Origin of the sequence: Rhodococcus sp. 27YEA6 (assembly GCF_044908235.1) — a bacterium.
Lineage (GTDB): Bacteria > Actinomycetota > Actinomycetes > Mycobacteriales > Mycobacteriaceae > Rhodococcus_F > Rhodococcus_F qingshengii.
Genome location: NZ_JBIYCY010000016.1, coordinates 57672 through 115342 on the forward strand (window position 1 = coordinate 57672; position 57671 = coordinate 115342).

A 57671-nucleotide genomic window follows, 5' to 3' on the forward strand; every position below is an offset into this window, starting at 1 on the left:
CAACCCACGCAGTGTGTTCAACAATTCGCGAGAGGTCATGCCGCCCGCTTCGGGTGTTCCGGTGCCCGGAGCGTGGGCGGGATCGAGTACGTCGATGTCGACGGAGACGTACACCGGGCCACCGTCGAGGCGCTTACGCATGCGCTCGACGATGCTGGCGACGCCGTCGACCTCGTAGTCGTCACTGCGGATCACCTGGAAACCGAGGACGCGGTCGTCTTCGAGGTCCTTCTCGCTGTAGAGCGGTCCACGGATGCCGATGTGCTGCGAACGCTCCATGTCGATCAGGCCCTCTTCGCTGGCGCGGCGGAAGGGGGTGCCGTGGGTGAAAGGCTGACCGAAGTAGGTGTCCCAGGTGTCGAGATGAGCGTCGAAGTGCAGGACGGCGATCGGGCCGTGATCGCGGGCCAGTGAACGCAGGATCGGCAGTGCGATGGTGTGATCGCCGCCGAGCGTGAGCACGGAGGAACCGTCGGCGCGCAGGTCGGTGACGGCGGACTGAACCGTCGTGAGAGCTTCCTGGATGTCGAAGGGGTTGACGCCGATGTCGCCGAAATCGGCTACCTGCTGGTTGGCGAAGGGCGAGACCTTCAGCGCTGGGTTGTACGGACGCAGCAGCTTCGACGCAGCGCGGATGTGCCCCGGACCGAACCGGGCACCGGGGCGGTAGCTGACACCCGAATCGAAGGGGATGCCGAGGATTGTCACGTCGGCGCGCGAGACCTCGTCCAGGCGCGGGAGACGCGCAAAGGTGGTCGGCTCGGCGTAGCGGGGGACGCGCGTGGCGTCGACGGGTCCGATGAACGATCCGGGGTTGTTGGTAGCCATGTGCAGAGGTCCCTGCTCTCGATTCGGCGCACACCGGGCGCCCTTCAGTGATGTAGCTCTCTGAGCAAGTATGGTTTCTTCAAGAGGCTCGGTTGTCAACCCCTGTTTCCTGAAAGGGACACGGCGGTCGTGAAGGAGTGGGTTCAGTGGCCAAGGCGAAGGAAGCGGTCGAGCCGATCGGACCGCGCATCGGGGCGAGGCTCAAGGCGGCACGTCAATCGAAGCGGTTGACCCTCGACGACCTGGCCGAGGCCTGTGGTGTGACCAAGGGGTATCTCTCGAAACTCGAGCGCGATCACGTCAACGCGTCGGTGGCGACCCTGATCAAGGTGTGCGCGGTGCTCGAGATCCCTGTCGGATCCCTGTTCGAGAATGCGTCCGCCGGTGAAGTGGTCCGCGCCGACGCCATGCCGCAAATCAGCTTCGGTGGCGAAAAGATGACGGAGTACCTGCTCACGCCTACCAACGAGCGTCGAATTCAGGTGCTGCTGGGCGAGCTGGAACCAGGCGGCGGAAGTGGTCGGGAGTTCTACAGTCTGCCGATCGACGTGAACTTCGTGCACGTGCTCGAGGGCGGCTTGCGGGTCTCGTTCGAGGGCGGTCGGACGGATCCGAACGGTGAGGCCGTCGATGCCGAAGACGTCGTACTTGCGGCGGGCGATTCCTTCACATTCACGCCGACGCACAACCATAGTTTTCAGGCCGAAGGCTCGGTTCTGGCGAAGGTTCTGTGGGTCTTGAATCCGGCATTGCCGGAAGGGCCCCGCGCGTCGTCTTCGTGAGACTCGAATCCGTGAATGTTGATTCTTAGGAAACAAGAGTTGACATGATTGGCGGCACCCGTCACGCTGGTAGTTGTCCCCGTCACACACACCGTCGAAAATTGGCGTCACGGAACTCCTGAAGGAGCGCACCATGCATGTCGATTCAGTTCGAGTTGGCCTGTTCCAAGGTCCGCTCACCACCCCGGACACCTTTGCGTCGGTGGAGTTCAATCTCGCTGCAATCGACACTGCTGCCCGCGAGGCTGCGGCATCCGGTGCGAAGATCCTGCTGACGCCGGAGATGTCCGCAACCGGCTACGACATCGGTGAACTGGTGTCGCTACGCGCGGAGCCGGCCGACGGCCCTATCTTCGATTCCGTCGCCGAGATTGCTCGAAGTGCAGGCATCGCAGTCGTCTACGGCTACCCCGAACTCGACGGGGGAGACGTCTACAACAGCGTGCAGGTGGTGGACCGCGACGGCACTTCGCTTGCGCACTACCGCAAGACGCATCTGTTCGGCACGCTCGACCGTGAGCACTTTCGGCCAGGTGAGACCCTGGTGGTCGGGTTCGATTTCGAGGGCATCCGCTGCGGATTGTTGATCTGCTACGACGTGGAATTTCCGGAAGCGGTTCGGGCCCATGCCGACTCCGGTACCGAATGGCTCATCGTGCCGACAGGGTTGATGACTCCGTACGAACACATTGCGCAGCAAGTGGTTCCGGCCCGCGCATACGAGAGTCAGATGTTTGTCACCTACGTCAATCGCTGCGGCGCCGAAACCGAGCTGACCTACTGCGGTCTCTCGTGCGCCATCGCGCCCGACGGTGCCGAGTTGGCGAGGGCCGGCGGCGACCAGGAATTGCTCTTCGCGGACATCGCCGCCGCCACCGTCGCGCAATCGCGCACTCTCAATACACATCTCGACGATCGACGCCTCGATCTGTATCCAGACCTTCCTGTCACGACTGTCTCCAAGGAGAACCGTAGATGACCATCCCAGTAGCTCCGGACAGTTCCTCGGAACCCGGCAAGCAGCCGCCCCTCACGATGTTCGGACCGGATTTTCCGTTCCCGTACGACGACTACGTTTCCAGTCCGGCGGGACTCGGCTCGGTGCCCGATCTGGCACTGGGTACAGAAGTTGCCGTGATCGGTGGCGGACTCTCCGGCATGATCGCGGCCTACGAGTTGCTCAAGATCGGTCTCAAACCGATTGTCTACGAAGCTGATCAGATCGGTGGCCGGATGCGGTCGGTCGAGTTCGACGGGCACCCCGGGGTTGTCGCCGAGATGGGCGCAATGCGTTTCCCACCGTCGTCGACAACGTTGTTCCACTACCTGAACGAACTGGGTCTGCAGACCGAAGAGTTCCCCAATCCCCTTGCCGAGGTCACGCCGAGCACCGTCATCGATCTCAAGGGCGAGAGCCACTACGCGCACACTCTCGAGGATCTGCCGCCGATCTACACCGAGGTGGCGCAGGCCTGGCAGCGCACTCTCGAAGAGCATGCCGATCTGATTCCGTTGCAGCAGGCCATTCGTGACCGCGACACCGCAGAAATCAAGCGGATCTGGAACGACCTCGTGGTGCGCTACGACGACCAGACGTTCTACGGATTCCTCGCCGCGTCGAAGCATTTCAAGTCCTTCCACATGCGGGAAGTGTTCGGGCAGGTCGGATTCGGTACGGGCGGTTGGGATACCGACTACCCCAACTCGATCCTCGAAATCCTTCGTGTGGTCATCACGGCCGCCGACGACGACCACCGCGGCATCGTCGGTGGATCGCAGCAGCTGCCGATGCGGTTGTGGAACCGCGCCCCGGCGCACATGGCGCATTGGCCTGCCGGTACTACGGTCGCTTCGCTCAACGACGGTGAGACGCGTCCCCGCGTCACCGAACTCCGGCGTACCGAGCCCGGCAACATCACGGTCACCGACTCCGAAGGTTTCATTCGCACGTATGCGAGTGCCGTTGTGACAGTGCAGAGTTGGATGCTGCTGAACAATATCAGGTGTGACGACGATCTGTTCCCGATCGACCACTGGACTGCGATCGAGCGAACTCACTACATGGGTTCGACCAAGGTGTTCGTTCTCGTCGACCGCCCGTTCTGGAAGGACAAGGACCCCGTGACCGGCCGTGATTCGGTGTCGATGACACTGACCGACCGTATGAGTCGCGGCACCTACCTGCTGGATCAAGGCGAGGGCAAGCCAGGCCTGATCTGCTTGTCGTACACCTGGTCGGACGATTCGCTGAAGCTGCTGGCGCTCGACGCCACCGAGCGCATGAACATCATGCTGCGCTCTCTCGAAGAGATCTACCCCGGCGTTGACTTCCGCAGCCACATCATCTCGAGCCCGGTGACGCTGTCGTGGGAAACCGAGCGCGACTTCATGGGCGCATTCAAGGCGAACCTTCCGGGGCACTACCGCTACCAGGAGCGCCTGTTCTCCCACTTCGTGCAGAATGATCTCGAACCGCGTCATCGGGGAATCTTCCTCGCCGGTGACGACGTGTCGTGGACCGCCGGCTGGGCTGAGGGCGCGATCCAGACCGCGATCAACGCGGTATGGGGCGTCGTCAACCATCTCGGCGGCGCTGCGCCTGCCGAGAATCCCGGACCCGGCGACGTGTTCGAGGAGCTTGCTCCGATCAGGTTGGGCGACTGAGCTCACCGCAACTGCCGAAATGTCGTGCCCGATGGGGGTTGGTACTCCTATCGGGCACGACCTCTTTCCGGTGATCCACGCAACACTGGAAAGTGTTCGGATCCAATAATTTCCAGGAGGGTGTTCAATGGCGAGCACATCATCGGCGACCAAGACCGCAGCTGCAGAATCGAGACCGGCAGGCGGTGATCGATCCGGTGACCCGGCGCTCGAACTGGTCGCCGAATTGGCCGCAGCGGGCCAGCGACTCGTCTTCCGTCAGGGTGACAACCTGAACAGTGACGATCTGACCTGCGTGGTGCTGTGGCCGTCCGGAGAGCCCTCCCTCTCCGATCTGTGCGAGAACTTCGAGTCCCTCGGACTCCGAGTTTCGACGCACCGCCCCCTTCCGACCGTTCTGGGTTCGGCGCACTACTTCACCTTCGAGCCGAGCACCTTCGACGGCAGTGCGCTGGAGAAGATGGCGGACGCCTTCGAAGCCGTCATCGCCGGACAGACCCGGATGGACGCATTCTCCAGTCTGATCGGACGAGCAGACATCACGTGGCGCGACGCAGAGTTGCTGCGCGCTGCGTGCCGTTTCCTCGCTCAGGCTCGTATCGGGTTGTCCGAGAGCTACATCGTCGGAGTGTTGGCAGCGAAGCCACTCTTCGTACGGCAGGCGATCGAACTTTTCACCGCGCGTTTCGACCCCGCCGTGGCGGGTGTGCGTGAGACAGCTGTGGCTACCGCAACGGCAGCTATCGACGAATCAGTCGACGGTGCAGACACTCTCGACGAGGATCGCGTCTTGCGCGGCGTGCGTTCGTTCCTGCAGGCGACTCTGCGCACCAACTGGTACCTGCGCGGTGAGAGCGGCGAACCGCTACCGTACGCGTCGTTCAAGATCGACTCGCAGTTGCTCTCCACTCCGCAGAAGACCGTTCCCTTCCGCGAGATCTACGTCAGCGCACCCAATGTCGAAGGCGTGCATCTGCGTAGTTCCTCCGTCGCCCGTGGTGGCCTGCGTTGGTCGGATCGATACGAGGACTTCCGCACCGAGGCTCTGAGTCTCATGAAGACCCAGAGCGTGAAGAATTCGCCGATCGTTCCTTCGGGAGCCAAGGGCGCGTTCGTGGTTCGGGGCACGTCGTCACCGACTCCGGCGCAGGTGCAGGAGTCTTACAGCACCTTCATTCGCGGCCTGCTGGACGTGGTGGACAACATCGTCGACGGCGCTGCGGTACACCCGGCAGAAGTAATCGAGTACGACGGTGAAGACTCCTATCTCGTCGTGGCAGCAGACAAGGGGACAGCGCGGTTCTCCGACGTCGCGAACGGCATCGCCGTCGAGCGTGGTTTCTGGCTCGGCGACGCTTTTGCTTCCGGCGGTTCGGCCGGCTACGACCACAAGGCGATGGGCATCACCGCTCGCGGCGCCTGGGTAGCGGTTCGACGGCACTTCGCCGAGCGCGACCTCGATGTCGACACCGATCCGTTCACCGTCGCGGGTATCGGGGACATGTCCGGCGACGTGTTCGGCAACGGAATGTTGCTCTCGCACAAGATCCGTCTGGTCGCGGCATTCGATCACCGCCACATCTTCATCGACCCGAACCCCGACACCGAGACGACGTTTGCCGAACGCGCTCGCCTCTTCACCGTGCCGCGCTCGTCCTGGGACGACTTCGACCGCACCGTGATGTCGCCTGGTGGTGGCGTCTGGCCGCGGAGCGCGAAGTCGATCCGCCTTCCGCTCGAGGCGCGTGCGGCCCTCGGAATCATCGAGGAGAAGCTGACCCCGCAGGAACTGATCCGAGCGATCCTGTGTGCTCCGGTGGACCTGTTGTGGAACGGTGGCGTCGGTACCTACGTGAAAGCGTCGACCGAAAGCAACGTCGACGCGGCCGATCCGTCCAACGACGCAGTTCGCGTCAGCGCTGACGAGTTGCGTGCGACGGTGGTCGGTGAGGGCGGCAACCTCGGCTTCACCCAGCGTGCCCGCATCGAATATGCCGCTGGCGGTGGCCGAATCAACGCCGACTTCATCGACAACGCGGCCGGCGTGGCTACCTCGGACCGTGAGGTCAACATCAAGATCGCACTCGCGGCGTTGGACTCGACCTCGCGCAATGAACTACTCGCGGCGGCCCAGGACGAGGTGGCCGCATCGGTGCTCGAGGCCAGTGAAGATCAGACCCTCGCGATCAGCCTGGCCGAGCACCGCGCACCGGCCCTGCTCGATCAGCACGAGCGGTTGATCGAGAACCTCGTCTCGGCGGGCGCCATGAAGCGACTGGAAGAATCTCTGCCCGACGCCAAGGCGCTGGCGGTCAGGGCGCGTGCCGGGCAGGGTCTCCTGCGGCCGGAACTTGCTGTGCTGGTGGCGCAGTCGAAGAACGTACTGACGGCGGAACTGGGCGCATCGACGGTCCCGGACAATCAGATCTTCGCCGATCGTCTCCCGCAGTACTTCCCGCTCTCCGTCGTCGAGGCCGCACCGGACGCAGTCCGCGCACATCGGTTGGGCCGCGACATCATCATCACCTCGGTTGTCGACGAACTGGTCAACCGCGTCGGACCCGGCGTGCTGTTCCGGCTCGAGGAACACCTCGGAGTCCACAGTCCGGAAGCGGCTCTGGCCTACGCAGTGGTCAGCGAAGTGCTCGGCACCGAGGAACTTCGGCGCGAGATCTTGAACTCGGAGCTGCGCGCCACCGAGCAGTTGCAGGCTCTCGATCGCTTGCAGCAGTTGTTGGAATCCGAGATGAGCTGGGTGTTGCGCCGCCCGGGTGCTGCCGGCCGGTTCACCGTGAACCCGCGCGCCGACATCGATCGGTGGGCAGCCCCGGTGCGGGAACTCACCGACGGTTTGCCGGCCAGCGAGCGCATCGAGGCGTCTTTCGGAGCACTCGCCCTGGCAGACATTGCACTGCAGGAGAATACGACGGCCGCGGCCGCAGCCGCGATCTATCGGGAACTCTCCGACGCTCTCGATCTGGGCGATGTTCTCGGCGGCGTCGACGTCGCCGTCGGTGCCTCGCATTGGGAGGTCATGGGCAGCGCTGCCGTCCATGCCAGGTTGACGGCGCGTTTCGCGGACCTCGTGTCCGGTGCGCTCGGTGAAGGTATTCCGGAGGTCGTCGAGTTGTGGACCGCCGCCAATCCGCAAGCGGTGCGCCGGTTCACGGCTTTGATGTCGAGCGTGAGCCGCAGTGGAGCGCTGGACACCGCCCGTCTCTGCACGGTCGACGCCGAACTCGAACTACTCGTCCGCGGTGCGTCGAGCTTCGCTTCGGTGCACGCGGAGGAGGGTTCAGCGGCCCTCCCAGGCGAGTAGCGATAGCAGCAGTTCGGCTCTGACCCTGGCCTGTCCGAGGTCGCATTGCAGCAGTTCCTCGATGCGTGCGATGCGACCTCGGAGGGTGTGCCGATGAACACCGAGTTCGGCTGCGGCCGATTCCCATTGGCCGTTTGCCTCGAGATAGGCGCGCAAAGACGCGGCCAGTGCGGTTCCGTGTGCCTGGTCGTGTTCCGTCAGCACAGGGATGGTGTCCGCTGCCATTGCGATCAGTGCGTCACGGGCAGGCTCGGATGCCAGAATCGTCGAACCACTCAGAGCGTCGAACTCGAGAATGCGGGCAGTGGCCGTCGTGAGATTGGCCGCGGCGCGGGCCTGGACGAGTGCGCGCGGTGCGTCCAGAAGACGGTGAGGGGTGCTGATTCCGGCACGCACGGCTTTCGCTTCGGTGGGGGAGAGCTGCGCCAGTAGTGTTTTGGCGGTGTCGATTGTGTCGGTTCCTCGGAGGAGGACGGTCAGCGAACCGTCCTCGGATTGCGCGAACAACGGCCGGCCTGCTCGCGCGAGAGCGTTGTCGAGTTCGCGAAGAACGGGGCCGAGTCCGGATCCGCGAACGTGGACGACACGAATGTTGCCGTGCGTGTCGCTCGCTTCGTCCAAGTACGACGGCACACCGTCCTGGGGGATTCGGCCGTCGAGTAAGAGCCCGAAAGCCATGGCGTTGAGTCGAGTTCGCTCGGCCCGTAGTCGAACCGGTTTCTCGAGTTCGAGAGTGAGCAGCGAGACCGCATGCCCGAGCAACACTCTGTCGATATTGCTCAGGGGCCCGGCGCCCGCCATGGCGAGGTAGCCGTGCCAGCTGTCGGTGACGCCGACGGGGGACAGTGTCAGCGTCCGTTCGGGTGTGCTCTGCGAGATCGACGCCGGAGCGTTGGGATCGCGGGTGGTGGCCGCGACCGCGCGAACCTCGGTGATCAACGACTTCTGGTTTGCCGGATGCACCGCGGTGATCCGATCACCGACAAACGCCACCGAAGTTTTTGTGGCCGTGGCCAGTTCACGCACGATCGCCGACACGCCACCGCGCAGTGCAACGCGGGTGATGCGCGTCTGTACTTCTGCCGCGCGGAGTACCGATTCGTATTCCTGCTGGCTCAGACGGGTCATCACCGCGCGCGTGACTGCCGCGAACGGGGTCGTGAACGGCACTTCCAGCAGGGGGAGTCCGCGGCTGCGGGCGGCGGCAATCAGGTCTGTGGGCACACTCTCGTGGGAAAGGCCGGTCCCGAAACCCAGAGCCGATACTTCTGCGGCGGCCAGACGGTCGATGTACTCGCTGTAGTCGGTGGCGTCCGCGCCCACCAGTGCCAGCCCGGTGGTGAGCACCAATTCGCCGCCGGAAAGCCACGGGGTGGGGTCCGTCAGCTCTGTGGCCTGCGCAAACGTGACGGGGTGGGTGGCAGCTGCTCGGTCGGTGAGCAGAGCCAGCGAGAGGTGTTTCTGGCGCAAGAGCCACGAGATCGGAACCGTCACCTGATCAAGGCTAGCTGTCGTTGCCGATATGGAGTAGCCCTGGAGCTCCGGGTATCCATTTCGGCAGTGCTTGCGATGCTTCGCGCGTCGCATACTCGAATGCAATACACAACCGAGAGGGTGGTCACATGAGTGCAATCGAATACCGGCTTCCGCAGGAGCGTCGCATCGTCACGGAGTTCCCGGGCCCGCGCTCGGCTGCGCTCGCCGAACGCCGTAAGAAGGTCGTCGGCGCCGGCGTCGCATCCACCCTCCCGGTCTACGTCGCCGACGCAGACGGCGGAGTCATCGTCGACGTCGACGGCAACTCGCTGATCGACCTCGGTGCCGGTATCGCGGTGACCAGCGTCGGCGCCTCCAACCCGGCCGTCGTGTCCGCAGTTCAGGATCAGGTCGCGCACTTCACCCACACCTGTTTCATGGTCGCTCCGTACGAGGGCTACGTCGAGGTCGCCGAGCGTCTCGCCGAACTCACCCCCGGTGACCACGAGAAGCGTTCCGTGCTGTTCAACTCCGGCGCAGAAGCCGTCGAGAACGCCGTCAAGATCGCCCGTCACGCAACCGGTCGCGACGCAGTCGTCGTCTTCGACCACGCGTACCACGGCCGCACCAACCTCACGATGGCACTGACCTCGAAGTCCATGCCGTACAAGAGCGGCTTCGGTCCGTTCGCCCCCGAGGTCTACCGCGTCCCGATGTCCTACCCGTACCGCGAGGGCCTCAATGTCGACGGCTCCAAGATCACCGGTGAGCAGGCCGCACAGCGCGCCATCACGATGATCGAGAAGCAGGTCGGCGCTGCCAACACGGCCGCCATCCTCATCGAGCCCATTCAGGGTGAGGGTGGATTCATCGTTCCCGCAGAAGGATTCCTCCCGACGCTCGTCGCGTGGGCCAAGGAGAACGGCGTCGTCTTCATCGCCGACGAGGTTCAGGCAGGCTTCGCTCGTACCGGCGCCTGGTTCGCCAGCGATCACGAGGGCATCGTGCCCGACCTGGTCACGCTCGCCAAGGGCATCGCAGGCGGCATGCCGCTCGCCGCTGTCACGGGCCGCGCCGAGCTCATCGACGCTGTCCACCCCGGCGGCCTCGGTGGCACCTACGGCGGTAACCCCGTCGCCTGCGCCGCTGCATTGGCGTCCATCGACCAGATGCGTGAGCTCGACCTCTGTGGCCGCGCACGCACCATCGAGTCGACCGTCGTCGGCCGAATGAACGCACTGGCAAAGGAACTCGACGTCATCGGCGACGTTCGCGGTCGCGGCGCCATGCTCGCCATCGAGCTGGTCAAGCCCGGTGGGCAGGAGCCGGACGCCGACATCACCAAGAAGATCGCCGCCGAATGCCTCGCTGCCGGCGTCGTGATCCTCACCTGCGGTACCTACGGCAACGTCATCCGTCTGCTCCCGCCGCTGGTCATCTCCGAAGAGCTGCTCGACGACGCGTTGACCGTCCTCGAGACCGCCATCCGCACTGCAGCACAGGGGAACTGACATGTCCAACGTCTCGGATCTTCTCGACTCGGTACCCAAGGGTCTCTGGCTCGGCGGCAAGCTCGTCCCGGCCGAGAAGACCTTTGCGGTCTACAACCCGGCAACGGGTGAGGAACTCGCCCAGGTAGCCGACGCCACCGCTGCCGACGGTATCCGTGCGCTCGACCTCGCCGCTGCGGCGCAGGAAGACTGGGCGGCCACTCCAGCACGTGTACGCGGCGAGATCCTGCGCACCGCCTTCGAATTGCTGCACGCCCGCGCCGAGGACTTCGCGCTGATGATGACCCTGGAAATGGGTAAGTCGTTGGCAGAGAGCCGCGGTGAGGTCAACTACGGCGGCGAATTCCTGCGCTGGTTCAGCGAGGAAGCAGTACGCATCGGCGGACGTTTCACGCAGGCTCCGGCCGGCAACGGTCGCATCCTGGTCACCAAGGAAGCCGTCGGACCGGTCCTCGCGATCACCCCGTGGAACTTCCCGCTCGCCATGGGCACACGCAAGATCGGACCGGCGCTGGCTGCCGGTTGCACCATCATCGTCAAGCCCGCCGAGGACACGCCGCTGACCATGCAGCTCCTCGGTCAGGTGTTCGCCGATGCCGGTCTGCCCGACGGTGTGCTCTCGATCCTCCCGACGTCCGACGCGGCCTCCATCAGTGGACCGCTGATGGAAGATGCGCGTCTGCGCAAGGTCACCTTCACCGGCTCCACTGGCGTCGGAAAGTTGTTGGTGCGCAATGCTGCTGACAAGCTGCTCCGCACGTCGATGGAACTCGGTGGCAATGCACCGTTCATCGTCTTCGACGACGCGGACATCGACGCAGCTGTCGACGGCGCAATGCTCGCGAAGATGCGTAACGGCGGCGAGGCCTGCACCGCGGCCAACCGCATCTACGTCGCCAACTCGGTGCGCGAAGAGTTCACCGACAAGTTCACCGCCAAGGTTGCGGCCTTGAAGGTGGGCGCCGGTGACGCCGAGGGCACCAACATCGGACCGCTGATCAACACCAAGCAGCTCGCAACCGTCACCGGACTCGTCGACGACGCCGTGTCCAAGGGTGCTCGCGTTCGTACCGGTGGATCGGCACCCGAAGGCCCCGGGTTCTTCTTCACCCCGACGGTCCTCGACCAGGTGCCCGCCGACGCGCGCCTGCTGAAGGAAGAGATCTTCGGACCCGTTGCGGCAGTGGTCGGTTTCGACACCGAAGACGAAGCGATCGCGGCTGCGAACAACACCGAGTACGGTCTCGTGGCGTACTTCTACACCCGCGACATCGACCGTGCGATGCGCGTCTCGGCCAAGCTGGACACCGGCATGGTCGGCGTCAATCGCGGCGCGATCTCCGATGCTGCCGCGCCGTTCGGTGGGGTGAAGGAATCGGGCTTCGGCCGTGAAGGCGGAACCGAGGGTATCGACGAGTATCTCGATACCAAGTACGTAGCGCTCTAACTTGCTGTGCGCCTTTATTAACCGCGGGCGGTTAATAAAGGCGCACAGTTGTCTATTGACCTAACGGAGTCGGGCGGTAGTACTTGCCCTCGTGGTAGAGCAGCGGTGCGGCAGCGGATTCGTCGTCTTCTTCGGCGTGAACCCGCGTGACGAGTCCGATGACCAGCGTGTGATCGCCAACAGGGATCAGCTGGTCGACCTTGACGCGCATCCAGCTGGGGGTGCCGTGCAGCACCGGCTCCCCGGTGTCGAGCACTGCCCACAGTGACTCGTCTGCAAAACGCTGATCGGCACTACGCGCAAAGCGCTGGGCCAGATGCTGCTGATGTTCGCCGAGAAGGTGGATCACCAAGGACTCGGCTGCCTTGAGTGCATTGATGCTCGACGACGTCTCCGCGATGTTGAACGAGACGAGCGGCGGCTCGAGGGAGACGGACGAGAACGAAGTGGCGGTGAAACCCACCGGGCCGGTACCCGAATCGAGGGTCACGACGGTGACACCGGCGGGGTGGCGGCGAAGCGCAGCGCGGTAGTCACCGGCGCAGATGCCGGTGGACAACTCGGGCGTCGCCGCTACTTCGGGGACGTCGGGGGTGGTGTGGCTGGAAACGGCATTCGGCTTGTCAGACAACGGGAACTCTCCGGCTGGAACTCGAGGTGTGCGGTGTGGTCGAGGTGACTGCGCTCGGCATACACAGACATGCGTCGGTGCGGCACAGATCTACGTGCCGTCGACGCCAGTGGTTGCCGGCCGGGGTCCTGGTTGCAGTGCACATGGTGCGTCTAACTATAGGTGGACGCACGTCTGAGTGGTTTCGGACCGGGTTGGCTGAAGTGCTTCAGTCCATGTCGACGGCGAGGCCGGCGGTGATTCGGAGGAGTTCGGAGTACGTCGTGCGAAAGACCGTGTTGGGGTGCCCGGCGGCTGCCCACAATTCGGGGTACTGCTCGAGGGCTGTATCGATGTAGGTGGGCAGGTTGGTGGGATGCCCGAGCGGAGCGACCCCACCGATCGGCTGGCCCGTTGCCGACTTCGCCATTTCCAGCGGCGCCCGCGTGAGCTTGCCTTCGAGGCGTTCGCCGGTGGCCTTCAGATTCACCTGATGCGCGCCGGAGACCAGCAGCAGGACCGGATCGTCGTCGAGAAGGAACACCAGTGACTTGGTGATCGCGCCTACCTCCACCCCGACGGCCGCCGCTGCCTCGGCCGCGGTGTGCGTGGCGTCGGGCTGCGTGACGATGACGCCGTGGTGACCCCGCGAGATCAGTGTTTCGGCGACGTGCGAGGCGTTGGGGTGGAGGAGGCTCGTCATGAGTTCAGACTAGGACTAGTCGGCGTTCGCCACAGCTGGAGTCGGCGTCGTGTCGGTGGACTTTCGGTTACGGCGGATCGTGAAGCCGAACAGCATGACCGCACCGATCAGCGCGTAAAGGAAAAGCGTCAGAGCAGGCTGGCCGACGCCGACGTTGTTGAAGTAGACGATGCTCCGCACGCCTTCGGTGCCGGCGCCGGGTGTGATCCACCGGCCGATGGCGGCATAGAACGAGGGAATCACGTTGGAGCCGAATGCGCCTCCCGCACTGGGATTGCCGAGGATCACGAAGACGGCGATAGCCAGCGGGACTGCCAGAACGCCGATGGCGGCGCGCAATCCGAGTGTGAACATGGCGGTGCCGAACACCACGGCTGTTCCCAGGATCCAGAGCGGGAACCAGTGGCCGGCGAAGGTTCCGAGTACGTGTGAGGTGATGAGGGCGCCGAGGGCTCCCGAGATGATCGAGTAGATCGCGATCACGCCCGTGTGTGCGCTTGCCTGGCGGAGAGTCTTCGGCGCACCGATGAACAGTCCGATGGCTGCCGCAAGGAGATAGCCGCCGACGACCCAGCCGACCGAGAGGTAGAAGCCGGAGAGGCCGCGGTTGTCGTGGGCTCCGACGGGGATCTCGTCGCGGACGACGAACTGTCGGTCCTGTGTCGCCTCGACCTTCGTGAACACCGCTTCGAGTGACGTCGCGATGGAGCTGCCGCCCGCGCTCGCGGTGATCAGGGTGTCCGGCCCGGCCGGGTTGATGACAAACGCGCCCTGGATCTCTCGGTCGTTGATCATGCGGCGAGCGGTCGCCGTGCTGTCGACCACCTGAGCGTCGAGCGGGCTGCCGTCGATGGCGTTGAGTTTGTCGGCGATCTGCTGATCCATGCCGTCGGGTGTGCCCTGATCGGCGATGACCGCGATTTCGATGTCTCGCGGAGTCGGCTGATGGAAGGCGGCGACGTAGCTGAGGATGAAGCCCATCTGCAGCAGGAGCACGCCGACGAACAGCGCGGCCATCACCTTGGGTGCGCCGTATTTCACCAGCAGATTGTCGTGGTGGTGTTCGTCGTGGGTGGAGCTGTTGTCTGGTGCGGCGTGTGCCGGATGCGTAGTGGTCACGAAAGAGTCCTGATCTTGTCGAAAGTAAAGAGCTTGTCAATACCCGAGGTATTGAATACTCTAGGTATCGTGACTGAATCTCGTCAACCGGACTGGACGCCGGTAACCCGCCCCGGACGTGACGTGGTGCGGCAAAGACTGCTCGACGCTGCGGCGGAAGAGTTTGCGGAGCGCGGATTCAGTGCTGCACGTCTCACTGAAGTTGCTCGCCGAGCGGGCTTCACCAAGGGGGCTGTCTACTCCAACTTCGAGTCGAAACAGGATCTGTTCGCCGAACTGTTCGCGCAACGGTCTCTCGAACTGGCCGGCCGGGTGCTCGCCGAGATTGCCGGGATGAACCCGTCCGACGCGGCGGGCAAAGGTGGCGAGGCCATTGCCACGTGGATGGTCGACGACCCGGGGTGGTCGCTTCTCGTCCTCGAATTCGGAGTGCTCGCCGGGCGTGATCCGCAGATCGCTCAGGCGTACTTACGTGAGCGTCGCCACTTGCGCAGCCAACTCGTGGAGTTGATCGGCGAACGTGCCCGTGAATGGGGAGTGGACGATTCCTTTGACGTGCGGACAACCGCAATCTCGTTGATGGCGTTGATATCCGGGCTCGTTCTCGAACACTCCGTGGATCCGGAAGAGGTTGATCAGAGTGTCATGGGTGCCGCCGTGACGGCACTCTTCGCCGGCGCCGTCGCGCGGGCAGGATTGTCCGCCGTCTGAGTTGCTCGGTTGACAGGCAACAGATTTGAGAACTACCCTCTGGGTGCAGTACCTCGTTAGGTGAGGCTTCTGCACGAACACAGGCCACTGATCTCACGACGTCGAGAGACGCCCAAGGTTAGGACAGATCTCCCCGGCTTAAGGGGTGATCCAAAGTGGCTTCCCGGTCTTGATCGGGACACGTCGTGCAGTGCCAAAACTCGGACGTGGAGGTGTTTTCGCAGCTTGATGCCGGTTTCTTCCGGCGAAGGCGAGAGTACGTCGATATTCGGTTCTCCTGGCGTGTGCTGTGCGCATGTACTTGTGTGGCGTCATCGGACGCCCCGAACTTTCAGGAGGTGACCATCGTGGACGACCCGCCGAGTCGATATTCGACCCATCCTTCTGTTCTTGCCGACGATGCTCACCCCGGTCTTTTGCTCTTCAGTCACTGACTCTTTGCATCCTCGGCTTCATCTGCGCGGCTTTGCCGCGACCGCTGACGACTTCCATTGTCGCTCAGCGCATTCTGCTGCCCTCATGCACTGGCATGGTCCGGCGTGTTCGGGCAGCCGAGGAGATTCGTCATGTCATTTTCCGTTCTCGCATTGCGGCCACGGCCCACGAGAAACAGTGCACAACAAACACATTCAACAGTCCTGGCAAAGGAAAGCGCACAGGAATTGGTCGACTTCTCGGCCTCGGACACGCGCACCGTTCTCGCGGATCTGACCACGACGGCCAACGGCCTTCGTGACGATCAGATCGACGATCTTCGTCGGCAATACGGGCGCAACGATGTCCGCCACGACCGCCCGGCGCCGGCAATCGTGCAGTTCGCGGGAGCCTTCAAGAACCCGTTCATCCTGATCCTGGTATTCCTCGCCCTGATCATGGTCGGGACCGACGTGGTCTGGGCGGACCCCGAGGACGGTCCTTCCTACGAGGGCATCATCACTCTCGGGTTGATGATCTTTGTCAGTGTCTCACTGAGGTTCTGGCAGGAATACCGTTCGAGTCGCGCCGCCGAGGCGCTCAAGGCGATGGTTACGACGACCGTCGCGGCCACCCGCAAGATCAACAACACCGTGGTCACGGCTGAGATTCCGATCGAGCAGTTACTGCCGGGGGATGTAGTCCAGCTTGCCGCCGGCGACATGATCCCGGCCGATGTCCGCATCATTCGGGCCAAGGATCTACAGGTCAATCAGTCCATGCTCAGCGGTGAATCGATGCCGGCCGAGAAGTCGGCGGACCCGTCGTCGGGGATCGACGTCGATCGGCTGCTCGAAGCCGAGAACATCGGGTTCATGGGTACTTCCGTCGTGTCGGGCAGTGGCACCGCCGTTGCGGTGCACACCGGCAAGCGGACTTACTTCGGTGCCATGACAGCACAATTGGCGTCCAAGCGACCCGAAACCAGCTTCGACGTCGGGGTGCGCAGTGTCAGCTATCTGCTGATCAAGTTCATGCTGATCATGGTTCCCGCGGTGTTCATCATCAACGGACTGACCAAGGACTGGAGCCAAGCACTACTCTTCGGCGTCGCCACCGCGGTGGGGTTGACTCCGGAAATGTTGCCGCTCATCGTGACGGCGAACCTGGCCAAGGGTGCGCTCCACATGTCGCGCAAGAAGGTGATCGTCAAGCAGATCAACGCGATTCAGAACTTCGGTGCCATGGACGTTCTGTGCACGGACAAGACCGGAACTCTCACCGAGGACCGCATCGTTCTCGGTGAGCATCTCGACACTGCCGGACGTAAGTCCGAGGACGTATTGCGGCTAGCGGCGGTCAATTCCGTGAATCAGACCGGATTGCGCAGTCTTCTCGACGACGCGGTGATCGAGGCCGCCGGTCCCGAAGTGGTCGAGGAGATCTCGCGTCGGCACGGGTTGGTGGACGAGATTCCCTTCGACTTCAAGCGCCGTCGACTCTCCGTGGTGGTCGACCATGGAGACGCCGATCTGATCGTAACCAAAGGTGCAGTGGAAGAGCTCCTTTCGGTCTGTGAATCGGTGGAACTGGACGGGGTGACCCACCAATTGACACCGGGATGGCTGGCCCGAGTCGACCGTCTGGTCGCGGAGCTGAACGGTCAAGGCAAGCGAGTGCTTGCGGTGGCAACCAAGACAGTCGTCGAAGAGCAGCGCCGCGAGTACTCGACGGCCGACGAAGAGGGCATGACCCTGGTCGGTCTGCTGGCATTCCTCGACCCGCCGAAGGAATCTGCGGCCGGGGCGATCGAAGCCCTCGCGAGCCACGGAGTCGCGGTCAAGGTAGTGACGGGTGACAACGAACTGGTCGCCGAAACCGTCTGCGGCAAAGTCGGTATCGACGTGGGGACCGTGGTCTCCGGCGCCGAGATCGAAGCGTTGAGCGACGACGCCCTCGACGAGTTGGTGCAGCGGACAACCGTATTCGCGAAGACGGATCCGATGCAGAAGGCACGCATTGTCGAATCGCTGCGCCGGGTCGGCCACACGGTTGGTTTCCTCGGTGACGGTGTCAACGACGCACCCGCACTGCGGGCTGCGGACGTCGGCATCTCCGTTGACACAGCGGCGGACATCGCCCGCGAATCCGCGGACATCATCTTGCTGGAGAAGGACCTCGGCGTACTCGAACAAGGAGTCATCGAAGGGCGTCGTACCTTCGGAAACATCCAGAAGTACATCAAGATGACTGCGTCGTCGAACTTCGGGAACGTCTTCTCGGTGCTCGTCGCCAGCGCCCTGCTGCCGTTCATCCCCATGATTCCCGTAGTTCTGTTGTTGCAGAACCTGATCTACGATCTCTCGATGCTCACGATCCCGTGGGACCGTGTCGACGACGACTTCCTCGCGAAGCCCCGCAAGTGGGAGACCAAGAGCCTTCGCCGGTTCATGGTGTTCATCGGCCCGATCAGTTCGATCTTCGACATCTCGACGTTCGCGCTGATGTGGTTCGTGTTCGCCGCCAACTCTCCCGAGCATGCAGCGCTGTTCCAATCGGGTTGGTTCATCGAGTCATTGATCTCTCAGACGCTGATCGTTCACATGATCCGCACCCGCAAGATCCCGTTCATCCAGTCGCGTGCATCGCTGCCGGTACTGCTCAGCACAGGCGCCGCCTGCGTCTTCGCGCTGGTGTTCCCGTTCACGTCCTGGGGTCATTCCCTCGGGTTGGTTTCACTGCCGTGGAACTACTTCCCGTGGCTGGTCCTCACTCTCGCGGCATACTGCGTCGTCACGCAGGTGGCCAAGGGAATGTTCATCCGTCGATTCGCGACCTGGCTCTAGGAGTTCACCGTGGAAATCCACGTCATCCTTGTGCGGATAGCGCTCGGGCTCGTCCTCGGCGCTGCCGTCGGGATCGAAAGGCAATGGCGCGCAAGGATGGCGGGTCTGCGAACCAACGCGTTGGTGAGCTTGGGTGCGACGCTCTTCGTCATCATGGGCGCGTACGGGTTTCAGGGCCCGGACGCTGATCCGACGCGCGTCGCAGCGCAGATCGTCTCGGGGATCGGTTTCCTCGGTGCTGGAGTGATCATGAAGCAGGGTGCGTCGGTCACCGGCCTGAACACTGCCGCCACTCTGTGGGCCACTGCCGCCGTCGGCGCACTGGCAGGTGGCGGAATGTACTGGGTCGCGGTGTTCGGTGCCGGCGCAATCATGTTGGCGAACACGCTGTTGAGGCCGTTGGGCCGGATGATGGATCACCAGCCTGCCCGAACCGGACGCGAAGAACCACCCGCGGACTACACCTTCGAGGTGACCTGTCACGGCGACGCCGAAGCTCACATCAGAGGTCTTACCGTGCAGTCCATTTCGAGGCCCGAGTTTCAGCTCCGGTCAGTGCAGTCCTTCGACATCCCGGACAGCGACCGCGTGCGGGTGGTGGCCGAACTGGCTGCCGCGGAGCGTGACGACGGACTCCTGGAATCCGCCGTCAGCCGGCTGAGCTTGGAACCGTTGGTGACTCACGTCCGGTGGGAGGTGGAACCGTCGAAGTAGTTTCGGAGGCCAGACTCTCAAATCCAGAATTGCGGAGGACTCGTACCGGCACCGGCGTACTATGCCAATGTGGGAGCAGAGCTCCCTACAGTCGGCACAGAGTCTTTCCGGTGTTGTTGCCATTGAGCATTCCGACGAGCGCGGTGGGTGCTAGGTCGAGCCCATCGAATACTGTCTCCTGGTACGTCATCATGCCTTTGGCGAGGTAACCGCCGACCTCCGAACGTACGTCCGCATACAACTCGTCATATGCCCCTGCGCGAAACCCTCTCACTCGCAGGCTCTTTGCGGTGATCTGGAAGAGATTCGTTGGCCCGGGCGCGGGGGAAGATGTGTCGTAGGTCGAGACGGCCCCACACATCGCGATGCGGCCGCCTGGCCGGAGGTGATCGAGGGCTGCGCCCAGATGATCGCCACCGACGTTGTCGAAGTAGGCGTCGATACCGCCCGGGACGGCTTTGGTCAGTTGCGTCTTCAAATCGCCGGCACGGTAATCGATTGCATGGGAGACGCCTAATACACGCCGGAGGTATTCGACCTTCTCCGGGCCGCCTGCGGATGCGACAACCGTGTTGCCTCGCAGCACTGCCAATTGCACCGCAATGCTTCCGACGGCGCCGGCTGCTGCTGAAACCCAAAGTACATCATCGTTTTTGAGCTCGAGGACCTCGAAAAGCCCTACGTAGGCGGTCAAGCCGGCACTGCCTAGTGGCCCAAGGTACCACTGAGGGGGAAAGTTGCCCGGAGTAATCTTCGTTAGCCCGCCTGTACCACCGAGCGTTTCACCGTCTGCGGTAACCACCGCGTAACTGCGATATCCGAACATGTGAGAGACCATCTCGCCAGCACTGAATCCCGGACTTCGAGATTCGACGACAGTGCCGATAGCCAGGCCGACCAGTGGATCTCCGGGAGCCAGGGGTCGTAGATACCCCGAAGGCGTTGTGGCGCTGAGCCGCAGTCGGATCGACGGATCTATCGAAAGCCAAGTGTTTCGGATCAGAACCTCACCCCGCGACAAGGTAGGCACGTCGGCATCGACGATCGTGAAATGTTCCGGCGCTAGAGGGCCGGACGGACGTGTGGTCAGGCACACAACTCGATTGTGAATGGCGATGATCCTTTCCGGATAGCTGGGATCTTGTACGGACCGGCAAGGGAACGCAGTGCAAGGCAAATATTGCGAAAACTTTCCCAGTTGATTCTAAACTGAATTAAGTTCAGTCTAGCATTTGTTGATCGAGAGGAACGCTATGGATAGCGATCGGCCAGTGAGCATCTTTGCGCCACTGCGCATCAGGCGACTCCGCATGATGCTTGGCTTCCAACTGTGCGCAAGCGTCGGAGTATGGATTCTGGTACTTGCAGTGCAGTGGACATTCACCGAAACCGGGGAGTCTGCGACGACGGTGTCGATGGTTCAGTTCGCCGCCAGCTTGCCGTTCTTCCTGTTGGCGTTGCCGATCGGCGCGATGGCCGAGTTCGTCAGCCATCGCCTACTGCTCGTCGGAACCGCAATGGTGTTGACTGGGTCGACGATCCTGCTGGCGGTACTGCAGCAGTTGGGCTTGGCGAAAACTCCGATTTTGATGCTCGCGGTCTTCGTCGCCGGCGCAGGTCTGGCGTCCGTCGCTATCGTCTGGCAGGCGTTGCTGCCCAACATAGTCAGCCGCGAGATGATGGCGGTGGTTCCTGCGATCGACGGCGCCGTCTTCAATGGCGCTCGCGCAGTCGGGCCGGTTATCGGTGGTGCCGTTCTCGCCGGCTGGGGATCGACTTCGGCTTTCGCCTTGACTGCCGCTCTGTTCGCCGTCTGCGTCTTCGTCTCGGCACGGACGGTACCCGCATCGACCGGGCGGGTCGAAGTGCACAATTCGATAGGCCAGGCGGTGGCAGGAAGCGTGCGCTTCATTCGCCATTCCCGCTGGACCAGGCGATTGCTGCTGCGACTGACCATGTTCGGGATCCCGGCGAGTTGTCTGTGGGGGCTTCTGCCGCTGGTCGCGCATGATCGGTTGCAGGTGAGTACGTTCGGCTTCGGAATCCTCTCCGGCGCAATCGGAATCGGCGCCGTGCTCGGTACGATCCTGCTGATGCCGCTGCGCGCGCGGATGAGTTGGAATCACTTCGTGGCGCTAGGCTCGGGTGCATATGCGCTTGTCCTGATCGGTTTGGTCGTGATCCCGTGGTTCAGCGCGATGTTTGCCGTTCTTGTAGTGGTTGGCGCCGGGTGGGTCGGGGTTCAGAGCACCTGGATGATCGCCGCTCATGCCGTGGTTCCCCGATGGATCAAGGCGCGTGTTATCGCCTTCGTCATGTTGATGTTTCAGGGGAGCCAGGCGATCGGCGCCCTGTTGTGGGGCGTCCTTGCCGACTCGCTCGGCCTCGTTCCCGCCGTGCTACTGGCCGCACTGTTGATGTTCGTCTCGGTGTTCGAGACAGTTCGCCGCGGGATCATGCCGAGTGAGGCGATTGCCCCCGAACTGACCGGGGCACCGGATCCCTTGGCCCCTAATGCCGAATACTCCGGTCTGCGCGTGATCGTCGAGACCACCTATCACGTGCTCCCGGGCCGCACGGAAGAATTTCTCGACAACGTGCACGAACTCAAACTCTCCCGGCGGCGTCTTGGTGCACTGCGCTGGAGCGTGTCGCGATCGGCAAACGAGCCCGACATCTACGTTGAACACTGCACGTTCCGTGATTGGTCTGAGTACCTCGCTCAGGAGACCGAGCGACTGACCGTTCCGGAGAATCGGGTGCGGACGAAATTGGCCGAATATCTTGTCTTAGCGCCGCAAACCCGATTACTTGTCGAGCCGAAGCTATTTTGACAAAGCACGATGCCCGGTTTTGCACGTCTTCGGAAGACGTGCAAAACCGGGCATTTCTACGGAACTGACCCCGATCAGACGGTGAATCTACCACCGTTGCTCAGTAGTACGGCCCCGACGACGTTGGCGGCACCCGGCGACGCCAGGTACAGGATGTTATCTGCCAATTCCTCGGCGGTTGCGTAACCGCGGAATCCGTCCTGTGTCATCGCAGCGCGAAGGTTGGTCGGAGTGCGACTGGCCATTCCTGTGTCGACTGGTCCCGGAGCGATCGTGTTAACCCGGATGCCAAAGGGCGCAACCTCTTTAGCTACAGCCTGGCTTACCGCATGAACTCCGGCCTTCGAAGCTGAGTAGTGTGGGTAGCCAACAAGCGTGTCGAACGCCGAGGACGAGCCGACCGTCACGATGGCGCCGCTGCGGGCTGGTTTCATCGCCCGGACTGCTTCGCGGAGTATGAAGAACGTACCGTCGAGGTTGATCGACATGACCCGTCGCCAATCTTCGTCCTCGAGGTGAGTGAGAACGTCAACCGGTTCATTACGCTCAGCTGCCTCGTAGATGCGCTGTTTACTCTTCGGGTCGTCGACGCCGGCGGCATGGACGACGATGTCAACCCGCCCCTGCTCGGCGATCACTCTCGTGAAAGCCTGGGTCACCTGCGCCGAATTGCCGACATCCAAACCGATGGCCTGGCCACCGACCACAGACGCTGCTACCTCGGTTACCGCAGCTTCGTTGACGTCGCACAGATACACCGCCACGGCGCCCCGGTCAGCGAGCAGACGCGCTGTGGCAGCGCCGATTCCGGAACCTGCTCCGGTTACCACTGCGACCTGGCCCTCGAACTGCCGATCAGACATCGAATACACCTTTCAGTCCCGTCGATCCGCTCGCTTGGCGGCCGCGGGTATTACGAGTAGAACACGTGCACGTGGAACGGTTGTCAAGCAGTTCAGTTGAACAGGGCTTCGAGGTCGTCGCGGTAACGCGCGGCGCCGTCACCCGTGGTCACCTCGGTGTTCTGATCAGGAACCTCTTGAGCATTCGCGATCGAACCTTCGATGTCGGGCAACACCGAGCTGTAACCGACCGACGTGGCCTCCTGGCCGGGTCGGGTGACCATGAAGTCGGCCAATACCTGCGCGGCATTGGGATGCGGTGACGAGCCGAGAGTCAGACCGTACCAACGCGCTCCCCAGATATGTTCTCCGGCAGACCATTCAACCGGTGCCCCGGAGTCCTTGGATGCCAACATCGGATCGGCCATCAAGCCGGCGGCGATCTCACCGGAAGCGAGTGCCTGAGCGAGCGGCTGATTGCTCGGATAGATGCGTGGGTTCTGGTCGGCAAGCTTCTCCAGATACTCCCTGCCGCCGTAGTACTTCTCGATGTGGGAGTAGAAGTCCAGGTATGTCGGTGACGTTGACGGACTGACGATTCCGACCTTGCCCTTGAGCACAGGAGCGAGAAGATCTGCCGGGGAAGAGACACCGCCGGGCAGCTGGTCGGTGTTCCAGCCGAATCCCAGGATCACTGCCCCTTCGAGGAAGTACTTGTCCGAGACGATGCTTGTATCCCGGCGATAGTCCGGGTTGTCGAAACTCGGCCCGATCGGCTTGGTCGCCTTGCCTGTATCCTTGACAGTATTCATCCACGACACGTCGGTGATCACCGCGAGGTCTCCGATTCCCTTGCCGGACTTGCTTTCGGCATCGATCTTGGAAAGCAGATCCGAATCGACTCCGCGGACGACCTCGAGATCGATTGCGGGGTAGGCCTTTTCGAAGGCAGTTTCCAGGGCTGCGAGTCGGGGCGCCGCCTGGGTCGAGTAAATCGTGACCTTTCCCTCGTTGTTGGCCGCAGCAACGACGTCGTCCCACGAACCTGAAACCGGCTCTGACGGGGCAGCGGGAGCGTTGCTACACGCCGTCAACGCGAGCGCCACCGCGGCGAGTGCCACGGTGGTTCTGAAAACCTGAGGGATCATGCGAGCTGCTCCGTTTCTGGTACCTGCCGAAACAAAATCAAACCTAATTCAGTTCATATTAGAGTGACTCAGCCCACAATGCAACCGTCATGTCGGGAGTGACATCGATTGACTCTCTCCTCGCTGCGCTTCTACTGTAATCAAATTGAGGTCAGTTCAATTTGAATGGGAGGCGCTCACCGGCGCCGGACAATTGGAGTCAATTTGAGTAGCAATGAATACGATCTGCTGGTAATCGGGGCTGGAATGGCCGGATTGACTGCTGGGGCAAAAGCTTCCGCAGCAGGCAGGCGAGTGTGCTTGATCGAGATCAGCGCCGACGTCGGAGGTTCGGCGCGATTCGCTGGATACGCCTGGAGCGCACCGAATCACGACGTCATGGCCGAACAGAACCCGAGGGGCGACGAAGCTCTCAAGCGCCACCTCGTCGACAGCTTTGATGTCGGTGTCGAGTGGATCCGCTCGATTGGCATTGACGTCGACGCGGCGCAGCCCATTCTGAGCTTCGGTCGCGGGCACAGATTCGACACCAATCACTACGTCGACACCTGCAAGCGAATCGTTCTTGACGCCGGCGGATCGGTCGTGCTCGATACCGCGACCGAAGGGCTCCTGTTCGAGGACGGTGCCGTCCGCGGCGCCGTGGTACGTACGGGTGCCGAGCCCGCGCGCGAGATTCGGGCCGGCCAGATCCTCCTGGCAACCGGCGGATTCCAAGGCAACAAGGAATTGCTCGCTCAGCACGTCCACCCGGACGCAGGCCGGATGGCCTTGCGTTCGAACCCACACAGTTGCGGCGAAGGTTACCGCCTCGCGATCGAGGTCGGCGCGTCGACCGGCGTCGAGGATGCCGGCTTCTACGGGCATCTGATTCCGAGCGGTGTTGAACTTGCCGATCCCGCAGACTTCGTCGACATGTCGCTGTACTACAGCGAGCATGCGCTTCTCTTCAGTCTCGACAACGAACGGTTCGTCGACGAAACGCTCGGCGATCACCTCACCACGATGGCTCTTCTCGAACAGCCGCAGGGCCGAGGCCTGCTGATTGCCGACGCGCGCGTGCACCGCGACTGGATGGTCGCGTCGTATGTCGAAGGTGCTGTGGCCGTTGACAAATTCGAACTTGCCAGCAGGCGTGGTGGCAGGGTCGGCCTCGCCGAGGACCTCGAGGAACTCGAATTTTTGCCGGAGGAATGGGGATACGACGGAGCGGCGATCGCTGCGGCGATCAGGAAGTTCAACGAGGCGGCCTCCCAGGGTGCAGAACTGGTTCCAGGCCGTAGACTCGATCGCGCTCCCTTACTCGAGGGGCCCTACTACGTGATCGAAACGGTTCCCGCGGTCACCTTCCCGTTTCACGGGATTCGGATCGACACGCAAGCCCGAGTTCTGGACGCCGCCGGACTGCCCATCCCCGGACTGTTTGCAGCAGGCTCCGACACCGGCGGATTGTGGAACCGGGCGTACGCCGGTGGCCTCGCCTCGGCTCTGGTGTTCGGTCTGTCCGCAGCCTCCGCTGCCGTCGGCTGACTTGTTCCGTTGGCGGTGTCGAGCCATCGCCCTGTTTCTTCGAAGCAATTTCCACGTCCGTGAACTTCGTGATTGACATCACAAGCTATGGGCACTACCTTCGAACTGACATCAGTTCAGTTTAAGCGGGTGGCTCTCGATTCGGCAGCCTCCGCCCGAGACCAGGCGCGATGACACACCGCGCAGGGTCAGCTTCAGAAATGCCGACGCGAGAACATCTCTCACTGGAGTGCCCACGACATGTCGATACATCGACGTCCGACGGCATGCCCGAAAGGAAGCCATGAAGTCATTCGTCCGCACCCTGGTGGCGTTGAGCGCCGCCGCAGCCATGGTCGGCATCTCGGGATGTGGCAGTAGTGAACCCGCGTCTGCTGCCGTCGACGGCAGCTGGGAAGATGTGGTCGCTGCAGCGAACGAAGAGGGCAAGGTGATGCTCTATTCGAGCCAGAAGCCGGCCAACCTCGATGCGCTCAAGGTCGCATTCCACGCTGAGTACCCGCAAATCGAATTGGAATACGTTCGCGGTACCGATCCGGATATCAATCCCCGGGTCGAGACCGAACACAAGATCGGTAAGGGTACCGCCGACGTCCACATGCTCACCGACTCGGCATGGATCCAGAACGCCGCCAAGTCCGGTACCTATTCCGCCGAATTGGTCGGGCCCGCACTCGAAGCCCCCGAATTCGATCCAGCGGCGAGCGTGCTCGACAACCGGTTCTTCCTCACCAGCGCGGCCGTCTTTGCGCTCGGCTGGAATACCGATGCGGTACCGAACGGACTGAAGACGCCGCAGGACATCCTCAATCCGGCCTACCGCGGCAAGATCGGCATCGTCAACCCTGTGGGGATCGCTTCGTACGTCGACATGTACCGGCACTTCGCGAACACATACGGGGAGGACTACTGGAACAAGCTTGCGGAGCTGCAACCCCGCATCTACCCGAGCGCGCTCGGTGTGGCCCAGGCCCTGACGTCCGGCGAGATCGTCGTCAGCCCCTCGGTGCAGCCGCTGGTGACCGAAGTGAACTCAGGCGCGCCTGTCGACTGGGTGCTGCCGCAGCAGCCGTGGGGAACCCCTTGGTACTCCCACGTTTTGAACACGGCGCCGCATCCGAACGCCGCCCAGGTGTTGGCCAACTTCCTGGTAACTGTCGCAGGTCAGACCGCCCTCAACGACGGATACGCTGCTGCACTCCCGAATATTCCTGGGGCTGTCGCCCGGGCTCAGGACATCGCGCTGCCCAATCCCGAAGACTTGACACCGGAAAAGGTCGAGCAGTACTCCCAGCAGTGGCAAAAGCTCTTCCAGTAACACCGAAACATGGCTCCGCAGAACATAAGCGCCAATCAACAAGTGGAAGGCTGACCTTGAACCACCTCACGGATTCGATGCGGGGAACGAATGTTCTTGTCACGGGAGCATCCGGCGGTATTGGCGGGGCCTGCGCCGAACTGTTCGCCGCGCACGGCGCAACCGTTTACCTTACCGATGTCAACGACGACGCCGGAAGCGCGTTCACTGCGACGTTGGGCGCAAACGCGTATTACCGCCATCTCGACGTGACGAGCGAGACTGACTGGGCCGACGCAACAGCGGCGATGGCGGCGGCCGGCCACGACATGACGGTGCTGGTCAACAGTGCCGGAGCTGCGATGAAGGCGACTCTGGCAGATACGTCACTCGACCAGTTTCGTCGGATGATCGACCTGAATCTTGTTGGCACATTCCTGGGGCTGAAGGCCGCAGCCGCGTCAATGGCAGATGGTGGGTGCGTCATCAATCTCGCATCATTGCGTGGCGTGCTCGCGACCGCCGAGTTGGGTGCTTACGGCGCAGCGAAATTCGGGGTCCGAGCCCTGACCAAGGTGGCCGCACTCGAGCTTGCCGACCGCGGTATCCGAGTCAATTCCGTCTGCCCCGGCAGCATCGAAACCGAAATCACGTCGGTATCGGACTTCTCCAACGACGACGTCGAAGCGTATGTGCGCAGCATTCCGATGCAACGCCGTGGCGCGCCGAGCGAGGTCGCGAGGGTCATTCGTTTCCTGGCCACTGACGACAGCAGCTACGTAACCGGAACCGACATCCTCGTCGACGGTGGCCAGGCCGCCGGTGTTCGTACCCCCAAAATCTCGAACGAGAAAGTATAGAAATGGCATCACAATTCGCAGTTTCAGGTCTCACGAAGACTTACGGATCGAACGTGGTGGTCGATCAACTCGATCTCGAAATCGAGCAGGGTGAGTTCCTTGTCCTGCTCGGTCCGAGCGGTTGCGGCAAGACCACAACGCTGCGGTGCCTGGCGGGATTGGAAACACCTCAGGGCGGCTCGATCTCGTTCGGCGGTAGGCACGTTTTCGATGCCTCCACCAAAACCGATGTCCCCGCACACAAGCGGAACATCGGCATGGTGTTCCAGTCGTATGCGCTCTGGCCGCACATGACGGTCCGGGACAACATCCGATACCCGCTCAAGGTCCGCAAGCTCAAACAGGCCATCGCAGACGGTGCGGTGGAGAAGGCTGCCGAGATGGTCGATTGCGGCGCACTGCTCGATCGGTACCCGTCGCAGCTCAGTGGTGGGCAGCAACAGCGAGTTGCGGTGGCCCGTGGACTCGTTGCGCAACCGGATCTGGTCTTGTTCGACGAACCCCTGAGCAACTTGGATGCACGGCTCCGCGACCAGGTGCGCTCCCAGATCCATCAGCTGCATCAAAGCCTGGGCTTTACCGCAGTTTTCGTCACGCACGATCAGGCCGAGGCTTTCGCTCTTGCCGACCGGATCGCAATCATGAAGTCCGGCAGAATCGAACAGTACGACGCGCCGGAGCACGTGTTCGAGAATCCGGTGTCCGAGTATGTCGCCGCTTTCATCGGCATGGGCAATCGACTGGAGCTGCGCCGCGCCCACGACGGTTGGAACACGAGCGCGAACGACGTCATCGATCTCAGCAACGCCAGCGTGCGGGACCGCGCTGACGAGGGCACCGCCGCGGTGGCGCGGTTCCGACCGGACGACGTGCAGATGCATGCCTCGATGGACGACGTTCCGGCCGGAAACGTTGCACTGCACGCCGAACTGGTGACATACGAGTACGCCGGACGACACTTCGACGTATTGGTCAAGACAGGTACCGAACAACTGGCATTGCGTGCCAGTGCCGCCGAACACAGTGCCACACTGCGCGCCAGTGATCCGGGTACGCCCATGGTGATCAGCTTCTCTCCGTCCAGTCTGCGGGTATACGCCGATCCGGACGCCGCTGCGGTGACCGTCCCCGAATTGGTCGCACCGGGTGTAGGAGACCGATCCTGATGGCAACCGCAACCGCAACCGCAACCGCAACGGCCGGCGGATCCGTCAAGTCGTTCTCGATTTCACGGCAGTGGCAGGCCCGCATCGGCTACGCGATTCTGATCGCCGTTCTTGCGTATCTCGTAGTGCTGCCGATGATTCGGCTGCAGATGCTGGCGTTCGAGGACGGCGGCGCGGGTTACCGTACGCAGTACGGCCGCTACGATGTGGCCGAGGCGATCTGGACGACGATCGCCCTGGCACTCGGCTCGCTCGTGATCGCGATGGTCCTCGGTACCGTACTTGCGTTCGCCGCCAGCCGACTCCCGGAGAAACTGGGATGGCTTCGCATCGTCCCCATCCTCCCGATCGTCATGCCCGCCGTCGCAAACATCGTCGGCTGGGCATTCCTGCTCTCGCCCGGTCCCGGCTACCTCAACGTGCTCCTGCGCAAGCTCCCCTGGTGGAGCGGGACCGACACCGGACCCATCGACGTGTACACCATCCCGTGGATCGTGATCCTCACAGGTTTCGGCCTCACGTCGTTCGTCTACTTGTTCGTCAGCTCCGGCATGCAGAACATCAGTTCGGAACACCTCGAAGCCGCTCAGGTGAGCGGATCGTCAACGGTCGGAATCTTCTTCAAGATCGTGCTGCCCTTGCTGCGGCCTTCACTCATCTACGGCGGCGGAATCGCATTGCTACTCGGTCTGGGACAGTTCACCGGTCCGCTACTGCTGGGCCAGAATTCGGGCGTCAAGGTCCTGACCACGGAGATGTACCGCCGAGTGTCCGAGTCCCCTTCGGATTTCGCGGCCGCGGCAGCTGCCGGTTCACCACTGGTGATCTTCGGTTTGGTGCTCGTCCTGGTGCAGAAGGTGCTGCTGGGCAACCAGACTCGGTTTGTCACGCACGGAGGCAAGGCATTTGCCTCGTCCACCGGCCGGGCTACCTGGGCGACGGCCACCGTGGTGATCTTCTCGATGTTCGCACTGGTCATTCCGCTGATCGGGCTGATCATCGTCTCGCTGACGCCGTATTGGTCCGGATCGCTGTCGTGGGGTTTACTGACCCTGGACAACTTCCGGGAGCTCTGGTCGACTAGTGCGATCACCGAATCCGTTGTCACCAGCGTACTTACCTCTCTGGGAGCGGTGATCATCTGCATTCCGATCGGGTACGCGCTGGCCAACCTCCTGGTCCGCGGGCGGCGCTTCAAGATCCTGGCGCTGCTGGCCGATCTGATGACCGCCCTGCCGCTCGGCATCCCCGCAGTGATCTTCGGCGTCGGCTTCCTGCTGACCTACACCGAACCGCCGTTCATCCTGTACGGCACCCGCACGGTCATCATCCTCGTCTACATCGTTCTGATGCTGCCGTTCGCCACACGGATGCAGATGACAGCCATGCTTGCACTCGGAAACACATACAACGAGGCCTCGGCCACCAGCGGTGCATCCCCCTTCGTCACGACGCTGCGAATCATGTTGCCGCTCATGCGTCCGACGGTTCTCAGTGCCGTCGCGCTGATGTTCATCTTGCTCACGCACGAGTTCGCCGCGTCGCTCCTGGTACGCGCTTCCACAACTCAGGTGATGGGAACGCTGCTGTTCGACATGTGGCAGAACGGTTCGTATCCGATGGTGGCCGCCATGGCGCTGCTGATGACCGCGGTGACCACGATCGGCGTTGCCATCGCCATGCTGGTCGGCGGGCGTAACGTCCTGAGCAAGCTGTGACAGAAAGTGAGGCTGAAACGATGTCGGTGGGCAATACTCGTTTGCGTGAGAAAGTGGTACTGGTTACCGGAGCCACCGGCGGTATCGGCGTCGAAATCGTCGGCCGCCTTGCATCCGAGGGTGCTTCGGTGATCGTGACCGATATCAGTGGTGACGCGTGCGCCGAAGTGGTCGCGAAGCAGGATCAGCCCGACCGCCATCAGGCTCTCGCACTCGACATCGCTCGCGAAGAGCAATGGCAGAGGGTCATAGAGGCTGTCACCGAGCGGTATTCCCGACTCGACGCTGTGGTGAACAACGGTGCGATCGGTAGTTTGGCTTCCGTCGTCGACGAAGACATCGATCGGTACAACAAAGTCATCGAGGTCAGTCAGACCGGAACGTGGCTCGGCATGAAACACGCCGGGGCCTATATCGAAAGCACTGGCGGCGGTTCGGTCGTCAACATCTGCTCGATCCTCGGCACGGTCGGCGGATTGGGTAACAGCTTCGCCTACGCGGCCGCCAAGGGTGCGGTCCGCACGATGACAAAGAACGCCGCATTGCACTGGGCCACGAAGGGTGTGCGCGTGAATTCGGTGCATCCGGGATTTATCGAGACCCAGCAACTGCTGCGGCGTTACGAGGGTAGTGAGCGGCACCGGGCGATGATTGCGAATACGCCGATGGGCCGACTTGGCACGGCTTCAGAAGTTGCTGCCGCCGTGGCTTTTCTGGCTGGCGATGACTCGACGTTCGTCACCGGTATCGAACTCTATGTCGACGGCGGATGGACCTGCGCCTGAGGGGGTCGGTAAACGGGGTGGATCTCTTCAGTTCGAACTGAAGTGATCCACCCCGTTCCTGTTTTTCACGGACAACTGCCCACGTTCGACAAGCACGTCGAGGTGGGCAAGCGTCTCGCAGGTGGCCACCATCTGGTTGAAGGTATCGAGAGAATCGAAGCCGCGTTCGCGCCGGGTCCAGGTCAACACCTGCGCCACTTGCAGCCCTGAGACCTCGCCCAATTCGGCTACCGCAGAAGCAGTCTGACCCAGACGGTGATCGTGGTGCGCCAACAACTCCCGGCATCGCGCGTGCAGACCCGCGCCTGTGCCGCCGTGCGCCGGCATCATGATCCGGTCCCGGTCGTCGAGCATCATCTCCAGCGAGCGGAGGTACGCTCCGAGTGGCAGCTCCCAATCGCCGAGTTCGAATCCGATCGATGGCGTGATCGTCGGCAACACATGGTCTCCGGTGAAAGAGACGTCGCGTTCGAGGTCATGAAAAACCATGTGCCCCTTGGTGTGTCCGGGAGTGTGTACCGCGGACAAGCGATGGCCTGGAATATCGAGAGCGCCGGGGGAGAGCCAGTGATCGGGAGCCTCCCAGTCCGAGGGCTCGAAGGGTTCGTCGATCGAGTCTCGATAGACCTGCTCGGCGATTGTCGCTGCGCCGGATCGGTGCAGCTGAAGAATTGAGCTCTCCGGAACATTGTTGCCCAGCTTGGCGATTGCGGCGATACCGGGAGATTCGGCTGCGCCGAGGTGGATTCGAGAACCATGCCGTCGACGCAGTTCAACGGCAAACGTGTAGTGGTCACGGTGGACATGCGTGACATAGATGTCGTGAATCTCCGCCGGGTTACGACCGATCAGCGCTAGGGCGTCGGACAGTTCGGCGTGCGTGCTGTTGCGATGCCAACCGCCGTCGACCAGCGCCAGTCCGTCCGTGGTCTCGAGCGCGTAGACGTTGATTGCACGCAGGCCGTCCTGCGGCATCTGCAATGGGATCCGGAAAACGCCGTCGGCGACGCGATAGCAACCGGGCCGATCCCAAGAGTCGGTCATTTTCCGCTGTCGGCGAGCGGCACCATGGTCTTTTCGTCGCCGTACCACATCATCCGGCGGCCACCCATGGTTCCGACGTGATCAACGGCGGCCTGCCACTGCGGACTCGCCAGCGCGGCTTCGAGTGCCTCCCGCGATTCGAAACTCAAGACGGACAAGCCATCCCACCCCTCCGACTTGCTGCCGAAAGCTTCGAGCAATTCGGTGTGCTGCCATCGCAGAAGGCCGGGAAGGGGATAGGTGACTTCCGCGTGTTCGCCGCGCCACCAAGTGATGAACTGCTGATAGGTCCAGTCGGTGGGTCGGGATGCGACGAGAACGAGATTGTACATATCAACTCCTAATTGAATTCACTTTAGTTTCGATGGGCAGTCCAAACTGATACTCGCCGTGCGCGGAGTGATCTACGCGCACACCATCCGCAGGGCCGCATCGGTCACTCGTTCGGCGATCTCTGTCAGGCTGAGTTTGCCGTCCGGCCGGTACCAGCGCCAAACACTGATCACGAGGGCCAAGACGAGTCGGCCCATCAAGCGAGGATCGGAATCAGCGAAGACGCCTTCCTTGATTCCGCTCGCAATCAGCGCGGTCCACTTTTCTTCGATCGCTTGAACGAGTTCACGGGACTTCAGTCGTTCGGACTCCTCTTTTTCCGACTGTCGCTCCGCGGCAAGAAGATCCATGTGGCTCTGAAGAATGCGGCGCTGCAGAGCATCCCTCGGTGAAGCCTTGAGTGATACGACGATTGCCGCCCTGAGTGCCTTTGTGGGATCCGAGTCGCCCTCGGTTGCAACAGTGACTCGCTCCAACGAATCGGCCAATTCCAGCCGCATGATTGTCAGGAGGCAATGCGCTTTCGATTCGAAATAGTGATAGAGCGCCGTCTGTCCTATACCGACCTCGTCGGCAATCGACGCCCACTTGGTGTGCTCGTAACCCAATTTGCCGAACTGGTCGATCGCCGTGGCAAGAATGAGAGTTCGTTTGGAGCGCGGACTCTCCCGGCGCAACGCGGTCTCTGCTGTCATGTGGCTCCCCCGGAGGTGCGTGGATGATTAGTTCGACCTTACCCCTTTTTGAGATGAACTCGTGTCAATTTCAGAGGCCAGGCCTGAGGCGAGCGCCACCGCATCGGCCCTGGAAAGTTTGCCGACTCGGTTCTGAGGAAGATCTTCGACGGAGAAGAGAAACTCCGGCCACTTGAACTTTGGAAAGCCCCTCGCGGCAAGCTGGGTGGTCGCCTCCGCCAGCGTCAGCGGCGCACCACCAGTGACGACGAGGGCTGCCGCACGCTCGCCCAGAAGGTCATCTGGGACGGGAACGACGCAGACCTGAACCACTGCGGGCAACGACGCGATCGCAGATTCCATTTCGTTGATGTCGATATTGCGGCCGCCGCGGATGATGATTTGTTTCTGGCGTCCCATGACGCAGATCGATCCGTCTTCACCGACTTCGACCAGATCGCCCGTCGGCAGGAAGCCGTCCGCGGTGAGCTCGGGCAGTACCGGAGCACCGCCGCGCGCATAACCGACGAACAGTGACGGTCCCTTCACCTGGGCGTCACCGATCTCGCCTGCGGTGAGCAGCGCCCCGGCGGTGTCGACCGCTCGAACGACGGTGCCGGGGAACGGACGTCCGTCCCGCCCCAGTCGGACGGCCGGCGGATCGTCCAGACGTGGGGTCGTGTGGCCCAGGCATTCGGACATGCCGAATACTCGAAGAAAGGTGGTACCCAGGACGGTTTCGGCGTTCCCGAGTGTGCGCTCGTTCATCGGACCGCCACCAACCGTCAGGGCGCGCATCGCCGAGAGCTTACCGCCAGCCCTTTCGGTAACCGAGAGCTGCAGGGCCATGGTCGGTACCAGCATCGTCCAGGCGACCCGGTGCTTCGCCATTGCCTCCAGTGCTACCGCAGGCGACCACTTGGCGATCGAAACCATCTGTCCGCCAAGGTAAGCAGGCAGATACATCCCGAAACAGAAAGCTGCGACGGACGACAGCGGCACAAAAGCGCCGACCGCCTCACCCTGTTGCAATCCGACAGTATCGATGGTGCTCCGGCACGCGTAGCGGATTGCCTCCTCGGACTGGACGACACACTTCGGGCGACCGGTCGAACCGGAGGTCATCGCGATCGCGGTGCCGCCGCGCCAGCGCTCAACCGAGGCGAAATCCCCCTGCCGAGACCGGAGCACTCGCGTTCCGAAAGCGGCTACCGAACCGGCAAACTGGTCGTCCTTGATGCCCCAGCGGGTCAGTGCGTCGGCATCGGCCACCACGAGATCCGGGTCGATGTCGTCGATCGCCATCTCGAACTCGGATTCGGTGGCGTGTGGACTGAAGACCGCCACTACGCCGCCGCGAAGTCCGATCGCGAGGGCGGTAGCCACCGTCTGCCACGTATTGTCGGCCTGAATGAGCGCAGTCGGTGCCCCGCCGTCGAGCGAAGCGATGGTATCGGCCAGCAAGCGAGCCGCCTCCACGATCGAACCGATTGTGTGAGAACCTAACTCGTCGATCACCGCAATCTCGGCCGGATTGCCTTCCGCCCGGGCGAGCATCTCCTGTGCCAGCAACTTCACTGCGGCGTCCCTCTTCCGTCTTCGAGTTCGATTGTGTGTTGGATGTTTACAGCGATGAAGGGGCTGTGGGAACCAGTACGGCGCGGCCGGACAGATCGCCTGAACGCAGGCGATCGTATGCCTCCAGTGCGCTGTCGAACGTGAACGTGGTCACCTCGGCATGCAGCTTTCCTGCACTGGCGAGTTCGACCACCTGACGCAGGTCCTCGATGGTGCCCCAGAACGGCGCCCGAACTTGCCAGCCGTTGACCAAACCAAGGCTTTTGCCGACGGTCAGTTGCCCGCCCGCACTTCCCACGACGACAACTCGGCCGCCGGGAGCGAGAAGCGCCGGAGCGGGTTCGACCGTCGCCTGAGCCCCGACAAAGTCGAAGACCACGTCGGCACCGCCGAGGCTCGCCACAGCCTCTGTCGCTTCCGCGAGCGTCGCAAAACACGCGTGTGCTCCCGATTCGAGCGCGAGAGCGTGTGTCTGGGTTCTTGTCTCGACGGCGATGATGTCTGTGACGCCGAAAGAGCGCAGGATCTGCACCGCCAGATGGCCGAGACCGCCGATTCCTATCACCAAAGCCACAGTGTCCGAGTCGATGACGTCGCTGTTGGTCCGGATCGCATGATATGCGGTCAGGCCGGCGTCGGCGAGCGGAGCGGCCTGCTGGGGGCTCAGCGAACCGACGCGAACGAGAACAGCTTCCGAGGGCACCAGCAGGTATTCTGCCAGCCCGCCCGGATGGCCCAACCCGTTTCCGATCGGGCTGAGTCGGCCGTCCCCACGCGGGACTTTCTCCAAGCAGTAGTTCTCGCGCTCGCGCCGGCAATTGCGGCACCGGCCACATGGCCAAACACCATGAATGACAACATTTTCACCGATCCACGCGTGATCGGCCAGCGGTCCCGCACCGACGACGGTACCGGCAACCTCATGGCCGAGTGTGAGCGGCAACGGGTAATCGAAACGTCCGGCGGGCGAATCCATGACGTGCAGATCCGAGCGGCACAGACCAGCGGCGCCGACTTTGATCAACAGTTGCCCCTCAGCGGGCTCGGGTACGGGGATCTCACGCACCTGCGGAGGCTGACCCCACGCCGTCAGCTGGACTGCCAACATCAGCGCGCCGTCCAACCACCGTCGACAACCAGCGCCTGGCCGGTCATGTACGAGGAGGCATCCGAGGCCAGGAACAGCACTGCGCCGTTTATCTCACCTTCGACCCCGCCGCGGCCGAGCATGGTGTTCTTACGCACCCACCCCGCCGATTTGTCATTGCTGAACAGTCCGTCGGTCATCTCCGTATCGAACCACCCAGGCACGACGGAGTTCACGCGGATCCCCCTGCGTCCCCACTGACCGGCCAATTCCCGGGTCAAGCCGAGTGCTCCGGCCTTGGAGGCCGCATAGCTCGCGCCACCGATCGGGGCCGTGGACACCAGCCCGATCACCGAGGAGATGTTGATGTACGACGCGCGTTCGTTCTCCGGAAGTCGGGTCGAGGCGTAGGTCGCCAGGTGAAATCCGGATACCAGATTGAGCTCGAGTACCGAATTGAATCCCGCGATGGTTTCGTCCTCGGCGTTCGGCGGTCCCGGCATGCCGGCATTGTTGACGAGTACGTCCAGCCGTCCGGACTGTTCGTAACACCTGTCGATCAGGGCGCGCCGATCAGCGTCGTCGGTGATGTCGCAACGAACCGGAACAATTCCCGGTACCTCGGCTGCCAAGTCCTGTAGGCGGTCGAGCCGGCGGGCCGCGGCGTACACCGTGGCCCCGGCACTGGCCAGTGTGCGCGCAAATCCCATTCCGAGACCAGACGACGCACCCGTCACGATCGCTACCCGTCCGGCCAGTCCGAACATCTCGGTCAGCATCTGTCCACCTTCGAATCCGTTGTCTGTCATGGCTTTACTGCGATATCAGGACATCGCAGCGTCAGTACACGGCGGTTCGGCCGCCGTCGACCGGGATGAGCGCGCCGGTCGTGTAGCCGGCCGCATCCGAGGCCAGGTGCGTCACCAGACCGGCGATCTCCTCAGGCCGGCCCAGTCGCCCGGCAGGCAGACGGTCCACGATCTTTCCGATGAACTCGTCGTCCCAGTTCTCGGCCATGTCGGTAGCGAAACCGCCTGGCATCACACAGTTCACCCGCACCGTCGGTGCATACTCCTGAGCAAACGCCCGGGTGAGCGCATTGAGGCCGTTCTTGGCCGCGGCGTACATCGCTTCCGGTGGGCTCGGGCGCTCCGCACCGATACTGGAGATGTTGATGATCGAGCCGCCGCCGGCCGCCCGCATCCGGTCTCCCGCGACTGCCATCAGCCGGAAGGGTCCCTTGACGTTGACCTCGATAGTTTTGTCCCACAGCCCTTCCGAGGCGGAGAGCAAGTTGTCGGCCAGCGGTGCGATGCCGGCATTGTTGACCACGATGTCGAGGCTGCCGAATTCGGCAATGATCTGGTCGACCGCGGGCTCGATACTGTCCCAGTGCCCGACGTGCAGGGCGAACGGGTGAGCGGTTCCCGGGCCGGTGTCACCGAGCGACGCCACCGCTTCGCGGCAGGACTCGAGCTTTCGGCTGGACACGATCACGGTCGCGCCCGCGTCCCGGAGTCCGCGCGCGATGGCCAGTCCCAAACCGCGGCTCGCGCCGGTCACGAGCGCGACCTTACCGGTCAATTCTGGTGTACTCATTTGTGCTTCTTCACCTCGAGGCGGGCAATGGTGCGCAGATGAACCTCGCTGGGTCCGTCTGCAATCTGCAGGGCGCGGGTAATCGCATACAGCCGAGCCAGGATCGTGTCGTTGCTGACTCCGGCGGCGCCGAAGGTCTGCACCGCGCGGTCGACAACCTTGTGCGCAACTTCCATTGCTGCCACCTTGATGGCGGCCACTTCCGAGCGCGCAGACGCGTTGCCCTGGGTATCCATCAACCAAGCCGACTTGAGTACGAGCAACCTGATTTGGTCGATCTCGATGCGGCTGCGGGCAATCCATTCACGCACTACGCCGCGGTCGGCAAGGGGGCCTCCGAACGCTTCCCTTTCGAGCGCGCGCTTACACATCATGTCCAGTGCCCGTTCTGCCATACCGACTGCGCGCATCGCGTAGTGCATCCGGCCGGGGCCCAGGCGTCCCTGTGCGATGGCGAATCCGTCGCCCTCGGCGCCGAGCATGTTTGCAGCCGGTACCCGAACATCGGTGAATTGAACTTCGCCGTGGCCGAGTCGGTCTTGGAAGCCGAACATCGGCAGGTCCCGAATGACCTCAACGCCGGGCGCGTCGGCCGGTACCAGGATCATGCTCTGCTGTCGGTAGGTCGGGCCTTCGGGATCCGACTTGCCCATGAAGATCATGAGCTTGCAGTCAGGATCGAGGATGCCGGAGGTGTACCACTTACGGCCGTTGAGCACGTATTCGTCACCGTCACGTTGGATAGTCGATCGAATGTTTGTCGCATCCGAACTTGCCACGGCCGGTTCGGTCATCGCAAAAGCCGAACGAATACTGCAGTCCAGCAACGGCTTCAACCACTGCGCCTTCTGTTCGTCGGTGCCGAACATGGCGAGGATCTCCATGTTTCCGGTATCGGGAGCCGAGCAGTTGATCGTCTCGTTACCGATGATGGAGCGGCCGACGATCTCAGCCAGCGGAGCGTATTCGAGATTGGTGAGCCCGGCACCGAGTCCGTCGTGCGTCATGAACAGATTCCACAGACCCAATTCGCGTGCCTTCGCCTGCAGATCGCGCATGATCTGGGGCTGTTCGTGCGGGTTGTCGTTGGCAGCGACCTGGGCGTCGTACACCGATTCCGCCGGATAGACGTAATCGGCCATGAAAGATTCGAGCTTGCCGAGCAGTTCCTCGGTCCGCGGGGAATAGGCGAAATCCACGGTAGGTCTCCTTAGGTGATTATCAGCGACGCAAAAGACCAGCGGCCTAGAAGATCTAGGGACGCAGGAGAGCGGTACCGGTCTCGATCAACCGGTTGATGGTGTCGGGCAGCTTCTCCTGGTCCGGATCATGATGGCGACCCTCGCGGTGCCGACGCAGGTTGTGGCCCATGATCGCCGCCATCTTCAACCGGCCGAGTGCGTCGAACCAGTTGAGTTCGGGGAGTGCGGGACCCGCTCCGGTGTACAGCGCGACCAACTCTTCGGCGCTCGGCAGTCCGGTGACTTCCCGACCGACACCGGGGAAGTTCGAACCGTCGGCGAATACCAGAAACCAGCCCAATTCGACTCGTGGATCTCCGGCAGACCAGATTTCCCAGTCGATGAGTGCAACTGGCTCCAGTCCGTCGGAGATGATGTTGCCGAGACGGTAATCACCGTGCACCAGTGTGGGTTCGATAGGTTCGGGAATGTCGGAGCGCAACAGTTCCAACAGACGATCGGCGCCGACAACCAATTCCGGTGGCACTGCGCCCAGCGTCTTGGCCCAGCGATCGAGCTCGTCTGCCGGTGTCAGGGGATCTGCGAGCCCTGCAATGGTGGCCAGGTCCACCTCATGCAGTCGCGGTAGGACTGCAGCGGCACGACGCATTCGATTGGCAGCGAGCACCGGATCGACGGCCGGGTCGTCGAGCACGGGCTCGAGTGACTCGCCTGCAACAAATTCCATGGCAAACCACGCGGGCTCGATCTCGTCGACGACAACTACGCGCGGCACCGGAACTTCGGTGCCGGCCAGCGCCTGCAGAATATGCGCCTGTCGCAGCATGTCGTGCCTGCCGATGGATCGCTGGCCTTCCGGCACCGCCTTGATCACCACGTCACCGGTCGAGGTGGTGGCGCGGTACGTCAGTCCGGAGTGTCCACCGAGTAGCGGCTGGAAGTCGGTTAACGTCGCGCCGCAGTCCGCCAGTAGTTTGGCGGCGACCCGTTCTTGCAGAGTCGAACTGGTCACGGTCGCGGCTCCCTTGGTAGACCGAGCACGCGCTCGGAGATGATGTTGTGCTGAATCTCGTCGGTGCCGCCCGCAATTCGGTATCCGGGGGCGCCGAGTGCGTGTTCGGACCACGCGAACGTTCCCCATCGACCGGAATCGGCGGTAAGTTCACGGCCGAGCAGCAAACGGGCAACTTCCGACGTTCTGGCCATGGTGTCGGTAGCCAACAACTTTCCGAGTGAGGCTTCAGGACCCGGCTCGTTGCCGGCAAGCATCGCCCCGGCCACCCGCATATTGCTCACGCGCTGTAGATAGCTCCTGGCGACCAGGTCGGCCACCTTGTCCTTCTCGATCTCGGTCAGCTCGCGTTCGAGGTTCTGTGCGAGTGCAATTGCCTGATCTGCGTTGGCCAGACCGAGATTTCCGCCGTCCAGACGTTCGGCCGCCAGCACGGTGAGAGCAACCTGCCAACCCTTGCCGACCGGACCGAGTCGATACGCGTCTTCGAGTTCGACGCCGTCGAGGTACACCTCGTTGAACGAGCTGCCGCCGGTCATCTGCCGGATCGGGCGTATGGTCACGCCAGGTGCGTTCATCGGGACCAGGAACATGGTGAGCCCGGCATGTTTCGCGACGGTGGCGTCGGTACGGCACACCGCAACTCCGTAGTCCGCCACCAGCGCGCCGGAGGTCCATACCTTGTGCCCGTCGAGAGTCCACGTGCCGGCTTCGCTGCGCACCGCCTTGGTGCGGACGGCAGCCAGGTCCGATCCGGCCTCGGTCTCGGAGAACAGTTGGCAGGCAATGATGTCCGTGCGAAGCATCGCGCGCACGTAGCGTTCCTTCTGCTCGTCGGTGCCCCACTGCTCGATGGTGGGCGCGATCAATTGCTGTGTAACCGAGAACATCTCGGTCCGCCGCGGCACGTCGAACGATTCCTCAGCCCGGCGGAAAGCTAACACGTATGACAGCGGCAGACTGCGACCGCCGCGTTCGGGCGGCCAACTCAGTGCTCCCCAGCCGGCATCGAACTTCGCCTGTTCGTAGCGCGAGATTTCGTCGGTGTGCTCGCGCTCTTGCTCGGCGGTCCAATTCTCGAATACCGCCACCGAATCCGAACCAACGCCCCACACCGATTCGGTGCGAGGTGCGGCGACGCCACGCAACCAGGCGATGGCTTCCTCGGTGAACGCGTCGAGACCTGGAATCGTTTGTGGTGTCACTGATCTGCCCTCAGTCGTCTTCGCAAACTCATACGGACAATACGGTGCAGGCACTGATGCCCGGTGCGCCGTATACGTGGGTGAACCCGATCCGGGGAGTACCGGGAACCTGACGGGCACCCGCCTCACCGCGAAGTTGGGTGACTATCTCGTGCACCTGCCGCAGGCCCGACGCACCGATCGGCTCACCGTTGGCGATGCATCCACCGTCGGTGTTGATCGGAATACGGCCGCCAATCTCTGTCTCGCCGGCCGCAATCATCGATTCCTGTTCGCCGGGTTCACAGAAGCCGCACTCGGCCATGTGCATAATTTCGGCACCGCTCTCGGTGTCCTGCAGCTGAGCCACGTCGACTTCGCCGGGGGAGATGCCTGCCTGCTCGAAGGCTGCCCGCGCGGCGTCCGCACTGACACTGGTCGGTTCACCGTTACCTTGCACGGCCGGGCTGAAAACCTCGAAGGAGCCGAACCTTCGGGTGCGATGGGTGATTGCCCGAAGTGTGACCGCTCGCGCGGCGAGCGCTTTGGTTGCGCTCTCGCTGGCAACCACGATCGCGGCGGCGCCTTCTCCGGGTGAGCAGAACATGTAACGGGTGAGCGGGTCGTTGACCATGTCGGCTGTCGCGATGGTCTCGGCGGACATCGCCTCCCGGCGCCAGGCGTTCGGATTGAGAACGCCGTTTCGATAAGCCTTCTCGGCCACGCGGGCCAGGGTGTCGGCCGAGATGTTGTGCTGGCGCATATAGCGCGAGATCTTGGCTCCGAAGAATTGTGTGGTGACCATCAGACCGGCCTCGCCGTATCCGTCCGGCAGGCCCCATTCTTCCGGTCGGGGATCGAATGCCCCCCGTGGGTGCTTGTCGAAGCCGACCGCCAGTGCGATCTCGGCTGCACCCGAGCGAACTGCATTGACCGCCGAGAAGAGTGCGCTACCGCCGGTTGCGCAACCGTTCTTGACGTTGGTGAAAGGTATTCCGGTGAAACCGAGTTCGGCCACCAAGGTGTCGGCCAGCCCGGATCCGTCACTGCCGCCGAAGGCGACCTGGACGTCGGGCCATGAAAGTCCGGCATCATCGAGCGCAGCGCCGATCGCGGTGACGGCCATGGCACGCCCACTCACTCCCGGTTGCCGGCCGAACTTCGAGAGCCCGGCTCCGACGATCGAAATAGGCTGCGTCACTTGGTTGCTCCTTCCTTCGCGTCACGGTCGACGGCGAACCGGGGCACCGGTGAGGTGGCGACCAACGTCACCGGTGCCTGATCCAGTCCGTCGAAGTCTTCACAGTCGATGATTGCCTCGACCTTGATTCCTTCAGGGAGTTCGATGTAACCGACCGCGAAAGGAGTGAACCCTCCGGCGGGCGATACATACGGCGGCGATTTCGGAGGAAAACGTTGAATCGTATACGCCCACAGCACACCTCGGGTACTCAAATCGAGAGGTGCTGCCGTTGGCGTTGCGCACTTGCTGCACATGACGCCGGCCGGAAAGGCCACCGTGGCGCACACCGTGCACCGGCTGCCTTCGAGCACGATTGCTGTCTTCTCTGCCATGCCTATCCCTTCAGGTCTCGGGGTGAATCAGATCAGCGGCCGACCCACACCGGATCACGCTTCTCGAGGAATGCGGTGACGCCTTCCTTGCCGTCTTCCGACTGCAGTGCGTTGCCGACGGCCAAGTGCTCCATGACCATGAGCGACTGGATGTCGGCGTCGAGGCCCTTGTCGATGCACATCTTGGTGAGCTTCATCATGAACGGGCTCTTGTCGGTCAGAGTCGCGGCGAAGTCTGCCACGGTCTGATCGAGCTGATCGGCCGGTGCCGAAGCATTGATCAGGTCGAATGCAGCGGCCTCGGTGCCCGAGAGCAGCTTGCCGGTGAGCATGAGCTCCTTGGTCTTGCGAACCCCGATCATGCGAGGAAGGCGGTAGATCGGGCCGGCGCCACCGAAGAGTGCGCGACGGATGTGGAAGTCGCCGATCTTGGCGTCATCCGATGCGATCGCGAAGTCGCACGAGATCATCAGTTCGAAACCACCTGCGGTGACGTAGCCTTCGAGGACTGCGATCGAGGGTGTGTTCATCGAGTAGAGACGGTCGCAGACCTTGGCCGAAAGCACGGCGACGTCCATCGCTGTGGTGCTGCCGATGAAGTCGGAGAGCAGCTCGTCCAGGTCGAAACCTGAGCAGAACGTGTTGTTGACGCCACGTAGCACCAGAACCTTGAGGTTCGGATCGTTGTCGACCTCGACAATGATCTCGTCGAGGCGGTGCAGCAGTTCAACGGTGACCGCGTTCTTCTTGTGCGGGCGGTTGAGCCAAACCCGTGCGATGTCTCCGTCTTTCTCCAACAGGATGTGGTCGGTCTCGATCATCATGAGCCTTTCGTGTGGATGTAAATTGAACTGGATTCACTTCAGTATGCAGATCGGGTGACGTCGCGTCAATACCCGGCGTCGGTGGCATTTTCCGAACAGTCAAATACCGATCAGTTCTGCGATGCGTGCGCGATGAGTGCGCGAATCGCCCTGTACTGCTTCGTTTCCCAATGCGCGGCGGAAATAGGAGTGTGCCGGGTGTTCCCATGTGAAGCCGACGCCGCCATGCAATTGCACGGCCTCGGCCGCGGCGTCGATGGCCGCGTCGGTGCAGACGGCGCCGGCCACCGCGATCGCCAATCGGGCAGTGCCCGGGGCCTCGTCGTATACGGCTGCGGCATATCTGCTTGCTGCTCGAGCGCGCTCGAGCAGCACGAGTACGTCGGCCAGTCGGTGCTTGACGGCTTGAAACGAGCCGATCGGGCGCCCGAATTGGTGTCGGGTTTTCACGTATTCGACGGTCATCTCGAGCAGGGCGTCGACAATTCCGGTGTTCTCGAAAGCGATTGCGAGCGTCCGTAAATCATGAATCCGAGTACAGACCCGGGCATAATCGTCGGCACCGACCACGGGAACTGCCGGCACTTCCGCTACGGTCAGGTCGGCCTGTCTGCGGGTGGGGTCGACGACTTCGCGCTCGCGCCAGTGCACCTGACCGGCTGTCTTAATTGCGAATATCTGCCGTCCGGCGGCGGTGTCGGCGGAGACGATGACGAGGTCGGCAGCAGCACCACCTACGACGGCCGAGACCTCACCGCTGAGCAGCCAGGAGGATTCACTTTCGACACCGCTGAGTCGATCGGTCGCGGCAGTCAGTGGACTGACGCTTGCCACCGAGGATCCCTCGAGGACGTTGACCAGTAGTTCGTCGACGGGATACGTGGCCGCCAATAGTGCCTGGGCGCCCAGGACCGCCGAGGAAAACACGGGCTCACAGGCCAGACTCCGACCGCACTCTTCGAGAATGATGCCGAGTTCGACCATGCCGTAACCCAGCCCGCCGCGATCTTCTGGCGCAGCGAGCGAAGTGACCGACATATTCTCGATCAATTGCTGCCAGAGGTCCGGCGAGTATCCCTCGGCCGTGTGCGAAGCCGACCGAGCCTGCTCTACGCCGCCGTGTTTCCCGAGCAGCGCTCGAATCGCATCACGAAGCTCCAACTGTTCGGGGCCAGGATTGAGAGCAGCGGGCTCGGAGAGTGGCCAGGGGGGCTCTACCTGGGAAGTAGACGATTTCATATCACTCCAATTGACTTGAGTTCAGTTTGGTTATGGATCGAGACTAGCGCGTCAGGGCCTCGACAAGAAGGGGTGAACCGAACTAAGTTCATCTCATGAGCTCAGTGATCGAAACCTATTACGCGACCGTGGACAGCGGTCGACTCGAAGATGCTGTGGCCTTGTTGGCCGAGAACGTGGAGTTCGCCATGGTCTTGCCCACCGGGGCTAACTACGGGAGTGGTCGTGCGTCAATGCTCGACTACCTGTCGGGTCGCCCTCCGGTGGATCGCAAACACAAGGTCCTGCGCGTTGCAGCCGAAGGAGATCTGCATTTCCTGCATGGGTCGGTGACTGAGAACGGGACCAAGACCACGGGCTATTTCGTCGGTGTCATGCACGTCGATTCCGCCGGTCTCGTCGATCGCTATCAGGTGACCTTCGACGCTGAGTTCAGTTTGATTCCCCCCGATTCGTCCGTCGAAGGAGTTCGCTGATGAGCGAGACCAACCAGACGCCAGTGCTCATCCAGTGGTTCGAGTACATGGATTCCGACGATCCGGACCGCGTGCTGACGATGATCAGCAAAGACTTCGTGATGTCCGTTCAGTTCTCGAAGGGTGATGGTCAGTCTGCCGAGTTCGTCGGCGATCGCGACGGTCTCGTCGCCTACCTGGCGCAACGCGAGAAGAGTGTTCTGATCCACCACATCGACGCCGGGGCATTCGTCGACGGTGTCGAGTTGTCACTCGGGCGCACCACTCGAGGCGGCGATTTCGAGGCTTCGTTCAACGCCACTGCGCAGCTCGACAGCGAGGGCAAGGTGCGGCGCCTACTGATCGCCCGCACCCCCGAACTGTCCTTCTCCTGATTCCAGCTCCATCCAGGCCGACCTCGGGTACAGCGCAGCCTTGCCGCGCTACCCGGGGACGCCGTAATTCTCCCGCGCTCTCGCACTCCTCCGCGATCTCTATCGCAGGCGCGCGCCGCCAATGCGGCCGGCGACTCTCACTCTTGTCCGGCCGAAACAACTGAGCCGTCATGACCAAAAGGAATCCCTGTGAGTGAACAAGCATTTATCTACGAGGCCATTCGCACGCCGAGAGGCAAGCTGCGAAAAGGCTCATTGAACAGTGTCAAGCCCGTCGACCTTGTAGTCGGGCTGATCCAGGAACTCGGAACCCGTTTTACCGCAATGGATCCCGCAGAAATCGACGACGTAGTACTGGGCGTCGTCTCCCCGGTGGGCGAGCAGGGTGCAGTCATCGCGCGCACCGCGGCCCTGCTCGCGGGATTGCCGGATTCGGTGCCAGGCACGCAGGTCAATCGCTTCTGTGCGTCAGGTCTCGAGGCCACAAACCTGGCGGCGCAGAAAGTTGCATCCGGTTGGGACGACCTGGTGATCGCCGGCGGCGTCGAGTCGATGTCGCGTGTCCCGATGGGTAGCGACGGCGGCGCCATCTTCACCGACCCGGCGACCGCATACGACCTGTACATCGCCCCGCAGGGGATCGGCGCCGACCTCATCGCCACGGTCGAAGGATTCACCCGCGAGGACATCGACGGTTACGCCGCACAGTCACAGGGGCGCGCGGAAAATGCTTGGAATGCAGGCTATTTCTCCAAATCCGTGGTTCCGGTGCGGGACTTCAACGGGGTCGTCCTGCTCGATCACGACGAGCATCGCCGTCCGGGAAGCACCGTCGAGAGTCTGGGCAAGCTCACACCGGCGTTCGAAAAACATGCGGCTACAACCGGTTTCGACGAGGTTGCGCTGCAGAAGTACGTCAACATAGAAAAGATCAACCACATCCACACCGGCGGTAACTCTTCGGGCATCGTCGACGGTGCCGCACTGGTACTCGTCGGCAGCGAAGCCGCGGGTAAGCGCGGCGGCCTGACGCCGCGCGGCCGCGTCGTGGCCACCGCCCAAACCGGTGGTGAACCGACGATCATGCTGACCGGACCTACTTCCGCCACCGAACTCGCTCTGAAGCGGGCCGGACTGACCGTGGACGACATCGACGTCTTCGAACTCAACGAGGCCTTTGCCTCCGTGGTCATGAAGTGGATGAAGGATCTGAAGATCCCGCACGAGAAGACCAACGTCAACGGCGGGGCCATCGCGATGGGCCACCCACTCGGCGCTACCGGAGCCATGCTGGTCGGCACCGTGCTCGACGAACTCGAACGTACCGGCGGACGCTACGGCCTGATCACGCTGTGCATCGGCGGCGGCATGGGTATAGCCACCGTCATCGAACGCGTCTGAGTCTGCACCCCGGTCCGCTCCTCCCTCTGTTGAAGAGAAAGAACATACAGAATCAATGACTGACAACATGATCGGCTGGGCGCTCGATACCGATGGCGTCCTCGTGCTCACGATGGACGACCCGAATCAGGGCGCCAACACGATGAACGCCCTGTACACGTCGTCAATGGCCGCGACAGTCGACCGACTCGAAGCCGAGAAGGACAGTTTCGTCGGCGTCGTGCTCACCTCGGCAAAGCGAACATTCTTTGCCGGTGGTGACCTCAGGGACATGCAGGCTTGGGGACCGCAGGCGAAGAACCCGGTTTCTGCCACCGAGGTCACCACCCACCTCAACGAACTCAAGAAGGTGCTGCGGCGACTCGAGGTGCTGGGCAAGCCCGTAGTGTCCGCCATCAACGGCGTCGCGCTCGGTGGCGGGCTGGAAATCGTGCTGCACACCCACCACCGCATCGCGGCCGACGTCAAGGGCAACCAACTCGGCTTACCCGAGGTCACCCTGGGTCTGTTGCCCGGCGGCGGCGGAATCTCCCGTGTCGTACGGCTGCTCGGCATCCAGGGGGCGCTGGCAAACGTGCTGCTGCAGGGCCCGCGTTTGAGCCCGACACGCGCGCTGGAGTTGGGCCTGATCGACCAGGTCGTTGGTTCGGTGGCGGAATTGCTACCGGCGGCCAAGGCTTGGATTCACGACCACGCCGATGCCATACAGCCTTGGGACACCAAAGGATTCAAGATTCCCGGCGGCGGACCGGCTGACGTGAAGATGGCCCAGGTCCTACCGGTTATCCCGAGTCTCCTGCGTAAGCAACTCAAGGGTGCACCGATGCCGGCACCACGCGCGATCATGGCTGCCGCGATCGAAGGCGCGTACGTCGACATCGACACTGCCGACGAGATCGAGACCCGCTACTTCGTCTCGCTCGTGACCGGCCAAGTGGCCCAGAACATGATCAACGCCTTCTTCTTCGACCTGCAGGCGATCAACGGTGGAGCGTCAAGGCCAGACGGCTACGACAAGTTCACCGCTAAGAAGGTGGGTGTCATCGGAGCCGGAATGATGGGTGCCGCAATCGCATACGTCTCCGCCCAGGCCGGAATCGACGTGGTGCTCAAGGACGTTTCGCTCGACGCAGCGGCGAAAGGCAAGCAGTACGCGGTAGCGCTGGAGGCCAAAGCGCTCGCGCGTGGCAAGACCACGGCGGAGAAGTCCGAACAACTCCTCGCCCGAATCACACCGACCACCTACGCCGCCGATTTCGCGGGCGTCGACCTGGTAATCGAAGCCGCATTTGAATCGGTCGAAGTCAAACACCAGGTGTTCCAGGAGATCGAGAACATCGTCGAACCCGAAGCGGTGCTCGGCTCCAACACCTCCACCCTGCCGATCACCATCCTGGCCGAAGGTGTCGCGCGCTCGGAAGACTTCATCGGAATCCACTTTTTCTCCCCGGTGGACAAGATGCCCCTGGTCGAGATCATCAAAGGCGCCAAGACGTCGGATGCTGTGTTGGCCAGGGTCATCGACTACACCCAGCAGATCCGTAAGACCCCCATCGTGGTCAATGACAGTCGTGGCTTCTTCACCTCGCGCGTCATCGGCAAGTTCCTCGACGAGGCGATGGCCGCCGTCGGCGAGGGCATAAACCCCACGTTCATCGAGCAAGCAGGCGCACAGGCCGGATACCCGGCACCGCCACTGCAGCTCATGGACGAACTGACACTCACACTGCCGCAGAAGATCCGCAAGGAAACCGAGCGGGCATTGCTCGCCGCAGGCGAGACCGTTCCATTCCACGGTTCCAACGCCGTCATGGATCGGATGGTCGGTGAACTCGAGCGCACCGGACGATCCGGCGGCGGCGGTTTCTACTCGTACGACGAGAGCGGCAAGCGCGTCGGCATCTGGCCAGGTCTGCGTGAAGCGTTCAAGTCAGGGTCCACGGAAATTCCGTTCGAGGACATGAAGGAACGAATGCTGTTCGCTGAAGCGCTCGAGACCGTGCGCTGCTTCGACGAGGGCGTGCTGGAATCGGTCGCGGACGCTAACATCGGCTCGATCTACGGTATCGGCTTTCCAGCCTGGACCGGCGGCGTGATCCAGTACATCAACCAGTACGACGGCGGGCTGCCAGGTTTCGTCGACCGCGCCCGAGATCTGGCGTCGAAGTACGGCAGTCATTTCGAACCACCGCAGTCGTTGGTCGAGAAGGCCGAGGTGGGTGAAAAGTACTGAAGTAGTAAAGCACTGAGGTGGCCCGCCTCGATCCGAGGCGGGCCAGATCGCACCACTAACGTTGAAAGCTCCGCTCCCATTCTTCTTGGAACTTGCCGGTCAGCTCGGGAGTGAGCGCAGCGGTGTCCGGTAGAGGGATATCCTGCGCACGTCCGACCGAACCCGAGATGTCCGGCAGAGCACTACCGTATCCGTACGAGAGTGCCTTCTGCCCTGCTTCTGTGACCATGAAGTTGGCCAGTACCTGCGCGGCATTCGGATGCGGCGCGGACGCAAGTACCAAGGAATACCACGGCGTTCCCCAAGCCGGCTCCGGCAGTACCCAGTCCACCGGGGCACCTGTCGCCATCTCCCGCACCAGCGGTTGCACCATCGGGGTTGCGGCAATCTCACCCGAGCTCAATGCTTGGGCGATACCCAGCGAACTCGGGTAGATTCGAGGATTCAGGGCCGCGAGCCGTTCGTTGAAATCGCCGTTGCCCCAATTCTTTTCGAAGAACTGGTACTCGTCGACCACGGCCGCGAATCCGCCGGGGTTCACAACCCCGATCTTCCCCTTCAGTGCGGGATCAAGCAGGTCGTCCGGTGATCGAAGCCCCTGGGGCAGAGCGTCGGTGTTCCAACCGAGCGCGAATATAGCCGCGCTGGTCAGGAAGAACTGGTCGTCGATCACACTTCGAGCGCGATCGTATATCGGATTGTCGAAGGCTGGGCCGACAATCGCCGTCGAGAAGTCGCCGGTTGCGGCGGCATTTTTGATCCAGGACGGATCCGAGGACATGTGAACGTCGCCTACGCCCTTGCCAGTTCGATTCTCGGTTTCGATTCGAGGGTTCATCTCGACATCGGTGCCGCGCGTAACTTCCAAGGTGATCTGCGGATACTGCTGCGCAAATGCAACCCGCAGTGCCTCGAGGTTTGCCGGATGCTGGGTGGAGTAAAGCCGCACGGAACCTTCGGCTGTGGCCGCGGCGACGACGTCGTCCCAACTGCCGGAGGCCAGCGTTGCCATGGTCTCGTTACTGCTGCACGCGGCCGCCACCATCAGCGTGGCGGCCGCAGTCACCGCTATGACCGACCGGGGAAAGATCTTCATGGACGTGCCCTTCTGGCGCTCGTATGTCATAGGTATTTTCCGGAGATCTCGTTGTCGAACCGCGAAAGATATTCGAGAACAAGCAAATTCAGCATTCATTCGAGATGACCTGAACTCGGTTTAGCTGACGACGGCAGTATGCCATGATGTGGCTCACGTCACAATAGTTGGGTGCGTGCAGGTTTTCGATGCCGCCATTGTTGGCTAAACTGAATTCAATACAGTTAGAGTAGGATCGCCATGTCAGTAGTTGCGAGCTGGGAGAGCACTCATGGGTAACGAATTCCCCCACCTATTTTCACCGTTCGCAGTCGGTGGCATGACCATCAAGAATCGATTGGTGGCCTTGCCTGCCGGTACGAGCATGGCCGAAAACGGTGTCCCCACACACGGGGACACCGAACATTTCCAGCGACTCGCGGCCGGTGGAGTAGGTCTGATCATCGGCGGTGCCACCGTGGTGCACCCGACCACGACGCTGCGCTCACGAAAGCTCGTCGAGGCGTACATCGACGAATTCGTTCCGGCCACAGCCGCGAAAGTCGAAGTGATACACCGTCACGGCGCGAAGTTCATCGGTCAGTTGTGTCACCTCGGCCGCGAATTCATCGGCGGCGAATCGGATGCGCCGCCGTCGGCCCCGTCCCCGATAAAGACACCGCGCGATGCCTACCCCCCTCACGAACTCACGATTACAGAGATCGAAGACATTATCGAAGGCTGGCGCATCTCGACCGCGAATCTTGTCAAGGCAGGCGCAGACGGCGCGGAAATCCATGCCGCGCACGGTTATCTGCCTGCTCAGTTCATGTCCCCCTTGACCAACCAGCGAACCGACAGCTTCGGTGGATCGTTCGAGAATCGAATGCGTTTCCCCCGCTTGGTGATCGAGGCAATGCGCTCCGTCATGCCGACCGGATTCGCCCTCGGCGTGCGACTGAGCGGTGAAGAGGAAATCCCCGGTGGAATGCGGATCGATGACTGCGTGCGCATCGCCGAGAATATGACCGAACTCGGGGTCGATTACTTCTCCATCACGCACGGCACCCGCGGGAAATATGTCAAGGACTCCACCAACGAGGACGCTGTCGCAATTCCGTCCGCGTCAAAGGTGCGAGCTGCCACCGGAATTCCCACTCTCGTTGGCCAGCGTATTCGCGACGCCGCCACCGCCGATCACGCGATCAAGTCCGGTTACGTCGACATGGTGGGGATGGCACGGGCGCTCATCGCCGATCCTGACTTGCCCATCAAGTCGCAGACCGGCCGCCTCGACGAGATCCGTGGCTGTCTCGGTATCAATCAGGATTGCCGTGCCTTCGACCCGCATCTCCATTGCGCGGTCAACGCCGAAGTCGGGCGCGGTCGGCATCCGGGTGTTGGTGTCGTCTCCCCGCGCACCAAGGAAGTATTTGTCATCGGCGGCGGGCCGGCCGGACTCGAGGCAGCGCGCGTCGCCGCAGGGCGCGGGCACCGTGTCACACTGTTCGAGCGGAACACCATTCTCGGCGGCGCTGTCCGCGTGGCCGCGGCTGCGCCGCATCGCGCCACCTTGGTCGATATCATCGATTACCTTGGGCGAGAACTCAAACGGCTCAAAGTCGATGTCAACCTCGGTGCCGAAATCGACGCCGACGACCTTGCCGACATCCACTCGTCAGCTGACCACGTCATCGTGGCCACCGGATCGCGGCCGGCCGAACTACCGATCGAACTGTCGGGTCGAGCAGCAGCCACGGTCGACGACGTCTTGTCCGGTCGAGTACCGGAGGTGGCAAGTCGACGCGCAGTGGTATTCGACGAGGGTGACGGATTCTGGCCCGCATACAGCGCCGCCGAAGCGCTCGCCGGCCGGGGCTGGCACGTCACCTTTGCCACCCCGCTTTCTGCATTGGTCTCGCGGATTCCGGCCGAGAGTGCAGGCCCACTTCTCGGCCGGCTCGGTGACGGCGGCGTGGAGTTCAAGATTTGCCACACACTCGTGGTTCCGGAAGATTCCGCGTTGCCACTGATTCTGCGGCCCGTGTTCGGCGGTGGTGACATAACGATTTACGACGCGTTGGCCGTCTGGCACAAACCGCGGATTCCGATGTCGAATCTTGGTCTCGTTGCCGGAGAGTCCGTCAGCGTCATCGGTGACTGCGTCGCGCCCCGTCGGATCAGTCACGCTGTCGCAGAGGGATATCGTGTCGGCGCAGAACTCTAAGTGCGATTTACGGGCCCTGCGATAACGCGGTCCATGCAGTTGAGTTCGATAGCGCACCAGGACGACAAAGGTATCTGTTGGCGGGATCGCTTCGCTAGCGCGCCGCATGTTCCTGCGGCGCAAGAGAGTTCCCCGGTGCAATGTTCGCGCAGTTGGACGGTGCAGGCTTGCCGTTCAAGCGGTCGTCGACCCAGGCGAGCGCACCGGGGAGCCAGAGCATGGCGCCGAGGAAGTGGCTGATGGTGTCGTACTGGTCGTACTGAATCGCCAGGCCGGCGTCGCAGTACTTGCGTGCGAGGGTGCGGACGTCGCCCGTGATCATCACGCCGTCTCCCGCTCCGACACCGGGGCCGCCGGGTTGGGTGCCCTCGATGGTGCCGTTGGCCGCCTGCGCGATGAACATCGGAATGGTCGGTGTCGCCGCGGTGCCCATGTTGATCTTGTTCACGACATCGACGTACTCGGGAACCGTATTGGGATCGGCGTACTCGGGTTTGACCAGATCCTGCCAGGTCAGTCCGGGATACTGTGCCAGCACATTGCCGATGGACGCGTCTTCGAGTCGAGCCATGACGTCGCGTCCACGGTCGCTGAGATACTTCCCGAAATCGATGTCGTACGAACGCGCAACGCCGACGACTGCCATGCCGACAACGCCGCCCCACCCGATGCTTCCGCTCGCGTAGCGAAGGTTGTTGGCCGGATTGACCAGCACGCCTCCCTGCGCGGCACCGATCAAGTTGTCGTTGATCTCCGGTGCATATGCGGGAGCGAGTATCGAAGCCCAGTTGGTGGCGATCGCTCCGCCGGAGTAACCCATCAGCGCGATCTCTGCGTCGTCGGTGATTCCGGTTTCCGGGACATCGCGGGCGGCACGCAGAGCGTCGAGCGTCATCATCCCGTATTCGGGTCCGGCAGCGAAGTTTGCATCCGGGCCCTCGGTGTCCGGGACGACGATCGTGTAGCCCAATGCGAAGAGCGGCCCGAACAAGGCTGCCTCGATGGACGTGAAGGTACCGCCGATGTTGAAGTTGCGTCCGCTGGGAGTCCAGTCGCCGATCGGGGTGTTACCCGCGATGGCTCGCGACGGGCTGTCGTCGGGGTTCAGCGAATCGTAAAAGGACTGGTACGAAACAACTTTGTTCGGTTGGGCGTTGGCCGGGCGCAGGATCGAGGTGACGTTGGCGGACGGCTGTCCCAGGGCGTCGGTTGATCGGTAGAGAACCTGGACTGCCTGTATCGGGGTCGGGATGTTGAGCACGGTGTACGGCACGGTGCGAGTCTCGAGGACCGCGCCTGGGGCGTACGACGAGAGGGGTGCCGCGCCCTCGTAGCTGTAGAAACCGTCATCGGGGGACTTGGCAAGGACTGGCTGCGCGAGCGCTACCGGTGCGCCGACGCCTGTCAGTGCAAGCGCGAGTACTCCGACAACTGCGCGAGATAAAACCCTTGACGACATACTCGTCCTCCACATTGGTGTGCCACGCCCCACCCTGAGATCGTGGTGTGACGACCACCATATATTACTCGTGGGTAATGTGGGGATCGGTCAGATCGGTCGTCGTATCGAGGTCTCGACGTAGGAAGATTTCGGAGGACTCGCCTGGGAGTAACAGAACTCCCGCGTCGGTGTATCCCATTGCGCGATAGAAGTTCTGGGCTGATTCGTCGGCGAGTGTGGAGGTGAGGACCTGCGAGTGTCCCGCGCGGCTCATGCGTTTTTCCCAATCTGTGACCAAAGCGCGCCCGATGCCTTGGCCGCGGTTCGAAGACAGGACGGTCAGCATGTTCATGAACGGAATCTCGTCCCAGAACAAGCCCCAGCGCAGCCAGCCGATTGGATTACCGTTGTCCTCGGCGACGAGTATCCGGCCGCGTTGGATCACTGACGCGAGTTCCTCGGCTGCGATGTGTGAGTCGTGCTCACGTAAGAACGGCAAGTCTGTCTGCGCTGCGACGCGAATGTTCACCACAGAAGTCAGTATCGCCGTTCAGTCGGAGTTGATGGCGTTCGGCTTGGACAGGTAGACGACTCCGGGGATGTGGCTGGGGTCCGGCGGCAATTGGGAGTAGCCCGCTCGGGTGTACAGGCGAATGTTCCGCAGGCTCCTGCTTCCGGTGAACAGCTCGAAACGTGTGATGTGCTCCGGAGCGTTCTGTTCCACGTGCTGCAAGAGGCGTCGGCCGAGGCCGTTGCCCGCCAAGTCCGGTGCCACCATGAGGCGACCGATCTGCCATGCGGTTCCGTCCGCGGTTCCTCGCACGGCCCCGACGAGCCGGCCGCCGCGTCGTGCGGTCCAGACAGTCGATTCCTGAACCCAGGCTCGGACCGTGGGTAGGTCCTCGTGGAGCGGGGGTATGTCCATGCTGTTGTTGGAGATTGCTTCCGAAACCCAGCAACAGCGTTGTAGAACAAGGATTTCCGCGGCGTCCTCGTCCGTTGCGCGCTCTATGACTATCTCGTTCATGGTTTCCCTTACGAATAGGTTTTTCGCACCCGCAGGGCAATTGTTCAGCCGCAGGCTGAATTTGGCGCGCGGCGGAACAATTGGCGCGCGGCTGGGAATGCAGAGAGTTTCAATTCAGGCATAACAAACAAAACGCCCGCAACCAATTGGTCGCGGGCGTTTCGTGAAAAAGAACGTCAGACAGTTGCCGGAGTGTTCTCGTCCAACTTCGGATCTGCGTTCGCGATTCGCTTGTTGCGAATGAGGCTGCTGATGAAAGCAGCGCCGATCAAGAAGACACCGACCAGGCCGGTGATGATCTCGTTGATGTGAACGCCGATGGACACCATCAAGATGACGGCCAGAGCGCCGATGGCCCAGTGCGCACCGTGCTCGAGGTAGACGTAATCGGAGAGCGTGCCCTTGCGGACCAGGAAGACCGTGATGGAACGGACGAACATCGCGCCGACGAAGCCGAGGCCGAGGGCGATGATGATCGGGTCTGCTGTGATGGCGAATGCGCCGATGACGCCGTCGAAGGAGAAGGACGCGTCGAGGACCTCGAGGTAGAGGAACAGGAAGAAGCCGGCCTTACCGGTCGCTTTCGCGAGCTGCGTGGGGCCGCCGGACTTGGCGGTTTCTTCCTCTTCGCCTTCTTCCGGCAGATTGAACAGTTCACCCAATCCGTTGACCGCGATGTAGGTGATCATGCCCAGAACGCCCGAGATCATGACGGTGGAGACCTTGTCGTCAGCAGCGAGGAAAGAACCACTGAGAACCAGGACGATGCCGGCCACGACGACGGAGAGCTGATCGAGCTTGCCGATGCGAGCGAGCGGCTTCTCCAGCCAGGACAGCCAGGTGATCTCACGCTCTTCGAAGATGAATCCGAGGAAGAGCATCAGCAGGAACATGCCACCGAAGGCAGCGATCTGCGGGTGAGCGTCGGTGAGGATGGTTTCGTAGCTCGGCTCGCCGTTGGCGAAGTACGCGGCGTCGTCCGCAGGCGGGTTCAGTGCGAGGTCGAGTGCAGCTACGGGTCCGAGACCGGATGCAGCCCAGACGATCACGAGCGGGAACACCAGACGCATACCGAAGACGGCGATGATGACGCCGATGGTGAGGAAGATCTTCTGCCAGAATTCACTCATTCTTTGCAGAACAGTGGCGTTGATGACGGCGTTGTCGAAGGAAAGCGAGATTTCCAGAATCGACAGGATGATGACGAGGAACAGTGCCTCGGGTCCGCCGTAGATGAACGCAACGATCATCGCGAGGATCGAAATTGCGATGGATAAACCGAATATTCGCAGTACCACGGAGCGTGGCCCTTTCTAGTTGGTCAATGCAGAGTGGTTACTGCAAGCGGTCTCTCACCGCATCCGAACGTGAAAACGGGGAGGGTTCCACAGACTACTGCGGAACCTTCCCCGAGTCAGCTCGTCGAGAGCGAAGATCAGACGTTGACGCCGTAATCGCGCGCGATGCCCGCGAGGCCGGACGCGTAGCCCTGGCCGATTGCGCGGAACTTCCACTCTGCACCGTTGCGGTACAGCTCACCGAAGACCATGGCGGTCTCGGTGGAAGCGTCCTCGGAGAGGTCGTAACGAGCGAGCTCGTTGCCGTTCGACTTGTCGACGACGCGGATGTACGCGTTGCGGACCTGGCCGAAGGACTGCGAGCGAGCTTCTGCGTCGTAGATCGAAACGGGGAAGACAACGCTCTCGACCTCGGCAGGAACCGCTGCGAGGTTCACGTCGATCTGCTCGTCGTCGCCTTCGCCTTCGCCGTCCGTGTTGTCACCCTTGTGCTCGATCGAGCCGTCGGGCGAACGGAGGTTGTTGAAGAAGATGAAGTGCTGGTCGGAGAGGACCTTCTTGTTCGAGCCTGCGCCGATTGCGCTGGCGTCGAGGTCGAAAGCAGCTCCGGTGGTGGAACGTGCGTCCCAGCCCAGGCCGACGACCACTGCAGTCAGGTTCGGGGCCTCCTTCGTGAGAGAGACATTGCCGCCTTTGGTCAAGCTGACGCCCATTCAGGGGTCCTTTCAAGAGGAGAGACAAGGCCCACTACGACGCGAAGTCGTCTTGGGAGTGTGTTTACCTCCACCACCCTAACCGCAGTTCCGGTGTGTTCGCCGTAACAGCAGAATTACGAACCGAGAAGCGAAGTGCTGGACCCGTAGGATTCAATCGTGGTGGGAAGATGGTCGGAGCGCTTCAATCGGGGGGCAAGAGTGGGGGAGTCGGTCAGTCGTGCGCGGGAGGCGCAGACGGCCATGGTTTCGGCGTTCCTCGACATGGACAAGCGGCAGACCATCGCGTCGGCAGCAGTCGACGCTTCCGCCGAGCTGTACCCCGAGCGAGGGCTGCGCGCTGCGTGGGAACCCGTTCGGGATCGGTGCTTCCAGGCTGCGTCGGACTACCTCGACACATCCGAGCGCTATGGCAACGATCAGGTACTTCACCAGAACCCGAACGGTGCTCGGGCGGCGTTCGAAAAGTCGGTAGCCGAACTCGTCGAGGCGGCGAAGGGCGTCGACGCCTTCTACAACGGGCATCGTGCGCACCTCGAGCAGGCGACGGTCACGATGTCCGCCATTCCCGTCCTCGGCCAGCAGGCCCGAACCCTGGCGAACGCCGTCCGGGAAAAACTGGCTGCCACCGATCAGCGCTATCGCGAGTACCCGTCGGTGGTGACGGCCTCCGAACACCTCGACGACGCGGTTGCAGCGCTCGACAATGCGCGCTCATCCGGTCGCGCCGA

50 protein-coding genes and 1 riboswitch (2 of these 51 cut by a window edge) are annotated in these 57671 nt (G+C 62.3%); of the genes, 22 read left to right on the plus strand and 28 right to left on the minus strand.

All coding sequences use genetic code 11. From position 1 onward, the window contains the following. On the minus strand, nt 1–828 hold the 5' portion of the coding sequence (speB, locus tag ABH939_RS27765; protein WP_003941134.1) for an agmatinase. Its footprint begins 129 nt before the window's first position; 828 of the gene's 957 nt are visible here — the first part of the coding sequence; the start codon lies at nt 826–828; its stop codon lies off the left edge, out of view. Between the two features lie 146 nt (nt 829–974). On the opposite strand from speB, the gene ABH939_RS27770 reads away from it, so the two are divergent. The 4 genes from ABH939_RS27770 to ABH939_RS27785 all read left to right on the plus strand — a co-directional run bounded on the left by ABH939_RS27770 (nt 975) and on the right by ABH939_RS27785 (nt 7593). Further along, entirely contained in the window at nt 975–1610 is a 636-nt protein-coding gene (locus ABH939_RS27770) for a helix-turn-helix domain-containing protein (RefSeq protein ID WP_082920573.1), read from the plus strand. Nucleotides 1611–1743: 133 nt separating this feature from the next. Continuing rightward, on the plus strand, nt 1744–2589 hold the full coding sequence (locus tag ABH939_RS27775; protein ID WP_063315099.1) for a carbon-nitrogen hydrolase family protein: 846 nt from the start codon (nt 1744–1746) through the stop codon (nt 2587–2589). Next, a complete protein-coding gene (locus tag ABH939_RS27780) occupies nt 2586–4274 on the plus strand; it encodes an NAD(P)/FAD-dependent oxidoreductase (RefSeq protein ID WP_007727084.1) in 1689 nt (562 codons plus the stop codon). The genes ABH939_RS27775 and ABH939_RS27780 overlap by 4 nt, the downstream gene beginning before the upstream one ends. Nucleotides 4275–4401: 127 nt before the next feature. Next, nucleotides 4402–7593 (plus strand): NAD-glutamate dehydrogenase domain-containing protein, encoded by a 3192-nt coding sequence (locus ABH939_RS27785; RefSeq protein WP_404650469.1) that lies wholly within the window; start codon nt 4402–4404, stop codon nt 7591–7593. Here the strand turns inward: ABH939_RS27785 and ABH939_RS27790 are convergent. Further along, nucleotides 7570–9087 (minus strand): PucR family transcriptional regulator, encoded by a 1518-nt coding sequence (locus tag ABH939_RS27790; protein ID WP_209448309.1) that lies wholly within the window; start codon nt 9085–9087, stop codon nt 7570–7572. The genes ABH939_RS27785 and ABH939_RS27790 overlap by 24 nt on opposite strands. Before the next feature lie 128 nt (nt 9088–9215). Between ABH939_RS27790 and gabT the strand changes: the two genes are divergently transcribed. Together gabT and ABH939_RS27800 are read left to right on the plus strand one after the other, a co-directional pair. Further along, a complete protein-coding gene (gene gabT / locus ABH939_RS27795; protein WP_007727077.1) occupies nt 9216–10580 on the plus strand; it encodes a 4-aminobutyrate--2-oxoglutarate transaminase in 1365 nt (454 codons plus the stop codon). 1 nt (nt 10581) lies between these two features. Next, nucleotides 10582–12027, plus strand: coding sequence for an NAD-dependent succinate-semialdehyde dehydrogenase (locus ABH939_RS27800; protein ID WP_042922728.1), 1446 nt, complete (start codon nt 10582–10584; stop codon nt 12025–12027). A 52-nt stretch (nt 12028–12079) separates the two neighbouring features. Here the strand turns inward: ABH939_RS27800 and dszD are convergent, their stop codons facing one another. The 3 genes from dszD to ABH939_RS27815 all read right to left on the minus strand — a co-directional run bounded on the left by dszD (nt 12080) and on the right by ABH939_RS27815 (nt 14459). Then, a complete protein-coding gene (gene dszD / locus ABH939_RS27805; RefSeq protein ID WP_003941189.1) occupies nt 12080–12658 on the minus strand; it encodes an NADH:FMN oxidoreductase DszD in 579 nt (192 codons plus the stop codon). Nucleotides 12659–12866: 208 nt separating this feature from the next. Further along, nucleotides 12867–13340: a YbaK/EbsC family protein gene (locus ABH939_RS27810; protein WP_003941167.1), complete on the minus strand. Its 474-nt coding sequence runs from the start codon at nt 13338–13340 to the stop codon at nt 12867–12869. A gap of 15 nt (nt 13341–13355) precedes the next feature. Continuing rightward, nucleotides 13356–14459: a membrane protein gene (locus tag ABH939_RS27815; protein ID WP_003941129.1), complete on the minus strand. Its 1104-nt coding sequence runs from the start codon at nt 14457–14459 to the stop codon at nt 13356–13358. 126 nt (nt 14460–14585) lie between these two features. On the opposite strand from ABH939_RS27815, the gene ABH939_RS27820 reads away from it, so the two are divergent. The 3 genes from ABH939_RS27820 (at nt 14586) to ABH939_RS27830 (ending at nt 19144) form a co-directional block, all read left to right on the plus strand. Then, nucleotides 14586–15170, plus strand: coding sequence for a TetR/AcrR family transcriptional regulator (locus ABH939_RS27820; RefSeq protein WP_037129354.1), 585 nt, complete (start codon nt 14586–14588; stop codon nt 15168–15170). 45 nt (nt 15171–15215) lie between these two features. Further along, nucleotides 15216–15389, plus strand: a riboswitch (M-box (ykoK) riboswitch). Between the two features lie 347 nt (nt 15390–15736). Then, nucleotides 15737–18430 (plus strand): magnesium-translocating P-type ATPase, encoded by a 2694-nt coding sequence (mgtA, locus tag ABH939_RS27825; RefSeq protein ID WP_209448310.1) that lies wholly within the window; start codon nt 15737–15739, stop codon nt 18428–18430. A 9-nt stretch (nt 18431–18439) separates the two neighbouring features. After that, nucleotides 18440–19144, plus strand: a complete 705-nt coding sequence (locus ABH939_RS27830) for an MgtC/SapB family protein (protein ID WP_003941187.1) — start codon at nt 18440–18442, stop codon at nt 19142–19144. Nucleotides 19145–19229: 85 nt separating this feature from the next. On the opposite strand, the gene ABH939_RS27835 is transcribed toward ABH939_RS27830, so the two are convergent. Continuing rightward, a complete protein-coding gene (locus tag ABH939_RS27835) occupies nt 19230–20240 on the minus strand; it encodes an NADP-dependent oxidoreductase (protein ID WP_256083043.1) in 1011 nt (336 codons plus the stop codon). A 175-nt stretch (nt 20241–20415) separates the two neighbouring features. Here ABH939_RS27835 and ABH939_RS27840 point away from each other — a divergent pair, with 175 nt between their 5' ends. Next, complete coding sequence (locus ABH939_RS27840) at nt 20416–21978, plus strand: MFS transporter (RefSeq protein WP_063315094.1); 1563 nt, start codon at nt 20416–20418, stop codon at nt 21976–21978. A 74-nt stretch (nt 21979–22052) separates the two neighbouring features. On the opposite strand, the gene ABH939_RS27845 is transcribed toward ABH939_RS27840, so the two are convergent. Both ABH939_RS27845 and ABH939_RS27850 read right to left on the minus strand, forming a co-directional pair. Beyond that, complete coding sequence (locus ABH939_RS27845; protein ID WP_021333757.1) at nt 22053–22841, minus strand: SDR family NAD(P)-dependent oxidoreductase; 789 nt, start codon at nt 22839–22841, stop codon at nt 22053–22055. Nucleotides 22842–22933: 92 nt separating this feature from the next. Then, nucleotides 22934–23968 (minus strand): ABC transporter substrate-binding protein, encoded by a 1035-nt coding sequence (locus tag ABH939_RS27850; protein ID WP_063315093.1) that lies wholly within the window; start codon nt 23966–23968, stop codon nt 22934–22936. 204 nt (nt 23969–24172) lie between these two features. Between ABH939_RS27850 and ABH939_RS27855 the strand changes: the two genes are divergently transcribed. The 6 genes from ABH939_RS27855 (at nt 24173) to ABH939_RS27880 (ending at nt 31324) form a co-directional block, all read left to right on the plus strand. Continuing rightward, nucleotides 24173–25498, plus strand: a complete 1326-nt coding sequence (locus ABH939_RS27855; RefSeq protein WP_172403421.1) for an FAD-binding protein — start codon at nt 24173–24175, stop codon at nt 25496–25498. A gap of 283 nt (nt 25499–25781) precedes the next feature. After that, nucleotides 25782–26816 carry an ABC transporter substrate-binding protein gene (locus tag ABH939_RS27860; protein WP_021333760.1) on the plus strand — a complete coding sequence of 345 codons (1035 nt, stop codon included), beginning with the start codon at nt 25782–25784 and terminating at the stop codon, nt 26814–26816. A 77-nt stretch (nt 26817–26893) separates the two neighbouring features. Next, entirely contained in the window at nt 26894–27655 is a 762-nt protein-coding gene (locus ABH939_RS27865) for an SDR family NAD(P)-dependent oxidoreductase (RefSeq protein ID WP_021333761.1), read from the plus strand. Nucleotides 27656–27657: 2 nt separating this feature from the next. After that, nucleotides 27658–28821: an ABC transporter ATP-binding protein gene (locus ABH939_RS27870; RefSeq protein WP_021333762.1), complete on the plus strand. Its 1164-nt coding sequence runs from the start codon at nt 27658–27660 to the stop codon at nt 28819–28821. After that, nucleotides 28821–30539, plus strand: a complete 1719-nt coding sequence (locus ABH939_RS27875; protein WP_063315092.1) for an iron ABC transporter permease — start codon at nt 28821–28823, stop codon at nt 30537–30539. Before ABH939_RS27870 ends, ABH939_RS27875 begins: the two co-directional genes overlap by 1 nt. Before the next feature lie 20 nt (nt 30540–30559). Next, complete coding sequence (locus tag ABH939_RS27880) at nt 30560–31324, plus strand: SDR family NAD(P)-dependent oxidoreductase (protein ID WP_031331685.1); 765 nt, start codon at nt 30560–30562, stop codon at nt 31322–31324. Nucleotides 31325–31351: 27 nt separating this feature from the next. Here the strand turns inward: ABH939_RS27880 and ABH939_RS27885 are convergent, their stop codons facing one another. From ABH939_RS27885 to ABH939_RS27950, 14 genes are all read right to left on the minus strand, one after another. Continuing rightward, entirely contained in the window at nt 31352–32368 is a 1017-nt protein-coding gene (locus ABH939_RS27885; RefSeq protein ID WP_021333765.1) for an MBL fold metallo-hydrolase, read from the minus strand. Then, complete coding sequence (locus ABH939_RS27890) at nt 32365–32700, minus strand: EthD family reductase (protein WP_021333766.1); 336 nt, start codon at nt 32698–32700, stop codon at nt 32365–32367. Before ABH939_RS27890 ends, ABH939_RS27885 begins: the two co-directional genes overlap by 4 nt. Before the next feature lie 72 nt (nt 32701–32772). Further along, complete coding sequence (locus tag ABH939_RS27895; RefSeq protein ID WP_063315091.1) at nt 32773–33396, minus strand: TetR family transcriptional regulator; 624 nt, start codon at nt 33394–33396, stop codon at nt 32773–32775. A gap of 27 nt (nt 33397–33423) precedes the next feature. Continuing rightward, nucleotides 33424–34932, minus strand: a complete 1509-nt coding sequence (locus ABH939_RS27900; RefSeq protein WP_063315169.1) for a class I adenylate-forming enzyme family protein — start codon at nt 34930–34932, stop codon at nt 33424–33426. A gap of 67 nt (nt 34933–34999) precedes the next feature. Further along, nucleotides 35000–36061, minus strand: a complete 1062-nt coding sequence (locus ABH939_RS27905; protein ID WP_045066632.1) for an NAD(P)-dependent alcohol dehydrogenase — start codon at nt 36059–36061, stop codon at nt 35000–35002. Beyond that, a complete protein-coding gene (locus ABH939_RS27910) occupies nt 36061–36849 on the minus strand; it encodes an SDR family NAD(P)-dependent oxidoreductase (protein WP_082845685.1) in 789 nt (262 codons plus the stop codon). Before ABH939_RS27910 ends, ABH939_RS27905 begins: the two co-directional genes overlap by 1 nt. A 31-nt stretch (nt 36850–36880) precedes the next feature. Further along, nucleotides 36881–37639 carry an SDR family NAD(P)-dependent oxidoreductase gene (locus ABH939_RS27915; protein WP_045064304.1) on the minus strand — a complete coding sequence of 253 codons (759 nt, stop codon included), beginning with the start codon at nt 37637–37639 and terminating at the stop codon, nt 36881–36883. Beyond that, complete coding sequence (locus ABH939_RS27920; protein WP_063315090.1) at nt 37636–38838, minus strand: acyl-CoA dehydrogenase family protein; 1203 nt, start codon at nt 38836–38838, stop codon at nt 37636–37638. The genes ABH939_RS27915 and ABH939_RS27920 overlap by 4 nt, the downstream gene beginning before the upstream one ends. A gap of 55 nt (nt 38839–38893) precedes the next feature. Then, nucleotides 38894–39853, minus strand: coding sequence for a phosphotransferase family protein (locus ABH939_RS27925; RefSeq protein WP_404650471.1), 960 nt, complete (start codon nt 39851–39853; stop codon nt 38894–38896). Then, nucleotides 39850–41043, minus strand: a complete 1194-nt coding sequence (locus ABH939_RS27930; protein WP_063315168.1) for an acyl-CoA dehydrogenase family protein — start codon at nt 41041–41043, stop codon at nt 39850–39852. The genes ABH939_RS27925 and ABH939_RS27930 overlap by 4 nt, the downstream gene beginning before the upstream one ends. Before the next feature lie 43 nt (nt 41044–41086). After that, a complete protein-coding gene (locus ABH939_RS27935; RefSeq protein ID WP_045064296.1) occupies nt 41087–42238 on the minus strand; it encodes a thiolase family protein in 1152 nt (383 codons plus the stop codon). Then, nucleotides 42235–42612 (minus strand): Zn-ribbon domain-containing OB-fold protein, encoded by a 378-nt coding sequence (locus tag ABH939_RS27940; protein ID WP_063315088.1) that lies wholly within the window; start codon nt 42610–42612, stop codon nt 42235–42237. The genes ABH939_RS27935 and ABH939_RS27940 overlap by 4 nt, the downstream gene beginning before the upstream one ends. Nucleotides 42613–42644: 32 nt before the next feature. Beyond that, nucleotides 42645–43433 carry an enoyl-CoA hydratase/isomerase family protein gene (locus tag ABH939_RS27945; protein ID WP_031331690.1) on the minus strand — a complete coding sequence of 263 codons (789 nt, stop codon included), beginning with the start codon at nt 43431–43433 and terminating at the stop codon, nt 42645–42647. Nucleotides 43434–43535: 102 nt separating this feature from the next. Beyond that, nucleotides 43536–44675, minus strand: coding sequence for an acyl-CoA dehydrogenase family protein (locus tag ABH939_RS27950; RefSeq protein WP_063315087.1), 1140 nt, complete (start codon nt 44673–44675; stop codon nt 43536–43538). A gap of 95 nt (nt 44676–44770) precedes the next feature. On the opposite strand from ABH939_RS27950, the gene ABH939_RS27955 reads away from it, so the two are divergent. The 4 genes from ABH939_RS27955 to ABH939_RS27970 all read left to right on the plus strand — a co-directional run bounded on the left by ABH939_RS27955 (nt 44771) and on the right by ABH939_RS27970 (nt 49159). Beyond that, a complete protein-coding gene (locus tag ABH939_RS27955) occupies nt 44771–45151 on the plus strand; it encodes a nuclear transport factor 2 family protein (protein ID WP_063315086.1) in 381 nt (126 codons plus the stop codon). Continuing rightward, nucleotides 45151–45525: a hypothetical protein gene (locus ABH939_RS27960; RefSeq protein WP_021333780.1), complete on the plus strand. Its 375-nt coding sequence runs from the start codon at nt 45151–45153 to the stop codon at nt 45523–45525. Before ABH939_RS27955 ends, ABH939_RS27960 begins: the two co-directional genes overlap by 1 nt. Before the next feature lie 189 nt (nt 45526–45714). Next, nucleotides 45715–46926, plus strand: a complete 1212-nt coding sequence (locus ABH939_RS27965; RefSeq protein WP_063315085.1) for an acetyl-CoA C-acetyltransferase — start codon at nt 45715–45717, stop codon at nt 46924–46926. 55 nt (nt 46927–46981) lie between these two features. Continuing rightward, a complete protein-coding gene (locus tag ABH939_RS27970; RefSeq protein ID WP_083055943.1) occupies nt 46982–49159 on the plus strand; it encodes a 3-hydroxyacyl-CoA dehydrogenase NAD-binding domain-containing protein in 2178 nt (725 codons plus the stop codon). A gap of 55 nt (nt 49160–49214) precedes the next feature. Here ABH939_RS27970 and ABH939_RS27975 read toward each other — a convergent pair whose 3' ends face one another. Next, nucleotides 49215–50255 (minus strand): ABC transporter substrate-binding protein, encoded by a 1041-nt coding sequence (locus ABH939_RS27975; RefSeq protein WP_045066630.1) that lies wholly within the window; start codon nt 50253–50255, stop codon nt 49215–49217. 271 nt (nt 50256–50526) lie between these two features. Between ABH939_RS27975 and ABH939_RS27980 the strand changes: the two genes are divergently transcribed. Continuing rightward, nucleotides 50527–52461, plus strand: a complete 1935-nt coding sequence (locus tag ABH939_RS27980; protein WP_063315083.1) for an FAD-dependent oxidoreductase — start codon at nt 50527–50529, stop codon at nt 52459–52461. Between the two features lie 94 nt (nt 52462–52555). Here ABH939_RS27980 and ABH939_RS27985 read toward each other — a convergent pair whose 3' ends face one another. The 5 genes from ABH939_RS27985 to ABH939_RS28005 all read right to left on the minus strand — a co-directional run bounded on the left by ABH939_RS27985 (nt 52556) and on the right by ABH939_RS28005 (nt 56940). Continuing rightward, on the minus strand, nt 52556–53920 hold the full coding sequence (locus ABH939_RS27985; protein WP_063315082.1) for a lipase family protein: 1365 nt from the start codon (nt 53918–53920) through the stop codon (nt 52556–52558). Between the two features lie 64 nt (nt 53921–53984). Further along, the gene (locus ABH939_RS27990; protein WP_050655992.1) at nt 53985–54434 is read right to left on the minus strand and encodes a GNAT family N-acetyltransferase; all 450 of its coding nucleotides are present in this window, start codon (nt 54432–54434) and stop codon (nt 53985–53987) included. 18 nt (nt 54435–54452) lie between these two features. After that, on the minus strand, nt 54453–54929 hold the full coding sequence (locus ABH939_RS27995; protein WP_042922718.1) for a GNAT family N-acetyltransferase: 477 nt from the start codon (nt 54927–54929) through the stop codon (nt 54453–54455). Between the two features lie 176 nt (nt 54930–55105). After that, nucleotides 55106–56227: a DUF475 domain-containing protein gene (locus tag ABH939_RS28000; RefSeq protein ID WP_003941145.1), complete on the minus strand. Its 1122-nt coding sequence runs from the start codon at nt 56225–56227 to the stop codon at nt 55106–55108. Between the two features lie 137 nt (nt 56228–56364). After that, nucleotides 56365–56940 carry a TerD family protein gene (locus ABH939_RS28005; RefSeq protein WP_003941199.1) on the minus strand — a complete coding sequence of 192 codons (576 nt, stop codon included), beginning with the start codon at nt 56938–56940 and terminating at the stop codon, nt 56365–56367. A 243-nt stretch (nt 56941–57183) separates the two neighbouring features. Between ABH939_RS28005 and ABH939_RS28010 the strand changes: the two genes are divergently transcribed. Next, nucleotides 57184–57671 carry the 5' end (the start) of a hypothetical protein gene (locus ABH939_RS28010; RefSeq protein WP_007727045.1) on the plus strand. Its footprint extends 658 nt past the window's final position, so only the first 488 of its 1146 coding nucleotides appear in the window; it begins with the start codon at nt 57184–57186; its stop codon lies off the right edge, out of view.

Excerpts from the sequence above, each read along its gene's own strand:
- ABH939_RS27845 (WP_021333757.1), bottom strand. The coding sequence starts at position 22,841 with ATGTCTGATCGGCAGTTCGAGGGCCAGGTCGCAGTGGTAACCGGAGCA.
- ABH939_RS27975 (WP_045066630.1), bottom strand. The coding sequence starts at position 50,255 with ATGAAGATCTTTCCCCGGTCGGTCATAGCGGTGACTGCGGCCGCCACG.
- ABH939_RS27800 (WP_042922728.1), top strand. The coding sequence starts at position 10,582 with ATGTCCAACGTCTCGGATCTTCTCGACTCGGTACCCAAGGGTCTCTGG.
- ABH939_RS28005 (WP_003941199.1), bottom strand. The coding sequence starts at position 56,940 with ATGGGCGTCAGCTTGACCAAAGGCGGCAATGTCTCTCTCACGAAGGAG.
- ABH939_RS27910 (WP_082845685.1), bottom strand. The coding sequence starts at position 36,849 with ATGACAGACAACGGATTCGAAGGTGGACAGATGCTGACCGAGATGTTC.
- ABH939_RS27950 (WP_063315087.1), bottom strand. The coding sequence starts at position 44,675 with ATGAAATCGTCTACTTCCCAGGTAGAGCCCCCCTGGCCACTCTCCGAG.
- ABH939_RS27780 (WP_007727084.1), top strand. The coding sequence starts at position 2,586 with ATGACCATCCCAGTAGCTCCGGACAGTTCCTCGGAACCCGGCAAGCAG.
- ABH939_RS27865 (WP_021333761.1), top strand. The coding sequence starts at position 26,894 with ATGCGGGGAACGAATGTTCTTGTCACGGGAGCATCCGGCGGTATTGGC.
- ABH939_RS27880 (WP_031331685.1), top strand. The coding sequence starts at position 30,560 with ATGTCGGTGGGCAATACTCGTTTGCGTGAGAAAGTGGTACTGGTTACC.
- ABH939_RS27890 (WP_021333766.1), bottom strand. The coding sequence starts at position 32,700 with ATGTACAATCTCGTTCTCGTCGCATCCCGACCCACCGACTGGACCTAT.
- ABH939_RS27775 (WP_063315099.1), top strand. The coding sequence starts at position 1,744 with ATGCATGTCGATTCAGTTCGAGTTGGCCTGTTCCAAGGTCCGCTCACC.
- ABH939_RS27960 (WP_021333780.1), top strand. The coding sequence starts at position 45,151 with ATGAGCGAGACCAACCAGACGCCAGTGCTCATCCAGTGGTTCGAGTAC.
- ABH939_RS27985 (WP_063315082.1), bottom strand. The coding sequence starts at position 53,920 with ATGTCGTCAAGGGTTTTATCTCGCGCAGTTGTCGGAGTACTCGCGCTT.
- ABH939_RS27955 (WP_063315086.1), top strand. The coding sequence starts at position 44,771 with ATGAGCTCAGTGATCGAAACCTATTACGCGACCGTGGACAGCGGTCGA.
- ABH939_RS27850 (WP_063315093.1), bottom strand. The coding sequence starts at position 23,968 with ATGATCCCTCAGGTTTTCAGAACCACCGTGGCACTCGCCGCGGTGGCG.
- ABH939_RS27870 (WP_021333762.1), top strand. The coding sequence starts at position 27,658 with ATGGCATCACAATTCGCAGTTTCAGGTCTCACGAAGACTTACGGATCG.
- ABH939_RS27900 (WP_063315169.1), bottom strand. The coding sequence starts at position 34,932 with ATGCTCGCCCGGGCGGAAGGCAATCCGGCCGAGATTGCGGTGATCGAC.
- ABH939_RS27945 (WP_031331690.1), bottom strand. The coding sequence starts at position 43,433 with ATGATCGAGACCGACCACATCCTGTTGGAGAAAGACGGAGACATCGCA.
- ABH939_RS27875 (WP_063315092.1), top strand. The coding sequence starts at position 28,821 with ATGGCAACCGCAACCGCAACCGCAACCGCAACGGCCGGCGGATCCGTC.
- gabT (WP_007727077.1), top strand. The coding sequence starts at position 9,216 with ATGAGTGCAATCGAATACCGGCTTCCGCAGGAGCGTCGCATCGTCACG.
- ABH939_RS27970 (WP_083055943.1), top strand. The coding sequence starts at position 46,982 with ATGACTGACAACATGATCGGCTGGGCGCTCGATACCGATGGCGTCCTC.
- ABH939_RS27905 (WP_045066632.1), bottom strand. The coding sequence starts at position 36,061 with ATGTTGGCAGTCCAGCTGACGGCGTGGGGTCAGCCTCCGCAGGTGCGT.
- ABH939_RS27785 (WP_404650469.1), top strand. The coding sequence starts at position 4,402 with ATGGCGAGCACATCATCGGCGACCAAGACCGCAGCTGCAGAATCGAGA.
- mgtA (WP_209448310.1), top strand. The coding sequence starts at position 15,737 with ATGTCATTTTCCGTTCTCGCATTGCGGCCACGGCCCACGAGAAACAGT.
- ABH939_RS27995 (WP_042922718.1), bottom strand. The coding sequence starts at position 54,929 with ATGAACGAGATAGTCATAGAGCGCGCAACGGACGAGGACGCCGCGGAA.
- ABH939_RS27860 (WP_021333760.1), top strand. The coding sequence starts at position 25,782 with ATGAAGTCATTCGTCCGCACCCTGGTGGCGTTGAGCGCCGCCGCAGCC.
- ABH939_RS27885 (WP_021333765.1), bottom strand. The coding sequence starts at position 32,368 with ATGACCGACTCTTGGGATCGGCCCGGTTGCTATCGCGTCGCCGACGGC.
- ABH939_RS27940 (WP_063315088.1), bottom strand. The coding sequence starts at position 42,612 with ATGGCAGAGAAGACAGCAATCGTGCTCGAAGGCAGCCGGTGCACGGTG.
- ABH939_RS27895 (WP_063315091.1), bottom strand. The coding sequence starts at position 33,396 with ATGACAGCAGAGACCGCGTTGCGCCGGGAGAGTCCGCGCTCCAAACGA.
- ABH939_RS27980 (WP_063315083.1), top strand. The coding sequence starts at position 50,527 with ATGGGTAACGAATTCCCCCACCTATTTTCACCGTTCGCAGTCGGTGGC.
- ABH939_RS27810 (WP_003941167.1), bottom strand. The coding sequence starts at position 13,340 with ATGACGAGCCTCCTCCACCCCAACGCCTCGCACGTCGCCGAAACACTG.
- ABH939_RS27915 (WP_045064304.1), bottom strand. The coding sequence starts at position 37,639 with ATGAGTACACCAGAATTGACCGGTAAGGTCGCGCTCGTGACCGGCGCG.